We start from the raw sequence: 42,862 nt of genomic DNA, 5'->3' as shown, positions 1-42,862 counted from the left end.
TTCGGCCGCATGGTGTTCGCTCGAGGCGGGTAAACCTTCAGCCGCGTGGTGTTCGCTCGAGGCGGGCAAGCCTTCGGCCGCATGGTGTTCGCTCGAGGCGGGCGCCGCGGCAGGAGCTTCGGTGAAGGCCGGTGTGTATGGGTCGGCAGCTTCGCGTGCGGGTTCGAATCTGCGCGAATAAATGAAGGAATAGCGGCGCCACCGCGAAGGCGGTGCTGGCGCCGCATCCCGGCTCGCTGACATTCCTGGCTTCGCCGGAGGCCTCGCGTGACAACGAATGTCATCCGGAATGCGCGCATCGCCGATGCAGCGGCGCCCATGTATCCATCGGTGTTACCGGCAACGCCAGTTCGCCCGGAGCCAGCGAGTGGCATGCATGTTGCTGAATCATTTTTTTACAATGTATTCGGCAATGACGCATTCGTTGGATGACGGGAGCCGTGTCTCCCTGGACCGCCGTGTTTTCTTTCTCGGCGCGGCAAGCGCCCTCGCGCTGGGAACGACGGCCTGCGGAGGTGGGGGGGGAGGCGGTGGCGCGGGGTGGCTCGCCGGTGCTTCGGGCGCCGTGCCGCAACAGGCGGCGGCCGCTTCGGGCGATGCGGTGGTTGCCGACACCGACGCGGTCGTCCCAGGGGCGACCGACCCGGTGCCCTCGCCGCAGGCGCGCAAGTTCGTCCACCCCGGCCTGCTGCACACCGAGGCCGACTTCGAACGCATGCGCCAGAAGGTCGGGGCCCAGGCGCAACCCTGGCTCGGCGGCTGGAACGCGCTGACTTCCAACGGCCGCTCGCAGCTGGGCGCCACGCCCCGCCCGCTGGCAACGGTGATCCGCGGCGGAGACGGCCAGAACTTCGCGCAGATGTACATCGATATCGCGCGCGCCTATCAGCTGGCGCTGCGCTGGAAGGTCTCGCAGGACAAGCGCTACGCCGACCTGGCGGTGGTCTTCCTGAATGAATGGTCGTCCACGCTGACCACGCTCACCGGCAACGCCGACCGCTTCCTGGCGGCAGGCATCTACGGCTACCAGTTCGCCAACGCGGCCGAGATCATGCGCACCTACGAGGGCTGGGCCGCGAGCGACTTCGCGCGCTTCCAGAACATGATGCTCACCGTGTTCTATCCGCTCAACCACAGCTTCCTGATCAACCATAACGGCTCCGAGATCACCAACTACTGGGCCAACTGGGATCAGTGCACGCTGGCTTCGATGCTGGCCATCGGCGTGCTGTGCGACCGGCAGGACATCTACGACGAGGCCATGGGCTACTACAAGACGGGCCAGGGCAACGGTGCGGGCCTGCAGGCGGTCTACCAGGTGCATCCGGGCTACCTCGGCCAATGGCAGGAAAGCGGCCGCGACCAGGGCCATTGCACGCTGGGCATCGGCCTGGCGGGCGCGTTCCACGAAATGGCGTGGAACCAGGGCGACGACACGTACGGCTACGAGAACAACCGCTTCCTCGCGGGCGCCGAGTACGTCGCCAAGTCCAACCTGACCGACGGCGCCGGCAATTTCTACACAGTGCCTTTCCTCACCAACATCAACAAGCAGGGCACGCAGTCGGTGCTGTCGACGGCGGGCCAGGGGCACCGGCGCGGCATCTGGGAAAGCGTCTACAACCACTATGCGAACCGCCTCGGCGTCGCCGCGCCCTACACCGCGCTGCAGGCCCTGCAGATGCGGCCCGAGTCGGACGGCGGCAACGGCGACCAGCTGGGTTTCGGCACGCTGACCTTCACGCGCGATCCGCTCGCGGCGCAGGGCATGCCGAGCGGGCTCACGGCGCGGGTGCGTGCCACGCAGGTGGTGCTGTCGTGGTGGGGCTGCCCCGACGCGCAGAGCTACACCGTCAAGCGCGCGAGCACCTCGGGAGGGCCCTACACCGCCATCGCCTCGGGCATCACCGACACGCTGACTTTCACCGACAGCGGCGTCGCGGCCGGCGGTGTCTGGTACTACGTGGTCGTCGCCGTGGGCGCTTCGGGCGAGAGTGCCGCCTCCAACGAGGGAAGGGCAGCACTCGAGGCCGAACTGCTGCTGCAGCTCAAGTTCGACGAATCGACCGGCACCCAGGCCGCCGACGCCACCGGGCGGTTCGCCGCCAGCGAGCTGCAGGGCGGCGCGGCCTGGACCGCCGGACGCCGGGGCAACGCCGTCGGCCTCACGGGCACGGGCGGCCATGTCGCGCTGCCGGCGGGCGTGGCGAAGGGCCTCGCCGACTTCAGCATCAGCGCCTGGCTGTACATCGACAGCCTGGCGACCTGGTCGCGGGTCTTCGACTTCGGCTCGGGCACGCGCCGCTACATGATGCTGACGACCCGCAGCAACAGCGGCACGCCGCGTTTCGCGATCTCCACGGTCCATGGCTACAACGAGCAGGTGATCGACGGTTCGGCGGCGCTCCCCACCGGGCGGTGGGTGCACGTCGCGGTGACCGTGTCCGGCGCGCTCGGGACCCTCTACGTGGACGGCGTGGAGGCCGGCTCCAACACGCAGATGGGCTTTGCGCCCATCGACCTGGGCGCCACCACGCAGAACTGGCTGGGCCGCTCGCAATATTCCAGCGACCCGTACCTGAAGGGCCGCATCGACGACTTCCGGATCTACGGCGGCGCGCTGGGCAGCGCGGAGGTGGCGGCGCTGGCTGCCGCGTAGCGGGCTTCTTCTAGACCAGCCCCGCCAGCTGGCCCTGGCAGACGTACTTGGTGTGCATGTAGTCGTCCAGGCCATGCACCGAGCCTTCGCGGCCGTAGCCCGATTCCTTCACACCGCCGAAGGGCGCCGCTTCGGCCGCCAGCGCGCCTTCGTTGATGCCGACGATGCCCGACTCCAGCGCGTCGGCCACGCGCCAGATACGCCGCACGTCGCGCGAGTAGAAGTACGCCGCGAGCCCGAAGGGCGTGTCGTTGGCGGTGGCGATCACCTCGGCCTCGCTCTCGAAGCGCGTGACCGGCACCACGGGTCCGAAGGTTTCCTCGCAGCTGCAGGCCATCGTCGCATCGGCGTTCACCAGCACGGTAGGCGCGTAGTAGTTGGGGCCGTCGCAGCGCGCGGAGCGCAGCCGCTCGCCGCCGACCACGATGCGCGCGCCCCTGGCCACGGCGTCGCGCACGTGCCGCTCGATCTTCTCCACGGCGCGCGCGTTGATCATCGGGCCGATCTGCGAGCCGGGTTCGGTGGCGGGGCCGACCTCGAGCGCGCCGACCCGCGCAGCCAGCTTGTCGACGAACGCGTCGTGCACACGGGCCTGCACGAACACCCGGTTCGGGCTCACGCAGGTCTGGCCGCCGTTGCGGAACTTGGCGGCCATCAGGCCCTCCACGGCGGCATCGACGTCGGCGTCGTCGAACACGATGAAGGGTGCATTGCCGCCGAGCTCCAGCGACAGCTTCTTGAGCGTATCGGCCGAACGCCTTGCGAGGTGCTTGCCGACCGGCGTCGAGCCGGTGAACGTGACCTTGCGCACGCGCGCATCGTCGAGCCAGGCATCGACCACCTCGGGCGTGCGCTCGCGCGAGGCCGTCACGATGTTGAGCACGCCCGGCGGCACGCCGGCTTCTTCGGCCAGCGCCACCAGCGCGAGCGAGGTCAGCGGTGTGTCTTCCGCCGGCTTGCACACCACCGTGCAGCCCGCCGCGAGGGCCGGTGCGATCTTGCGCGCGATCATGGCCGCCGGAAAGTTCCATGGCGTGATCGCCGCGATCACGCCCACGGGTTCCTTCAGCGCGAACATGCGCCGGCCCGGCACGGGCGCCGGGATGATGTCGCCGTTGGCACGCGTGGCCTCCTCGGCGAACCATTCGATGTAGCTGGCCGCATAGGCGACTTCGCCGCGGCCCTCGGCCAGCGGCTTGCCCTGCTCGCGCGAGATGAGGTGGCCCAGGTCTTCCTGGTGCGCGATCACGAGGTCGTTCCAGCGCTTGAGGATCTGCGCGCGCTGCTTGGCCGGCACCGCGCGCCATGCGGGAAAGGCGGCGTGCGCGGCATCGACGGCGGTGCGCGCATCGGCGGCCGTGCCGTCGGGCACGCTCGCGAAGACGGCGTCGGTGGCGGGATCGCTGACGTCGAGGCGGCGCGAATCGCTCGCTTCGCGCCATTCGCCGCCGATGAGCTGGCGTCCGGGCATCAGGTTCCTGTATTCGGGTTCGAGTGTCATGGTCGGAGGGTCTTTCTCTTCATTCAGGATGCGGTTACGCGTTCGGCGATCGCGATGCCCACCTCGGTGGTGCTGGCCGAGCCGCCGAGGTCGGGCGTGCGCGGCCCCTCGCGCAGCACCGCCTCGATCGCGCCCAGGATCGCGTCGTGCGCGGCGCGGCCCGCGCCCTGGCCCTGCGTGAGGAAGTCCAGCATCAGCGCGCCGGACCAGATCATCGCGATGGGGTTGGCGATGTTCTGGCCATGGATGTCGGGCGCCGAGCCGTGCACCGGCTCGAACAGCGACGGGAACTTGCGCTCCGGGTTGAGGTTGGCCGATGGCGCGAGGCCGATGGTGCCGGTGGTCGCGGGCCCGAGGTCGGACAGGATGTCGCCGAACAGGTTGCTCGCCACCACCACGTCGAAGCGCGTGGGCTGCAGCACGAAGCGCGCCGACAGGATGTCGATGTGCTGCTTGTCGACCGTCACCTCGGGGTAGTCGAGCCCGACGGCGTCGGCGCGCCGGTCCCACCACGGCATGCTGATCGCGATGCCGTTGCTCTTTGTGGCCACCGTCAGGTGCTTGCGCTTTCGTGCCCGCGCGGTCTCGTAGGCGTAGCGCAGCACGCGGTCGGCGCCATGGCGCGAGAAGACCGACTCCTGGATCACGATCTCGCGCTCGGTGCCCTCGTACATCACGCCGCCGAGCGAGGTGTATTCGCCCTCGGTGTTCTCGCGCACCACGAGGTAGTCGATGTCGCCGGGCTTGCGGCCGGCGAGCGGGCAGGGCACGCCCTCGAACAGGCGCACCGGGCGCAGGTTGATGTACTGGTCGAACTCGCGGCGGAACTTCAGCAGCGAACCCCAGAGCGACACGTGGTCGGGCACGGTAGCGGGCCAGCCGACGGCGCCGAAGTACAGCGCGTCGACGCCCTTGAGCTGCTCCTTCCAGTCGTCCGGCATCATCTGGCCGTGCTGCGCGTAGTAGTCGCAGCTGGCCCAGTCGACGGTGCGGCAGTCGAGCTCGAAGCCGAAGCGTTCCGCGGCGGCCTGCACCACGCGCAGGCCCTCGGGCATCACTTCCTTGCCGATGCCGTCGCCGGCGATCAGCGCGATGCGGAAGGTGGGTGTCATATCGGTCTTTCTCATGAAGCGTGGACGGCCGCGCGGTCCATCTCGTCGAGCCAGCCGCGGCGCAGCTCGGGTACCGAGCGCGCCAGCAGCTCGTAGTAGGGGTGGTGCGGGCCGCGGTCATAGTCGGCGCGCGCCACCTGCGCGAGCTTGCGGCCGTGCTGCATGACAACGATCTCGTCGCACACCGCGCGCACCGTGTGCAGGTCGTGGCTGATGAAGAGATAGGACACGCCGAGTTCTCGCCGCAGCTGCGCGATCAGGTCGAGCACCGCCGCGCCGACCACGGTGTCCAGCGCCGACGTGACTTCGTCGCACAGGATCAGGTCCGGGTCGGCCGCCAGCGCGCGCGCGAGGTTCACGCGCTGCTTCTGCCCGCCCGAGAGGCCGCCCGGCAGGCGCCCGGCCACGGTCTGCGGCAGCTGCACCAGGTCGAGCAGCTCGCGGATGCGCCGCTGCAGCGGCTCGCCGCGCAGGCCCTTGTAGAACTGCAGCGGCCGCGCCAGGATGCGCTCGATGGTCTGCGACGGGTTCAGCGCCGTGTCGGCCATCTGGAACACGATCTGGATCTGGCGCAGCTCTTCCCGCTCGCGCTGTGCCAGCGTTGGCTTGAGTGCGCGGCCGTTGAACAGCACGCTGCCGTGGCACGGCTTGAGCAGGCCGGCGACGGCGCGCGCCAGCGTGGTCTTGCCCGAGCCCGACTCGCCGATCACGCCGATGGCCTGGCCCCGGTAGAGCTTGAGATCGATGTTCTCGAGGATCATCTTGGCCGGCCGTCCCTGTGCGTCGACAGGGCCATAGCCGGCGGAAAGCTCGCGCACCTCGAGCAGCAGCTCGGCGCCGCCCGGGGTCGCGCCGGATTCGCGCGGCGCCGGGCGGGCGGCGGCCAGCAGGCACTTCGTGTACTCATGGGCCGGCGTCGCGAGAATCTGCTCGGTGGCATTCACCTCCTGCATCCGGCCGTTGCGCAGCACCAGGATGTGGTCGGCCATCTGTGCCACCACCGCGAGGTCGTGGCTCACGTACACCGCGGTCGCGCGGCGCTCGCGCACCACACGGCGGAAGGCGCGCAGCACCTCGATCTGCGTCGTCACGTCGAGCGCGGTGGTCGGCTCGTCGAGGATCACGAGATCGGGGTCGGCGATCAGCGCCATGGCCGCCATCAGCCGCTGCAGCTGGCCGCCCGACACCTGGTGCGGGTAGCGCGTGCCGATGGTCTCCGGCTCGGGCAGCGCGAGCTCGCGGAACAGCTGGATCGCCTTCGCCTCGGCCTCGGCGCGCGTGCACAGGCCATGGATGCGGCACGGCTCGACCACCTGGTCCATGATCGTGCGCGAGGGATTGAAGGAGGCCGCCGCGCTCTGCGCGATGTAGGTGACCGTTCGTCCGCGCAGCGCGCGCTGCCGGGGTGCATCGAGCGCCAGCACGTCGGTGCCGCCGATGCGCACGCTGCCTGCCGAGATGCGGCAGCCTTGGCGCGTAAAGCCCATCAGCGCGAGCGCCGTGGTGGTCTTGCCGGAGCCCGATTCGCCGATCAGCGCCAGCACCTCGCCGGGCTGCACGGAGAAGCTCAGGTTGTCGACCAGCGTGCTCGCGCCGGCCGCGATGCTCAAGTCGTTGACGATCAGTGTTGCGCCCATGTCAGTGGCTCCCGTTTGCGCCGGGAACACCGCGGAACCGGCTTTGTCGGGCCGCTGGTGTTGCCCCCGGAGAGGGGGTGGGAGGCCACACGAAGTGGGCAAGCCTGGGGGTGAGCTTCATCTTGCTCCTCGTTCGCGGGCGGCGCGGCCCGGCAGGTTGTCGATGACGAGGTTGACCGAGATGGTCAGGCTCGCGATGGCCAGCGCCGGCACGATCACCGAGGCGCCGCCCATGGCAAGTGCTCCGATGTTCTCGCGCACCAGCGAGCCCCAGTCGGCCGCCGGCGGCTGGATGCCGAGGCCGAGGAAGCTCAGGCTCGCCAGCAGCAGCACGGTGTAGACGAAGCGCAGGCCGAGGTCGGCCAGCATCGGCCCGAGGATGTTGGGCAGGATCTCGCGCAGCATGATGTAGAGCGTGCCCTCGCCGCGCGTGCGCGCCACGGTCACGTAGTCGAGCGCGTTGATGTTGACGGCCAGCGAGCGTGCGATGCGATAGGCGCCCGGCACGTAGATGATGGCCGCCGTCACGACCAGCATCGGCACCGAGGAGCCGAAGCCCGCCACCATGATGAGCGCGAACATCTTGCTCGGTATCGCGGTCAGCGTGTCGAGGCAGCGGCTGAGCAGCGTGTCGGTCCAGCGTCCGCTGGCCGCGGCCAGCAGCGCCAGCGTGGTGCCGGTGCCGCTGGCCAGCAGCGTGGCGAGCAGCGCGACGCCGACCGTATAGCGTGCGCCTTCGACGATCAGCGCCAGCATGTCGCGCCCGAGGTAGTCGGTGCCCAGCCAGTGCGCCGCGCTCATGGGCGCGAAGACGCTGTTGCCGCCCATGGTGCCCGAGGAGTGCGACAGCAGCCAGGGCCCGAGCGCGGCCGCGAGCAGCCAGAACAGCAGCACCGCGAGGCCCAGCAGGCCGGAGACGCCGAAGCCGCGAAGCCAGCGCAGCGGATGCCGCCCGCGTTGCTCGCTCGGCGCTGCGACGGCGGTGGCCGTGGCCGGGGCGCCCAGGGCCGATGAGGAGGTGGAGGTTTCCATGGGGCTCGCCTCAGCGGTGGCGCAGTCGGGGGTTGGCGACGATGCCGCAGATGTCGGCTGCCGTCACGAGGATCAGGTAGCCGGCGCAGAAGATCATGGCGCAGGTCTGCACCAGCGGCATGTCGCGCTGCGAGACGCCGTCGACCATCAGCTTGGCGATGCCGGGATAGTTGAAGATCGTCTCGACGATGATCACGCCGCCCAGCAGGTACGACAGGCTCAGCGCCACCGCATTCGCGATCGGGCCGACCGCGTTGGGCAGCGCATGCGCCAGCACCATGCGCATCGGCGAGGCGCCCTTGAGCCGCACCATCTCGATGTAGGGCGCCTCGAGCTGGTCGATCACCGCGGCGCGCGTCATGCGCATCATCTGCGCGACGATCACGCAGCACAGCACCAGCACCGGCATCGCGAAGGCGCGCAGCAACTGTCCGACCGACTCGATCTCGTTGACGAAAGAGAGCGCCGGCAGCCAGCGCAGCTTGACCGCGAACACCAGCACCGCGAGCGTCGCGACCAGGAACTCCGGCACCGACACCACCGCCACCGCCGACGTGGAAGCCGCGCGGTCGAACCAGGAGCCGCGCCACACGGCCGAGGCGATGCCCAGCGCCAGCGCGATCGGAACCGAGAACAGGGCCGTCACGGCCGCGAGCAGCAGCGAGTTGGGAAGGCGGCTTGCCACCAGCTCCGACACCGGCATCTGCGTGGTGGCCGAGCGGCCGAGGTCGCCCCTGGCCATGCCGAGCAGCCATTGCGCATAGCGCTGCGGCGCCGGCACGTCCAGCCCCATCTGCGTGCGCAGCGCGGCCAGCGCCTCGGGCGTGGCTTCCTGGCCGAGCTGCTCCTGGGCTGCATCGCCCGGCAGCACGGCGGTGATCGAGAACACGATCACCGACACCGCCAAGAGCGACAGCAGCGCCAGCGCGATGCGCTGGACGAGGAGCTTGAGGATCACATGGTTCATGAAGAATGTTCCGGCGCGCGGATCAGGCTTCCAGCCACACGTTCTCGGCGAAGTTGTAGCCCATCAGCCCGCCCAGCGGAATCGGCGACAGCCCCTTGAGCTTGGAGCTGTGGCCGTCGATGCTCGCAAGGAACAGCGGGATGCCGATGCCGGCGTCCTGGTGAATCATGGTCTGCATGTCGGCGTACATCTGCTTGCGCTTGGCCAGGTCGGTCTCGGCGCGCGAGGCCAGCAGCAGCTGGTCGAACTTCTCGTTCTTCCAGCGCGACTCGTTCCAGGCCGCACCCGACTGGAAGAACTGCGTCAGCAGCACGTCGGCGCTCGGGCGCGGGTTGACGTTGCCGAAGCCCACCGGGCTGTTGAGCCAGTGGTTCGACCAGTAGCCGTCGGCCGGCATGCGCTTGATGTCGATCTCCAGGCCCGCGCGCTGCGCGGTCTGCTGCAGCATCAGCGCCATCTCCACCGAGTAGAGTGCCGCCGGCGAAGCCACCATCGGCACCTTGCCGGTGACGCCGGACTTCTGCAGATGGAACTTGGCCTTGTCGAGGTCGAACGGGCGCTGCGGCAGGCCCGCGAAGTAGAAGCGGTTGGTCGGATCGATCGGCTGGTCGTTGCCGAGCACGGCGTAGTCGAGCGCGATGGTCTTCTTCATCTGCGCACGGTCGAACATGTACTTCATCGCGAGCACGAAGTCGGGGTTGGCGCCGGGGCCCGTGTCCTTGCGCATGATGAGGTCGGAGTACTGGCCCGACTGGGTGAGGAAGATGCCGAACCCGGGCGTGCCCTTCACGCGCTCCACCGAGCGCGGATTGACCGAGCCCACGAGGTCCATGCCGCCGGACAGCAGCGCGTTGACGCGCGCGCTCTCGTCGCCGATGCCCACGAACTCGATCTCGTCGAGGTAGGGCTTGCCGGGTTTCCAGTAGGCGTCGTTGCGCACCATCAGCGAACGCACGCCGGGCTTGAATTCCTTGAGCTTGTACGGGCCGGTGCCGATGCCTGCGTTGAAGTCGGTGGTGCCCTCCTTGACGATCTGGAAGTGGAAGGTGCCCAGGATCACCGGCAGGTCGGCGTTCGGCGCGCTGAGCACCATCGTCACCTCGTTCGGGCCGCTGGCCTTGACGCTCTCGATCTGGTCGGCGAGCACCTTGGCCTTGGAGGCGGTGGCGGGGTCCTTGTGGCGCATGACCGAGAACACGACGTCGGCGGGCGCGAGCGCCTTGCCGTCGTGGAAGTTCACGCCCTTGCGCAGCGTGAACACCCAGGTCTTCGCGTCCTTGGTGGTGAACGATTCGGCCAGCGCGGGCTGCGGCGCGAGGCTGCCGTCGAGCGAGGTGAGGCCGTTGTAGACCATGTTGCAGCGCGAGTAGTCGGTCTGGTTCGACTGCTTGGCCGGATCGAGCGTGTCGGTCGCCGCGGCGGTGGCGCCGGCCACCCGGAGGCGGCCGCCCTTCCTGGGCGTCTGCGCATGGGCGGACATCGCCGCGCCCGCGATGCCGCCGGCCAGCGTGGCCTGCATGCCGCCGGCCATCAGCATCGAAAGGATGTCGCGCCGCGTGGCGCCGCGCTTGAGCGACTCCATCATGCGCAGGCTTTCGCCGGGGCCGACGAGTCTGTCGAAACTCTTGTTGCTGCTGTCGCTCATGATGAAGTGCTCCTGGGGCCGTGGGTTGGAAAAAAACGAACGCGTGTTGCGGGACTGCGGGCCCTCAGGCCAGCCTGTCCTTGAGCCGGTAATAAAAGCCCACCGCCGGCAGGAACCACGGCGGGCCGAAGTGGCCGGGAATGGCGGGCCAGTCGCGGCCCCGCCAGGGGTTGGCGGACGCGTCGCCGTTCATCACGGCGGCCATGCGTTCGCCCATGTGGACCGACATCTGCGTGCCGTGTCCGCTGTAGCCCATCGCGTAGTAGAGGCCGTTGCGCTCGCCGGCATGCGGCAGGCGGTCCTGCGTCATGTCGACCAGTCCGCCCCAGCAATAGTCGAGCCGCACCGCGCCGAGCTGCGGGAAGGTCTCGGCCAGCCCCGCGCGCAGGATGTCGCCGCTCGCGGCATCCGACTGCGGGCTGGAAATCGCGAAGCGCGCGCGCCCGCCGAACACCAGCCGGTGGTCGGCCGTGAGCCTGAAGTAGTGGTGGATGTTCGCGATGGTCGTGTAGGTGCGCCGGGCCGCGAGCAGCGCCTGCGCGCGCTCCGCGCCGAGCGGTTCGGTGACCACGATGAAGCTGCCGATCGGCACGATGCGCCGGCGCAGCCAGCCGAAGCTGCCGTAGCCGCCATGGCGCGTCGCGCCCGTGGCCAGCAGCACCTGCTGCGCAGTGACCACGCCGCGCGCGGTGTGCAGCCGGTGGGCATGGCCCTGGCCCAGGCGTTCGATGCGGCGCACTTCCGTGTCCGTGTGGATCGCGGCGCCGTTGCGCTGCGCGGCCACCGCCAGCCCGTGCGCGAAGCGGCCCATGTGCATCTGGGCGCTGCGCTTGTAGAGCAGGCCGCCGTGGAAGCGCTCGCTCTGCACCTCGGCGCGCACGCGCGGTGCGTCGAGGATCTCGACGTCGTTGTCCACGCCGTCGTCGATCAGGCGTTGCACGCTGCGTTCGAGCGCGGCCATCTGGTTGGCGCGCGTGGCGAGCTTGAGCTTGCCGTGGCGCATGAAGTCGCAGTCGATGGCCTCGTCGCGCACCAGCCGCGCCACGGTGTCGACCGCGTCGTCGTAGGCGTTGTACCAGCCGCGCGCCCGCTCGACGCCGACCTTGGCCGCCACATCGGCGTAGTCGACCGCGAGGCCGTTGTTGACATGCCCACCGTTGCGCCCCGAGGCTTCGGCCGCCACGCGCGGGCCGGCTTCCAGCACCGCGACCCGGGCGCCGCGCCTGGCCATTGCCAGTGCGGCCGAAAGGCCGGTGAAGCCGCCGCCGACGATCGCGACATCGACCTGCGCCGGCAGCTCCTGCGGCGCGGCCAGAAACGCGGGGGCCGAATCGGTCCAGTAGGAGTCGAGCTTCATGGCATCCGGCCCACGCAGGAGCGAGCCGGCATGCCGCGGCGATCGAGGGCGATTTGCCTGGGGCGGGGGCTCATGGTTTCAAGTTCCTTGGACGACAAATGCGACAAGCTCATGACGAAGTGATTGCAGCACGCAGCCGTGCCGCAGGTATTGGGAAATACGGCATCCGGCGCATGAAAGCTGCGGTTTGGAGGGGGTGCGGCGGCATGCCGTGCGGTCTGCCCCTGGCGCGTGCGGCCATGCACCTCGGTGCGTCGCGGCGAAGTCGATCGGCACGCTTTTGAAGCGCAGGCCGGCATCGGGGACGAGGCGTCCGCCGATGAACTGCCCCGGAGGCACGCGGATCTTGAGCGGGTCGACGACTTGCATGGGAAGAATGGAAGGAGGCCACGATGGCGCCGGAGAATGGACGGACGATGCTAGGCAGGTCGGCGCGGCATTTGTGTGCGTAAGCGAACCCGTGGCGGCAGCGAATTGCAAACCCCGGGCCCTTGGCAGGCGAAGCTTGCGAGTTGCGCCGGCAGGCGATTTCGGTCTGGCATCGGGCGCTGATGTCGTCCAAGATGCAAGGGACATCCCCTTCGCTACAGAGACCCTTCAATGCCCGATCAGACCCCGAATGCACCCGACGACGGCGTGGTGCTCCGACCGATGACGTCCGCCGACTTGCCCTCCACGCATGCGCTGTCGGCCCAGTTGCGCTGGCCGCACCGGCTGGCCGACTGGGCGCAGGTGTTCGCGCATGCCGAGGGCATCGTGGCCGAGCGCGACGGCGAGATCGTCGCCACCGCACAGCGCTGGCACTGGGGCGAGCGCCATGCCAGCATCGGCCTCGTGATCGTGACGCCGGCCTGCCAGGGCCGGCGCATCGGGCACAGGCTGATGAGCGCGATGCTCGAAGGCCTGGAGGAACATACGGTGCTGCTGCATGCCACCGCCGAAGGGCGCGGCCTGTACGAGCGGCTGGGCTTCGTGCGAACGGGTGAACTGAGGCAGCACCAGGGCATCGCGCAGCCGGCGCCGCTGGTTGCGCTGCAGCCGGGCTGGCGCCTGCGGCCCGCCGGCCTGAACGAGGCGGCCACCCTGCAGGCGCTCGACGCTGCGGCGCGCGGCATGCCGCGCGATGCGCTGATCGCCGACCTGCTGGCCAACGCCGATGCCTGCGTGGTGCTCGACCACGACAACGAAGCGCGCGGCTTCGCGATGCTGCGCCGCTTCGGGCGCGGGCATGTCATCGGGCCTGTGGTTGCGCCCGACCTCGACGGCGCGAAGGCGCTGATCGCCCATCTCGCCAGCGTCAACGCCGGGCACTTCACGCGCATCGACATCGACTTCGACAGCGGGCTGGCCGAGTGCCTGGAGAGCATCGGGCTGCTGCGCGTTGATGCGCCTACGACGATGGTGCGTGGTGTGCCGCTGGTTACGCCGGCTGGCGGGCCTTCGCTCTTTGCTGTTGTTACTCAGGCTGTTGGGTGAAGACTTGCTTTTCGGTGGGGCGATCACGCCGACGGGGTACCTTGCTCCGCGAATGTCCCCGGCGGCCTGTGCACGCACCCCGAATACAGCGCCCGAAAACGCACCCACAAACAAAACCCATGACCACCACCACCTTCCTCTACAAATCCGATCCCGTGCGAGGCCGCCTGTGGGCCGAAGTGTTCCGCCGCCGCGCCCCCGACATCGACTTCCGCATCTGGCCCGACATCGGCGATCCCGCGCAGGTACGCTTTCTTGCCGCCTGGGAGCCGCCGGACGATCTGGCCGAGCGCTTTCCGAATCTCGACGTGCTGTTCTCCTCGGGCGCGGGCGTCGACCAGTTCGACTTCGCCGCGCTGCCGCCCGCGCTGCCCGTGGTGCGCATGGTGGAGCCCGGCATCGTGGGCGGCATGGTCGAGTACGTGACGCATGCGGTGCTCGGCCTGCATCGCGACATGCCGCAATACAGGCGCCAGCAGCAGGAAGGGCAGTGGAAGCCGCTGCCGGTACGGCCCGCGGGTGAACGGCGCGTCGGCGTGCTCGGGCTCGGCTCGCTCGGGCAGGCCGTGCTGGCGCAACTCGTCGGCATGGGTTTTGATTGCGCGGGATGGAGCCGCTCGCGGCACACGGTCGACGGCGTGCAATGCCATGCCGGTGCCGACGAGCTGCCGGCCTTTCTTGCGCGCACCGACATCCTCGTGTGCCTGCTGCCGCTGACCGATTCGACGCGCGGCTTCCTCGACGCGCGGCTGTTCTCGATGCTGCCTGCCGGTGCCGGCCTGGTGCATGTGGGCCGTGGCCCGCAACTCGTCGACACCGACCTGCTGGCCGCGCTCGCCAGTGGCCAGGTCGGCGAAGCCGTGCTCGACGTGACCGACCCCGAACCGCTGCCGCCGGCGCATGCCTTCTGGCGCCATCCGCATGTGCAGCTCACGCCGCACATCGCGAGCATGACGCAGCCGCTCAGTGCCGCCGAAGCGGTGCTCGACAACGTGCAGCGCTTCGCCGCGGGCGAGCCCATGATCGGGCTGGTCGATCGCCAGAAGGGGTACTGAGCGCGAGTTGCCGGAGGCACGCCGCACGATCTGCTGTCGCGGCACGCACAACGGCAGCGTGCTTCGTGCAGAGGCCTCAAAGCAGCACCAAGCCGAGGGTCGCGCATCCTAAGCTGAGGGCATCGAAAGCCTCCTTCGCCACCAGCTTCCTCCGGACACAGCCCATGACGCATCCCTCCGCATTGCCTCACCAAGCCGCGCTCGACGCGATCGATCGTGCGCACCTGATCCACCCCGTCTCGCCCTGGCGCGTGCATGAGCAGCGCGGCCCCACCGTGCTGGCCTCGGGCCGCGGCGCCTGGCTGACCGACAGCAACGGCCACGAACTGCTCGACGCCTTCGCCGGCCTGTGGTGCGTGAACGTGGGCTACGGGCAGGAGAGCGTGGTGCAGGCCGCGGCCGAGCAGATGCGCCGGCTGCCCTACGCGACCGGCTACTTCCACTTCAGCAGCGAGCCGGCCATCCGCCTTGCCGAAAAGCTGGTGCAGATCACGCCGGCATCGCTGACCCGCGTGTACCTCACGCTGGGCGGTTCCGAGGCGGTCGATGCCGCCGTGCGCTTCATCGTGCAGTACTACAACGCGACCGGCCGGCCGTCGAAGAAGCACTTCATCGCGCTGGAGCGCGGCTACCACGGCTCGTCGTCCACCGGCGCGGGCCTGACCGCGCTGCCGGCCTTCCACCGCGGCTTCGACCTGCCGCTGCCCACGCAGCACTACATTCCTTCGCCGAATCCGTACCGCCAGCCGGACGGGGCCGACGCGCAGTCATTGATCGCCGCATCGGTCGCGGCCCTGCGCGCCAAGGTGGCCGAGCTGGGCGCGGACAACGTGGCCGCATTCTTCTGCGAGCCGATCCAGGGCTCGGGCGGCGTCATCGTGCCGCCCAAGGGCTGGCTCAAGGCCATGCGCGAGGCGGCGCGCGAGCTCGACATCCTCTTCGTGGTGGACGAGGTCATCACCGGCTTCGGCCGCACCGGCCCGATGTTCGCGTGCGAGGCCGAAGGCGTGGAGCCCGACCTCATGACCATGGCCAAGGGCCTGACCGCCGGCTACGTGCCGATGGGCGCCACGATGATGTCGGAGAAGGTCTATGCCGGCATCGCCGATGGCGTGCCCGAAGGCGCCCTGGTCGGGCACGGCGCGACCTATTCGGCGCACCCGGTCAGCGCCGCGGTCGCGCTCGAGGTGCTGCGGCTCTACGAAGAGGGCGGCGTGCTCGCCAACGGCCAGCGTGGTGCGGCGCACTTTGCGGCCGGGCTCGACGCGCTGCGTGCGCATCCGCTGGTGGGCGACGCCCGCCACCGCGGCCTGCTGGGCGCGCTGGAACTGGTGAGCGACAAGGCGAGCAAGCGCGGCTTCGACGCATCGCTCGGACTGCCGGAGCGCATCTTCGCCGCCGCCTACCGCAATGGCCTGGTGTTCCGCGCCTTCGGCGACCACGTCCTCGGCTTCGCGCCCGCGCTTACGTTCACCGAGGATGAGTTCGCGCAACTGTTCGCGCGGCTGAGGAAGACGCTCGACGAAGTGCTCGACGCGCCTGACGTCCGCGCCGCGCTGGCGGCCTGAACAAGCCGGTACACATAGGCCCCGCAAGACCCGGCGGCGACGCAGAATCGGACTTTCCTTCTCTCCAGGCACCGCCATGTCAGAAGCTTTCAAGATCGACCGACTCGACCTGCGCATCCTGGCCCAGCTGCAGAAGAACGGGCGCATGACCAACGTCGACCTGGCCGATGCGGTCGGGTTGTCGCCCAGTCCCTGCCTGATCCGCGTGAAGCGGCTGGAGCAGGCTGGCTACATCGCGGGCTACGGCGCGCACCTGCGGCTCGAAAAGCTCGGCGACACGCTGACCGTGTTCACCGAGGTCACGCTGTCGGACCACCACCGCGAGGACTTCGTGCGCTTCGAGGCCGCGATCCGCGAGGTCGACGAGGTGCTCGAATGTCACCTCGTCAGCGGCGGCTACGACTACCTTCTGCGCTTCCTCACGCGCGGCGTGAATCACTACCAGGAAGTGATCGAGGGGCTGCTCGAACGCAACATCGGCATCGCGAAGTACTTCAGCTACATCGTCATCAAGTCGCCGTTCATCAAGACGCACTGTCCGATCGAACGGCTTTTTCCCCACGAGCGCTGACCGGCGCTTTCATCCATCCATGCCCGAAACCCTTCTCCCCTCTGCTTTGCCCAACCGCTTCGTGCGGCTCGCGGAGACCGACCGGCCCGCGTTGACGCTGCACATCGACGGCGAGGCCCGCACCGCGCTGGCCGGCGACACCCTGCTGGTGGCGCTGCTGAGCAACGGACGGCGCGTGCGCGACAGCGAGTTCGGCGACGGACCTCGCGCCGGCTTCTGCCTGATGGGCGCCTGCCAGGATTGCTGGGTGTGGACGCCGGCGGGCGAGCGGCTGCGCGCCTGCTCGACGCCCGTCGAGGCGGGGATGTCGGTGCTCACGCGGCCGCCCGCGGCCCATTGGCCCGCCACGCCCGACCTGCAGCAGCTGCTGGCGCGCGGCGCCGCGGCGGCCGTGCGGTGAGCGCGATGCCGCCAACTTCGCCTTCGCCGCGCATCGTCGTGGTCGGCACCGGCCCTGCGGGCGTGCGCGCCGCTCAGGCGCTGGTGCGCGCCGGCGTTCGGCCCGTGGTGGTGGACGAAGGCCGGCGCGACGGCGGACAGATCTACCGCCGCCAGCCCGAAGGCTTCAAGCGGCCCTACGCCAAGCTCTACGGCACCGAAGCCGCGAAGGCACAGGCGCTGCACCACGACTTCGACGCGCTGCGCGCCCACATCGACTACCGCGGCGAGACGCTGGCCTGGAACGTGAGCGAGGGCGCGCTGCATGTCGTGCATGCCGGCGAGCCGCAGGTGCTGCCGTTCGATGCCTTGCTGGTCTGCAGCGGCGCAACCGACCGCCTGATGCCCGTGGCGGGCTGGCACCGCGCCGGGTGCTACAGCCTGGGCGCCTCGCAGATCGCGCTGAAGGCGCAGGCCTGCGCCATCGGTTCGCGCGTGGTCTTCATGGGCAGCGGCCCGCTGCTGTATCTCGTGGCGTCGCAGTACGTGCAGGCCGGCGCTCAGGTGGCGGCGGTGCTCGACACCGCGCCGGCCGCCAAGTCCTGGAGTGCCGTGCGCGGGCTGCTCGCGCGGCCGCGGCTGGCGCTGCGCGGGCTCGCGCTGATCCGCGGGCTGCGCAGCGCGGGCGTGCCGGTGCTGCAAGGCGTGGTGCCGCTCGCCATCGATGGCGACGACAGCCTCGGCGTGCAGGCCGTTGCCGTGCGCGATGCCCGGGGGCGCGAGCAGCGCTTCGCGTGCGATGCCGTCGGCCTCGGCTGGCACCTGCGCGCAGAGACGCAGCTGGCCGATCTCGCGCGCTGCGAGTTCGACTTCGAACCCGTGAGCCGGCAGTGGCTGCCGCACATCGATGCCGACGGCCGCAGCAGCACGCGCGGCGTGTACCTGGCTGGTGACGGCGTCCGCATCCTCGGTGCCGACGGCGCCGAGGCCGCCGGCCGGCTGGCCGCGCTCGCGGCGCTGGCCGACCTCGGCCACGCGCCGGGCCGCGCGCTCTACGACACGGAGTCCGCCGCGCTGCGCCGCACGCTGGCGCAGATGAACCGCTTCCGCGAAGGTCTCGCGCGCGCCTTTCCGTGGCCGCATGCGCAGGCCGCGGCACTGCCCGACGAGGCGGTCGTGTGCCGCTGCGAAGCCGTGACGGCGGGCGAACTGCGCCGCTGTGTCAACGAGATGGACAGCCACGAAGTCAATCGCGCCAAGGCCTTCAGCCGCGTCGGCATGGGGCGCTGCCAGGGCCGTTTCTGCGGCCATGCGTCGGCCGAGATCGTGGCGCAGGCCAGCGGCGTGCCGGTGCAACTGGTGGGTCGCCTTCGTTCGCAGGCGCCGGTCAAGCCATTGATGATGAATACGCGCGAGGTCAGTCCATGAGCGAAACCACGAACACCGACGTGCTGGTGCTCGGCGGTGGCCTGATGGGCACCACCGCTGCCTTCTTCCTGCGCCGCCAGCACGGCCTGTCGGTCACGCTGCTCGAGCGCGAACTGGTGGGGCGGCAGGCCAGCGGCACCAACTTCGGCAACGTGCGCCGCCAGGGCCGCGTGCTGGCGCAGATGCCGCTGGCCAACCGCGCGCGCGCCGTCTGGGGCCGCGTGAACGAACTGCTCGGCGAAGACCTGGAGTTCGTGCCCTACGGCCACCTGCGCGTTTGCTACACCGAGCAGCAGGCCGTGGTGCTCGAGCAGCACGCGAGAGACGTGAAGCCGCTGGGCCTCGACCTGGAGCTCTTCAGTGCCGCGCAGCTGCGCAAGCGCTGGGGCATCTTCGCGCCCGAGGTGGTGAGCGGTTCGCTGTCGCCGAACGACGGCCATGCCAACCCGCGCCTGGCCGGACCGGCCTTCGCGCGGGCGGCGCGGCGCGCGGGCGCGAACATCGTCGAGCATGCCGAGGTGATGAAGGTCGAGCGTGACGGCGGGGGCTTCGCGGCGCACACCGCGGACGGCCGGCGCTTTCGCGCGCCGCAGCTGCTCGTGGCCTGCGGCGCCTGGTCGAACCGCATGGCCGAGCAGTTCGGCGAGCCCGTGCCGATGGAGGCGCGCGGACCGCAGATGGGCGTGACCGAGCCGCTGCCCTATGCGGTAGGTCCGTCGATCGGCGTCTCCTCGCCGATCGAGCAGGAGGGGCTGTATTTCCGCCAGATCTCGCGCGGCAACATCGTCTTCGGCGGCGGCTTCAAGGGGCCGGCGCACGCCGACCGTATCCGCGCCTACGTCAAGCCCGACAACGTGCTGCGCCAGATGCGCGAACTGCGCCGCGTGGTGCCGGCGTTCGAACACGTGCAGCTGATCCGCGTGTGGAGCGGCATCGAGGGCTACATCGCCGACTGGCAGCCGGTGATGGGACCCAGCGCCCGCGTGCCCGGCCTGCACTACGCCTTCGGCTTCTGCGGCGAGGGCTTCGCGATCAGCCCCGGCGTGGGCGAGACCATGGCCGAGCTGATCGCCACCGGCCGCACGTCGACGCCGATCGAGAGCTTCTCCATCGGGCGCTTTGCGGCGGCTTCGCAGAAACGGGCGGCTTGAAAGAAGCGATCGCCGGCATGACCGGCGATCGCGCCAGACTCAGAGGCCGACCAGCGCCGGCAGGCCGCCGATGTCGGAGATCTCGGTCGTGCCGTAGGCTGGAACACCGGGTTCGTGCTTGCGATTGACGAAAGCCTTGTCCTTGATGCCCACGTCGCGCGCCGACATGTGGTCATAGCGCATCGACGACGACACGTGCAGGAAGTCTTCCGGCTTCGCGTTCAACGAGTCGATCATGTATTCGAAGGCGCGCAGGCGAGGCTTGTAGGCCTTGGCCTGCTGCGCCGTGTAGACCCGGTGGAAGGGCACGCCGAGCAGCTTCACGTTGTGCACGAGCTGCGCGTCCATGGCGTTCGAGATGATGACCAGAGGGATCTTGTCGGCGATCCTGGCCAGGCCCGCGGTCACGTCCGGGTGCGGGCCCCAGGTGGGCACGGCGTTGTAGATTTCCGAGACGTCGGCCTCGCGGAACGGCACGCCCCAGCGGTTGCAGGTGCGCAGGACCGAGTTGTAGACGACGTCGTAGTAGGGCTGCCAGTCGCCCAGCACCTCGTCGAGCCGGTAGGCCGCGAAGTCCTCGCAGAACCGCTCGATGTTTTCCGGACTGACGCGGTCGGCGAAGAGCCTGCGCGCCATCGGTGCCATCTGGAAGTTGGTGAGAGTGCCGTAGCAATCGAAGCTGATGTACTTGGGCCGGAAGACAGTGGTCATGGAAGCTCCTCGTGAATATTCGAATCGCGATATGGGAATGGATCGATGGCAGGCAGGGTGCCTTGGGCGGTCATCATGACGAAGGCGTTGCGATGGCGATGGCCGCCGTGCTCAGCGCCCCGCCTCGACCGCATCGGCCAGCTCGGCCAGCGTGTGGAAGTGATGGTCGGGCACGGTGTGCTTCGACTCGATGGTGCCGCCGGAGCCCTTCTGCGCATGGCGGCGCTCGATCCAGCAGGTGGCAATGCCGAGCTGTTTCGAGATGCCGATGTCGTGGTACTGGCTTTGCGCCACGTGCAGGTTGTCCGCCTGCTTGAACCCCCAAGCGCCTTCGAAGCGGCCGCGGGCGTAGGCGAAATAGCGCGCGTCGGGCTTCTCGCACAGTGCGTCGTCGCAGCTCAGCAGCATGTCGAAGGGCGAGCCCAGGGTCTTGTCGAAATGCGCCAGCGCCCAGGCCTGCGCGTTGGTCATCGTCACCAGCTTGAAGCGCTTGCCGAGCCGCTTCAGCGCTTCCACCGAATCGGGGAACGCCGGCCACCGGGCGACCGAGTCGCGCAGGCCCTTCGCAATGGCATCCGTGTCGGGCAGGCCCAGCGCGGGGGCGATGGCGTGCCAGCAGCGCTCGAGGTCGTCGGGATACCAGCCGGCGCTGCCATCAGCGCGGGCTCGCCGGTAGGCGGCGAGGAAGTCGTCATCACTCACGTCGGCATCGGGCGCCGCGCTGCGCAGGTAGGCGAGCATGCCGCCCTCGAAGTCGATCAGCGTGCCGACGACATCGAAAGTGAGGACCTTGAAATCTTGCAGTGACATGGGAAAGCTCCACGGATGAAGAAAGAGAGTTCATCGAGCATAGGAGCGCTCCCTGCTTGCGCAGGCCCGAACTGGGGCCGCGCTACGGCACAGGATGTCGTTGTCGGCGCCGGGCCGGCATCTTCTTGCGCGGGCGGTTCAGTTCCCGCCGGCGTGGCCCTTGTGTTGCGGCAGGTCGTCCGTGATCGTGAACCACGGAGCCTTCGAGCCGACGAAGATGTGCGCGCTCGGCCGGACGGTGGGCGTGTCGACCAGCGTGCCCAGCGTGACGTGCACGAACTGCCCGCCTCGCACGACCGAGCACAGCAGCGAGCCGCACTTGGCGCAGTGCAGGTCGCCCGCGTCAGGCTTGCCGTAGACCGTGATGCTGTTCTCGCCCTGCGTGATGGCGAACTTGCCGCGCTCGATGCCCGCGAAGGGCTTGAAGGCCGAGCCCGTCGCGCGTCGGCAGTCGGAGCAATGGCAGTTCAGCGCGTAGGCAAACTCATCCGCCACCGAGTAGTGGACCGCGCCGCACAGGCATCTGCCGGCGAGCATGCGCGGCCGGGAGCTCAACCCGCCAGGCCCACGAACACGTTCTGCACGTCGTCGTTCGCGTCGATGGCCGCCAGAAAGGTTTCGACTTCTTCCAGGTCTTCCGCGCTCAGGCTCGCCGGATCGACCGGGTTCTTCGGCTTGTAGCCCAGCTTGGCCGACAGCACGGTGAAGCCCTGGGCCGGCAATGCGCGGCTCACGAGGTCGAGGTCGGTGGGATCGGTCAGGAAGACCGCCGCATGGCCTTCGCCGGCCGGCTCGAAGTCTTGCGCGCCGGCTTCGATGGCGGCCACTTCGGGGTCGGCGTCGGGCCTGGCGGGTTCGGCTTCGATCATGCCGACGTGGTCGAAGTCCCACGACACCGAGCCCGAGGTGCCCAGCTGGCCCTTGCGGAACAGCACGCGCATTTCAGGCGCGGTGCGGTTCACGTTGTCGGTCAGGCACTCGACCATCACCGGCACGCGGTGCGGCGCGAAGCCTTCGTAGATCACGTGCTCGAAATGCACCGCCTCGCCCGTGAGTCCCGCGCCCTTCTTGATGGCGCGGTCGAGCGTTTCCTTGGGCATCGAGACCTTGCGGGCCTGCTCCACGACCAGCCGCAGGCGCGAGTTGGAGGCCGGGTCGGCGCCCGCGCGCGCGGCGATCATGATTTCCTTGGCGAGCTTGCCGAAGAGCCGGCCCTTGGCATTGGCCGCCAGGTCCTTGTGTTTTGCTTTCCATTGGGCGCCCATGTCTGATTCCTCGAATGTGTGTTGCGGCCTTGTCTGGCTCTTTTGCAGAAAGAAGGGCTGGACGACCGGATTGGGGCGACTACTGTAGCCTTCTTCCCATGACCTCTTCACGAGCCACACCGTACTCCACGCCGTTCGAGGCAGGCAACGGCAACCAGACCACCACCTGGGCCGAATGCGTGGCCTTCTACCAGCGGCTGGCCGACCACTTTCCCGGCGTGCTGCACTGGGGCGAGATCGGCGTGTCGGACACCGGCGTTCCCCTTCACGCCGGCGTGGTCACTGCGGACGGCGTGTTCGACCGCGAGACGCTCAAGCAGCAGGGCCGCCCGGTGTTCTTCAACAACAACGGCATCCACCCCGGCGAGCCCGAGGGCATCGACGCCTGCATGGCGCTGGTGCGCGATTTCTGCACCCGGCCCGAGCAGCTCGCGGCGCTGGGCGGCACCGTGTTCCTGTTCATCCCGGTCTACAACGTGGACGGCTGCATCAACCGCCAGGACACCTCGCGCGTGAACCAGCTCGGCCCCGAGTCGTTCGGTTTCCGCGGCAACGGCCGGCACCTCGACCTGAACCGCGACTTCATCAAGTGCGACAGCCTCGCCGCGCAGGTGTTCAACAAGTTCTTCACCGCGTGGGACCCGGACGTGATGGTCGACACCCACACCTCCAATGGCGCGGACTACAGCTACACCATGACGCTGATCCCGACCCAGCCCGACAAGCTGGGCGGCGGGCTGGGACAGTTCCTGCGCGAGAGCATGCTGCCGGCGATCTACGGCGGCATGGACCGGCGCGGCTGGCCAACCTGCCCGTACGTGAACCTGCTGGCCGAGACGCCGGACGACGGCATCGAAGATTTCCTCGACTTGCCGCGCTTTTCCACCGGCTATGCCGCGCTGCACCACACCATCGGCTTCATGCCCGAGACCCACATGCTCAAGCCCTTTGCCGACCGCGTGGCTGCCATGCGGACGCTGGTCGAGGTGGTGCTGGAGTTCACCGTGGGGCATGCGGCGCGCATTCAGGAACTGCGCCGCGAGGCCCGGGCCGCAACGGCGCAACAGGCGCGCTGGCCGCTGACATGGCGCAACGACCGCAGCCGGCCGGCGAGCCTGCGCTTCAAGGGCTATCGCGCGGTTCGCACGCCCAGCCGGCTGGGTACTTATGAGCGCCTGGCCTACGACCGCGGCCAGCCTTGGGAGAAGGACATCGTGCACTTCGACCGCTGCGTCGAAGTCGCGTCCGTCGCCGCGCCCAAGGCCTATCTCGTGCCCCGGGCCTGGCGCGAAGTGATCGAGCGGCTGGCGTGGAATGGCGTCGAGTTGCAGCGTCTCGAAGCGGACCGGCTGTTCGATGCGGCGCGCGTGTATCGCATCCGGAGCGTGGCCTCCCGCGCGAACGCCTACGAAGGGCACATGTTCCATGACGAGGTGGTGCTCGCTGCGCACACCGAGCCCTTCCAGGCGCATGCGGGCGACGTGTGGGTGCCGCTGGACCAGGCCAATGCCCGCTACGTGGTCGAGACGCTGGAGCCCGAAGCCCACGACAGCTTCTTCCGCTGGGGCTTCTTCAACAGCGTGCTGGAGAAGAAGGAGAACTTCTCGGCCTACGTCTTCGAGGACACCGCGCTTCGGATGCTGGAGGAAGAACCCGCGCTGAAGCGGCAGTTCGAGCAATGGAAGGTCGATCACCCCGACAAGCTGTCCGATCCGCAAGCGGTACTGGGTTTTCTCTTCGCCCATGGACAGCGCCATGCGGAGCCTGGGTGGCGGCGCTATCCGGTGGTGGCGCTGATGGCTTCCTGAGCGGCGCAGAGCGCGGCAGGAGCAAGTTTCTCCAAGTCCTGGATGCGGGACACCCTTACGCTGCAGTCATTCCACAACGCCCTCGGGCCCTCACACATGCATTCCGCCGAATCGTCACGGCAGCAAGCCGGCATCTTTCATCGCCTGCACGCCGGGCCCGACCCATTGGTGCTGGTGAACGCCTGGGACGCCGCCAGCGCGCGCATCGTCGAGCGCGCCGGGGCCACGGCCCTCGGCACCACCAGCGCGGGCATGGCCTGGTCGCTCGGCTACGCGGACGGCGAGCGCATGCCGGCCAGCGAGTTGCTCGCGGCCTGTGCGCGCATCTGCCGCGTGGCGAGCGTGCCGGTGAGCGTCGACATCGAAAGCGGCTTCGGCGACAGCGCGCAGGCGGTGTGCGACGTGGCGGGCGCGCTGATCGACATGGGTGCGGCCGGTATCAATATCGAGGACGGCACGCGGCCGGGCACGCGCGAGCCGGCGTCACCGGAGGTGCTGTGCGAGCGCATCGCCGCCATCCGCAAGCTGGACGCGCGCTTTTTCATCAACGCGCGCACCGACGCCTACTTCGTGCCTTGGGACGACCCGGCGGCGCGCTTCGAGGAGGCGAAGCGCCGCGCTCGGCTCTACGCGGCGGCGGGCGCCGACGGCATCTTCGTGCCCGGCATGTCCAGCCTCGAAGAAATCGCCGGCATGGCCGGTGCGGTGAGCCTGCCCGTGAACGTGTATGCGGGCTATGCCGGTGCGCCGCCGGCCGAGGGCTTTGCGCGTGCCGGCGCGCGGCGCATCAGCCTCGGCTGCGGCCCGCTGCAGTCGACGCTGGGGCTGGTCGGCCGCATCGCCAGGGAGGCCTTCCAGCATGGTCGCTTCGGCGCGATGGGCGAGGGCATGCTGTCGGTCGGTGAGATCAACGGGCTCTTCGCCGCCACGCCCTGAGCTCCGCGCCGCAAGGGTGCGTTCGGGTACAGTGGGCGCCCCTTGCCGCAGCCGACCCCGCCCGAACCCGATTCCCCGCACAGCATCCGCCTCGAAGCGGTGACGCTGGTGCGCGGCAGCCAGCATGTCTTCGAGGGGCTGACGCTCCACCTGCAGGAGGCGCGCATCGGCCTGATCGGCGACAACGGGGCGGGCAAGAGCAGCCTGTTCCGCCTGATCAGCGGGCTCGACCAGCCGCAGCAGGGCCGGGTGGTGGTGCATGGCTGCGACACGCAGGCCGACCGCAGGCAGCTGTCGAAGCACGTGGGGCTGATGTTCCAGAACCCCGACGACCAGATCATCTTTCCGACCGTGGCCGAGGAACTGGCCTTCAGCCTCACCGCGCGCGGCGAAACGCGGCAGGCGGCGCGGCAGCAGGCACGCGACTTCCTCGCTCGGCGCGGGCTCGAGGCCTGGGCCGCTCGCGCGGTGGGCGAGCTGAGCCAGGGCCAGCGCCAGCAGGTTTGCCTGCTGGCCTTGCAGATCAGCGAGCCCGCCACGCTGCTGCTCGACGAGCCCTTCGCCAGCCTCGACCTGCTGAGCCAGGCGCGGCTGGCCGCGCAGCTCGACGCCAGCGATCACCAGATCCTCGTGTCCACGCACCTGCTCGAACACGTCTACGACTTCGAGCGCGTGCTGTGGCTCGAACAGGGCAGGGTGCGCGCCGACGGGCCGGGCCGCGAGGTGTGCGAGGCCTACGCCGAGAACGTGCGCGAGCGCGCCGCATCGGAGCGGGGCCGCCGTGCGTAGCCTCTACTCGGAGCAGCCGACGTGGATGCATGCGATCGCCGCGTGGGTCAAGCTCGCGCTGCTGTCGGTGTGCGGCACGCTGCTGGTGCTGGTCGAACGGCCGGTGCACCTGGCCATCGCCTGTGCGGTGGTGCTGCTGATCTTCGCTTTGCTCGGGCCGCCCGCATGGCGCCGCGCGCGCATGCTGCTCGGCGTGGCGATCGCGGGCGGGATGATCGTCGGCTTCCACTGGGCGATGGGCACGACCCCGCTCGGCGTGGCCAGCGCGCTGCGCCTTGCCAGCGCGGCCACGCTCGCGCTGATGCTCACCCTGACCACGCGCTTCGAAGACCTGCTGGCGGTACTCGAGGCCGTGCTGCACCCGCTGCAGCGCTTCGGTGTGCCGACCGAGCGGATCGCGCTCGGGCTTGGCCTGATGCTGCGCTTCGCCGAGAATTTCTACGTGCAGTGGCAGCGCCTCGACGACGCCTACCGCGCGCGCGCAGGCCATGGCGGCGGCCTGCGGCTGCTGGCACCGCTGACCATCCGCACGCTGCAGACGGCGGAGCGCGTGGCCGATGCGCTGGCCGCGCGGCTCGGGCGCTGAACTCCAGTCCTATTCCTCGAAAGCGATCGCCATGACCACCACCACAGGCTCCCTCACTTCGTCCCGCTCGCTCTCCTACATCGCTCTGTTCGCGGCGCTGATGGCGGTGTTCGGCCTGATCCCGAAGATCGACCTGCCGTTCGGCGTGCCGATCACGCTGCAGTCGCTGGGCGTGATGCTGGCGGGCTGCCTGCTGGGGCCGCGCCGCGGCTTCCTGGCCATCGCGCTGTTCCTGCTCGCGGTGGCGCTGGGCCTGCCGTTGCTGCCCGGCGGCCGAGGCGGCCTGAGCGTGTTCGTGGGGCCGACGTCGGGCTTCCTGTTCGGCTGGATGTTCGGCGCCTTCGCCTGCGGCCTGCTGATGCGCCTGGCGGTGCGCCGCATGGCTGGCGCCACGGGCCTGCCCCTGCTGGCGGCGGCCTTCCTGTCGTCGGTGGTCGGCGGCATCTTCGTGATCTATGCCTTCGGCATCGTCGGGCTGTCGTGGGTGGCCCACATGCCGCTGCCGAAAGCGGCGCTGGCCATGCTGGTCTTCATTCCCGGCGACCTGATCAAGTGCGGCCTCTGCGCGATGCTCGTGCAGACCGTGATGCGCGGCATGCCGGGCTGGCGGCTCGACCGCGACTGACCGGTCGATCTAGCCGCTGCGCCGTGTGAAGACGGTGGCCGAGAGGTAGTCCTTGCGCGGGCCGCGCACCGCGTGGCGGATCGTGAAGGAGCCGTCCGGCAGAAAGCGGTAGCCGCTGTCGTAGGTGTCGGGCGTGCACAGGTGAGTGGCCGACCCCGCGAGCACATCGCCGTCGCGCACGATGCCGATGGCATGGAACAGGCGCGTCGGGCTCTCGGCAAAGTGCACCGCGAAGCCACCGGGAGTGCGCTCGAAGAAGTATTCGCGATGCCCGTCGAACTCCTTGCCGTCGGCCAGCCGGATCCGGCCCTCTTCGCGGTACTTCAGCATTCCAGTCTCAAGCGGCGTGAACACCGCGACGCCGCTCATGGAGGCCTGGCCCTCGATGGTCCGCTCCAGGTCCCACGCGCCTGCCAGCCCGTCGAAGACGGTGTCCGCAGTGCCCCAGGCCGACAGGGGTGGAAGAGGGGAGGCGGGCTCGCGCATGCAAAGACTCTACGGCAAGCCGCGATCTCCTCCGGAAACGGGTGATTGTTTCCAACGTGTGAACGCCGTGGTTCTGTTTGCTAAGGGTTTTTACTTAGATAACGGCGCACAATTCATCTCACAGACCGGCCCCAAGCCGATCTGGGTGAACAGGGCCCCGAGCGAGGTGGCCGCCCCCCGACGGGGCGGTGACCCACCCAAGACCGGTTCGAAATCATCCAAGTGCAAAAGAACTGAAACGAATTGAAGGACATCCAAATGACCGCCTCGAAGCTCCTCTCCGCTATCTCCATCGCCCTGCTGGCCGCTGCCGGCGCCGCCCACGCTGAATCGTACGAAGGCGTGCACCAGCTGACCTCGGCCGCCAGCCGCGCCGACGTCGCCGGCCAGGCCGTGGTTGCTGCCCACAGCGCCAACCCCTACGCCACCGGCGCCGATGCCGGCCCGGCCCGCGCGATCGTCTCGACCGTCAGCCGCGCCGCCGTTCGCGCCGATGCCGTGGCCGCTGCGCACAGCGCCGATCCGTATGCCGAAGGCGCTTCCGCCGTTGCGGCACCGGTCTTGGCCAGCACGGTGGACCGCGCCGCGGTGCGTGCCGCCGCCCGCGCTGCAGCCCGCGGCGACAGCCTGCCGCTGTAATCCGCCGCGACAGCCTCCTGCCTGGCGAAAGACAGAAACCGGGCCATGCGTTTGCATGGCCCGGTTTTTTTGGCCGGCTCAGCCCGAAGGCAGTTCCCGCAGCGCCGCCACGAGGAAGGGCGGGCCGCCGGGCAGCGCCGCGTCGTGCAGCGTGATGAACCATTGCGTCGCGCCTTCGTGCGCTGGGCCCGCGCGCAGCGTCCACGCATAGACCCGCCGGCTGCCGCGCGCATCGTCGGTGGCTTCGCAATGCGCCACCGTTTCGTCGCGGCACTCGTCGACCAGCACGGCGTGGCCGTCGGGGTCGTGGCGGATCGCGCGCTGCATCAGGCGCACGCCGATGCGCTCCGGCGCCGCGGTGCGTTCGCCGTCCCGCGCGGGCGGCACTGTCGCGCGCAGGCGCTGGTCCAGCGGCATGTCCGCGCGGAAGCCTTCGCCGCGTTCGAGCGACATGTTTTCGAGTGCCACGCGCACGCGGCGGCGCTCGCGCAGCGTGGTCACGAGGAACATTACCGTCGACACCGAGAAGATGCCGGAGAACGGCAGCCCCACCAGCAGCCAGAGCCACTGCCAGCCGCCGCGCAGCGACCACGTGATGGCCTGGAAGCCGAACGCGGCCATGAAGGCCAGCACCGCCAGCGCGACCAGCCATGCGATCCGGTCGGAGAACGGCTTCTGCATGCGCTCGGTGGCCTGCGGCGCGTCGGAGCACCATTCGGTGGGCACGTGTTCGTCGAAAGGCGGCAGCCCGGCCACGCGAGGGTGGGCGATCAGGTCGATGGAAGAATGGCGCTGCGGCATGAAGAGCCTCCGAGCATAGCCAGCCGCAGGGGGCCGCGTTGCATTGCCTTGTCCTGGCGCATCCTTCATGATGGCGCGGCGCGGAAGGGGTGGCCGCAGGGGCTCATGCTTTCGCATTACTGCGCCGTCCTGGTGCGGTGGGCGAAAATAAACCGCTCCCGCCAACAGACAAACAAGAAAGCACGATTCGTCGCCGCCGATGCGGCAACCCAACACGCATGGCCCTTACTCTCGATCCCGAAGACACACGCGGACGCATCCACGATCTTGTGTGGAGCGGCTTCCATCCCGATGCCGACGTCGAATGGATGATCACCGACGAGTACCTCGATCCGGATGAGCTCTCCGCCGAGGACCGTGCCTGGGTGAAGGCCGAGGCCGCACGCGCCTGCGCCGCCAAGCGCGCGGCTGAATCCGGGTGGCCTGCGCAGACCGAATACGACCGGCTCGAAGCGGTCTTCGCGCAGCTGCGCGGCGAGAAGATCATTGCGCTGCATCGCGCGGGCAACACGCTGGCCGACGGCCACGACGACGTGCGCGAGCAGTGGCGCGCCGCGGGGCGGCTGGCCTCGGGCGTTCGCGGCTGCTGCTTCTATCACTCGCAGGACCTCGACACCGCGGTGCGCACCGGCCGCCTGCGCCTGGCCTTCAGCGGCGGCATGATCCCCGAGATCGAACAGCGCGAAGCCAACACCGTGGTGGTGGGCCACCGCATCGTGGAGTTGCTGCGCGCGGCCGGCTTTGGCGCGCATTGGAGCGGCAACGTCGACGAGCGCATCGAAGCCGACCTCGGCCAATGGCGCAAGCGGAGCCCCGGCGCGTGAGCGTGATGACGCCATACCCAACCGAATAGCCCCTCGCGCGACGGCTTCGGCGGTTCGCGCCATGATCGCGCCATGATTCCGTTATCGATCCTCGACCTCTCCCCGATCACCGAAGGCAGCGACGCCGCGCAGTCGTTCCGCAACTCGCTCTCGCTGGCGCAGCATGGCGAGAAGCTGGGCTACGCGCGCTACTGGCTGGCCGAGCACCACGGCATGCCGGGCATCGCGAGCGCGGCCACTGCGGTGCTGCTGTCGTATGTGGGGGCGGGCACGTCGACCATCCGCATCGGCGCCGGCGGCGTGATGCTGCCGAACCATTCGCCGCTCGTGATCGCCGAGCAGTTCGGCACGCTGGAGTCGCTGTACCCGGGGCGCATCGACCTCGGCCTCGGGCGCGCACCGGGCTCCGACCAGCGCACCGCGCGGGCCTTGCGGCGCAACCTCGAATCGGACGCGGACCAGTTTCCGCAGGACGTGATCGAGCTGATGGACTTCATGTCGAAGACGCCGCAGCAGCCGGTGCGTGCCGTGCCCGGCGCGGGGCTCGAGGTGCCGGTGTGGATCCTCGGTTCGAGCACCTTCGGCGCGCAGCTCGCGGCGCACCTGGGCCTGCCCTACGCCTTTGCCTCGCACTTCGCGCCGCAGCAGATCATGCAGGCCATCCAGATCTATCGCGAAACCTTCAAGCCCTCGGCGCAGCTGCAGAAGCCGTACGTGATGCTGGGCTTCAACGTGTTCGCGGCCGACACCGATGCCGAAGCCGAGTTCCGCGCCACCTCGTGGCAGCAGGCTTTCGTGAACCTGCGCAGCGGCCGGCCGGGGCGCCTGCCGCCGCCGGTGGAAAACTACCGCCAGAAGGTCGGGCCGGCGGAGAACGCGCTGCTCGACTCGGTGCTGTCGTGCTCGGCGGTCGGCTCGGTCGAGACGGTGAAGAAGGGCGTGGAAGCTTTCGTCGCACGCACCGGCGCCGACGAACTCATGATCACCTCACAGGTGTTCGACCATGTCGCCCGGCTGCGCTCCTACGAGCTGCTGGCCGAGGCGTTCGGGCAGACGAAGCGGTAGCTGCGGTCAAGCTGCCCGCTTGCGGGCTTCCTCGTCGACGAGGTCCTTCTTCGAGAGCTTGCCCACGGGCGTCTTGGGCAGCTCGGCGCGGATCTCCAGTGCGCCGATCATTTCGTGCTTGCCGAGGCGGTTCTTCAGGAAGATCTTGAGTTCGTCGAGCGTCAGCTCGGGCGCGCCTTCCTTCAGCTTCACGAAGGCCTTGGGCGACTGGCCGCGGTACTCGTCGGGAATGCCGATCACGCAGACCTCGGCCACCGAGGGGTGCTCGTACACCGCCTCTTCCAGCACGCGCGGATAGACGTTGTAGCCGCCGCAAAGCAGCATGTCCTTGGTGCGGTCGACGATGTAGAGGTAGCCGTCGGAATCCATCTTCGCCACGTCGCCGCTGCGGAAGTAGCCGTCGGCCGTCATCGACTCGGCCGTGGCCTTGGGGTTGTTCCAGTAGCCCTTCATCACGTTCGGGCCCTTGATGCAGAGCTCGCCAGCCTCGCCGAAGGCGGTGACGTCCTTCGAGGGATCGTCCAGGCTCACGAGCTTGATGCGCACCTGCGGCAGCGGCATTCCGCACGAGCCTGCCTTGCGCAGGCCGCGTGCGGGCGTGAAGGTGCCCACGGGCGAGGTCTCGGTCATGCCCCAGCCCTCGTTGAGGTGGCAGCCGGTGAGCTCGAAGAAGCGCTGCTCCACTTCCACCGGCAGCGGCGCGCCGCCGGAGCCGCAGAACTTGAGCGAGCGCAGGTCCATCTCCTTCGCCTTGGGGTGCGAGAGGATGGCGGTGTACATCGTCGGCACGCCGGGGAACACGCTGATCCGGCTGGCGGCGAGCTCGTTCATCACCGCGTCGACGTCGAAGCGCGTGTGCAGCACCAGCGCCGCGCCCAGGCGCACGCCGAGCAGCATCGCGGCGCTGAGCGCGAAGATGTGGAAGAGCGGCAGCACCACCAGGAAGCGCTCGGTGCCCTCGGCCAGGATGGGCGGATCGCCCTTGGTCGACTCGTAGTACTGCGCCGAGGCCGACGTGAGATTGGCGTGCGTGAGCATCGCGCCCTTGGGCAGGCCGGTGGTGCCGCCGGTGTACTGGAGCACCACGATCTCTTCGGCGAGGTCGCCCAGCGGATAGGTCTTGTGGGCGCCTTCGCTCCTGAGCAGGTCGGTGAAGCGCACGTGCCGGTCGTCCACGGGCACGGGGGCGATCTGGCCGGCGCCCTGCAGCTGGGCCTGCACCTTGTCGCCCATGGCGCCGTAGTCGCCGAGGCTGCCGACCACCAGCGTCTTCAGGCGGGAGTTGTCGAGCAGGCGCGCCATCTGCGGGTAGAGGTTGACGAGGTCGAGCGTGATGAGGATGTCGGTGCGGCTGTCCTCGATCTTGTGGGCCAGCACGCGCTCGGCGTCGAGCGGCGAATAGTTCACCACCGTGCCGCCGGCTTTCAGCACGGCGAAGAAGGCGATCGGGTAGTGCGGCGTGTTCGGCAGGTAGAGGCCCACGTGCACGCCGGGTTTCACGCCCAGGTCCTGCAGGCCCTTGGCCGCGCGCTCGACGGCGGCGCCGAGTTCGCGGTAGGTGATGACCTGGCCCATGAACTCGACGGCGGAGCGCTCGGGCCAGCGCTCGACGGCCTCGTCGAGCATCTGCTGCACCGGCTTCACGGGCAGCTCGGCGTCCCAGCGCATGCCCTCGGGGTAGGCGCGTGTCCAGGGGAGGGTGTCGCCAGCATTCGCGGCGTTGGAAGGTGTGGCCATGCGTCTTGTCTCCGCTTGCGGTTGTCTCGTGAATGGCGTGGCGGGTCTTGCTGCCGCCTTCGTCCGGAATCACTTTAGCGCCGGCCCTCCCGTCGATGGCCTTCGGGCTGACAAACCGGCGACACGGGTTTTCCCGATTTCCCACACGCCGCAGGCCCCTTGCGCGGGGCTGGGACAATAGGGGGCTTATGGCAAAGCATCGGATCGTTGTAGGACTCAGCGGCGGAGTGGACTCCGCGGTGACGGCGCACCTGCTCAAGCAGCAGGGGCACGAGGTGGTCGGCATCTTCATGAAGAACTGGGAAGACGACGACGACAGCGAATACTGTTCGTCGAACATCGACTTCGTGGACGCCGCCAGCGTGGCCGACGTGCTGGGCATCGAGATCGAGCACGTCAACTTCGCGGCCGACTACAAGGACCGCGTGTTCGCCGAGTTCCTGCGCGAATACAAGGCCGGCCGCACGCCGAACCCCGACGTGCTGTGCAACGCCGAGATCAAGTTCAAGGCCTTCCTCGACCATGCCATGCGGCTCGGTGCCGAGAAGATCGCGACCGGGCACTATGCGCGCGTGCGCCTGAACGAGGGCACCGGCAGGCACGAACTGCTCAAGGGGCTCGATCCGTCGAAGGACCAGAGCTACTTCCTGCACCGCCTGAACCAGGCGCAGCTGTCGAAGACGCTGTTCCCGGTCGGCGAACTGCACAAGACCGAGGTGCGCCGCATCGCGGAAGAGATCGGCCTGCCCAACGCGAAGAAGAAGGACTCGACCGGCATCTGCTTCATCGGCGAACGGCCGTTCCGTGAGTTCCTCAACCGCTACATCTCCAAGGAGCCCGGCCCCATCAAGGACGACCGCGGCCGCAAGCTGGGCGAGCACCAGGGGCTGAGCTTCTACACGCTGGGGCAGCGGCAGGGGCTGGGCATCGGCGGCGTGAAGGAGAGGGGCGCACAGCGCGGCTCGGGCGACCATTCGCCGTGGTTCGTGGCGCGCAAGGACGTCGAGAAGAACACGCTGTGGGTGGTGCAGGGGCACGACCATCCGTGGCTGCAGTCGTCGGCGCTGAAGGCAGACGATGCGAGCTGGGTCTCCGGCGAGCCGCCGGCGCCGGGCAGCTACGGCTCGAAGGCGCGCTACCGGCAGGCCGATGCGGCCTGCGAAATGGATGCCGGGGAAGACTCCGGCGCCGCCTTCGCCTTGCGCTTCGGTGAGCCGCAATGGGCCGTCACGCCGGGGCAGTCGGCCGTGCTCTACGACGGTGAACGCTGCCTTGGCGGCGGCGTCATCGTCTGACTCAGGGCGCCGAGCGCACCGATTCGTCGACGTGGACCACGTCCAACGGGTGGCGCTTGCCCGCCAGATGGTCTTCGATGCACTGCAGCAGCAGCGGGCTGCGGTGCCGCGCCACGCTGGCGCGGATTTCATCCGCCGTCATCCAGACGGTGCGCACGATGCCTTCATCGAGCGGGCGGCCTTCTTCGAACGGGCCCAGCGTGCCCGCGAAGGCGAAGCGCATGTAGGTGGTGTCTTCGCCCCGCTCGGCCAGCGGCCGGGAGCGCGCCATGTAGACGCCGATGAGCGCCGTTGGCGTGAAATGATGGGCGGTTTCCTCGAGGGTTTCGCGCACGCAGCCCTCGGCCGGGGATTCGCCGGGGTCGAGGTGCCCCGCGGGCGTGTTGAGCCGCAGGCCATCGGCAGTCTGCTCCTCGACCAGCAGGAAGCGCCCGTCGCGCTCGATCACCGCGGCCACGGTGACGTTGGGTTTCCAGCGCGGGCCTGCTGCCATGTTTTCGGCCTTCTTATTTCAGCGCGTAGCCGCTGAAGCGCCAGACACGATCGCTGTCGAGGTGAAAGCTCACGAGTTCGCGCAAGGTGCCGTCGGGCTTGTTCGCGAAGCGGGTCTCGTATTCGACGCTGACGTACTGGCCGGCCGTATCGCCGTCGGCGTCGGCCACGATCTGGCGGTTGACCGACACCCAGATGCGCATCTGCGGTGCGCCGATCGGGGCGCGGCTCCTGGCGATCTGGGTGGTGAAATCGTTGCGCGTCACGCGCTTGCGGGCGGCGGGGGTGGCGCCGTCCCACAGTTCGCCGGCCTTGCCCTGGTCGATCATCTGGATCACCTGCATGCCGCCTCGCACCATGTCGCTGGCTTCGACCTCTTGTGCGGCGGCCGGGCCGAACCAGCTCCAGAGCAACGTGGCTGCGAGCAGCAATCGGATCATCGGGTTCATTCGTCTCAATCTTTCTGGGGGCTCACAGCCAATCCTGCAAGGCTGGGGGCGCAACGGTGGAAACCGTTCGAGACTTTAGCGTGCCGGAGATTCCCGGCTCAACGCACGCCGGTCCCCGACAGCGCATCGGCCTCGATCGTTTCCAGCCTGTACCCCAGGCCGTAGATGGCCAGCAGCAGGAAACCATTCGCGGGGCGCAGGTCGAGCTTGGTCCGCAGGCGCGAGATGTGGGTGTCGAGCGATCGCGACAGCGCCTCGACGCCAAGGCCCCAGACGGCCTCGTGCAGGTGTTCGCGCGAGAGCAGCCGCCCGAGGTTCTGGAACAGGAACAGCGCGAGTTCGTACTCCCGGTTCTTCAACTCGACCTGCACCCCGCGAACCTTCAGGAGCCGCGAGGGCGGATAGAAGTGGTAGGGGCCGAAGATCAGCTCGGCCTCGTGCTGGGCCGGGTAGGAGCGGCGCAGCAGCGCATTCACGCGAGCTTCGAGTTCACCGGCGCGGGCGGGCTTGACCATGAAGTCGTCCGCGCCCGCATTGAGGCCTTCGACCAAATCTCCCTCGTCGTGCCTGTCGGTCACGAAAAGAATGGGAAGCCGGCTATTGAGTTCGCGGCGGATGGACTTCACGACGTCGGGGCCCTTCATGTCGGGCAGATTCCAGTCGAGTATCAGCAGGTCGAAGGTCTGCCGGCGCATCGCCTGCAACAGCGCCCTTCCTTCCGTATAGGAATGGCACTCGTGCTCGAGTGCCGTCATGGTTTGGCTGATCCGCTTGGGTTGATCTACACCGTCGTCGAGTACTGCAATTCGCATTCCATCCCCTTCTTCCTCCTTCGTCAGTCTCGGTGAGCTGACGATTTGGGGTCGAAGTGTATCCATCTGCGACTAACGTAAAGTTCAAAGGCCGCAACTAATGCACGCAAATCGCGTTTTCCAGATTAATTGTTAATAAATTTGGTGACGATTGGATGCAAATGGCGGATTTGATTGTGAATCTCATTAATGACTGTTAACAATTTTTTACTGGACAAACGGCCTTAATTTTCTTGGCCAGTCGAGGATGGACGCGTGTCGCCTCCCTCGAACGCGCTATCGAATATCCGAATTCGCTATTGAATGAATAGCGGTGGCGACAACGTTCATCGGCACTTTGGGGCGAAAACCACAGAGCGTTTTTGCGACAACGAAGGCTTGTAATCTTGCTGTAAGCTCTGCCCGCGTTCCGTTTGCCCCTTGCTCTGAGGAGATCTCTATGCTGATAGGCGTGCCTGCCGAGACACTGGCTGGCGAAACCCGCGTGGCTGTTACACCCGAAACGGTGAAGAAACTGGTGGCCTCGGGGCACACCGTACGGGTGCAGTCGGGGGCTGGCGTTGCCGCCAGCGTCACCGATGCCGCCTACCAGGCCGCCGGTGCCGAGATCACCAACATGAACGCCGCATTCGCCGCCGACATGGTGCTCAAGGTGCGCACGCCCACCGATGCGGAGACCGCGCTGCTGAAGTCCGGCGCCGTCGTCATCGGCATGCTCAATCCCTTCGATGCCGCAGGCCTGCAACGCCTGGCCTCCGCCGGTGTCACCGGCTTCGCGCTCGAAGCCGCCCCGCGCACCACCCGCGCCCAAAGCATGGACGTGCTCTCGTCGCAGGCCAACATCGCCGGCTACAAGGCCGTGATGATCGCGGCCGACAAGTACCAGCGCTTCTTCCCCATGCTGATGACCGCCGCCGGCACCGTGAAGGCTGCACGCGTGGTCATCCTGGGCGTCGGCGTGGCGGGCCTGCAGGCCATTGCCACCGCCAAGCGCCTGGGTGCCGTCATCGAGGCTTCCGACGTGCGTCCCAGCGTGAAGGAGCAGATCGAATCGCTGGGCGGCAAGTTCATCGAAGTCTCCTACGACACCGATGAAGAAAAGGAAGCAGCCGTCGGCGTCGGCGGCTACGCCAAGCCGATGCCCGCGAGCTGGCTCGCGCGCCAGCAGATCGAAGTCGCCAAGCGCGTGGCGCTCGCCGATGTCGTCATCAGCACTGCACTCATCCCGGGGCGCGCCGCGCCGACGCTCATCACCGAGGACATGGTCAAGTCGATGAAGCCGGGTTCCGTCATCGTCGACATCGCAGCCGGCAAGGGGCCCGACGGCGTGGGCGGCAACTGCCCGCTGTCGGAGGCCGACAGGACCGTGATCAAGCACGGCGTGACCATCGTGGGCGAGACCAACCTCGCCGCGCTGGTCGCGGCCGACGCCTCGGCGCTCTATGCACGCAACGTGCTCGACTTCCTCAAGCTCATCGTCACCAAGGAGGGCGCGCTGAAGATCGACCTCGAGGACGACATCGTCGCCGCCTGCCGCGTCACGCAGGACGGCCAGGTCACGAAGAAGTAAGCGAACACGCGAGGAGAAGAACCCATGGATCCCGTTTCCCATACCGTCATCAACCTGATCATCTTCGTGCTGGCCATCTACGTGGGCTACCACGTGGTGTGGACCGTCACGCCCGCGCTGCACACGCCGCTGATGGCCGTGACCAACGCCATCTCGGCCATCGTGATCGTGGGCGCCATGCTGGCGGCCGCGCTCACCGAAACAGGCCTGGGCAAGACCATGGGGGTGCTCGCGGTCGCTCTCGCGGCGGTGAACATCTTCGGCGGCTTCCTCGTCACGCGGCGCATGCTCGAGATGTTCAAGAAGAAGGAAAAGAAGGCCGCACCGAAGGCTGACGCAGGAGCAGCCCAATGAGCATGAACGTCGTCACGCTGCTCTACCTGATCGCCAGCGTCTGCTTCATCCAGGCCTTGAAGGGCCTGAGCCATCCCACCACTTCGATCCGCGGCAACGTCTTCGGCATGGCCGGCATGGCCATCGCCGTGCTCACCACCGGCGCGCTGATCTACAACATCGCCGGCGGCCACCTCATGGGCCTGGCCTGGGTGCTGCTGGGGCTGGTGGCCGGCGGCGGCTACGGCGCCTGGCGCGCCAAGACGGTCGAGATGACCAAGATGCCCGAGCTGGTGGCCTTCTTCCACAGCATGATCGGCCTGGCGGCGGTGTTCATCGCGGTCGCGGCCGTGGTCGAACCCGCGGCCATGCTCGAAGGCATCGCCAAGGGCGCGCCCATCCCCACCGGCAACCGGCTCGAGCTGTTCCTGGGGGCGGCCATCGGCGCCATCACCTTCAGCGGCTCGGTCATCGCCTTCGGCAAGCTCTCGGGCACCTACAAGTTCCGCCTGTTCCAGGGCGCGCCGGTGCAGTTCGCGGGCCAGCACATGCTGAACCTCGTGCTCGGCCTGGCCATGATCGGCCTGGGTCTGGTGTTCATGTTCACCGAGAGCTGGCCGGCCTTCTTCGCGATGCTGGCGCTGGCCTTCGTGATGGGCGTGCTCATCATCATCCCGATCGGCGGGGCCGACATGCCGGTGGTGGTGTCGATGCTCAACAGCTACTCGGGCTGGGCGGCCGCGGGCATCGGCTTCAGCCTGAACAACGCGATGCTGATCGTGGCGGGCAGCCTCGTGGGCAGCTCGGGCGCGATCCTGAGCTACATCATGTGCAAGGCGATGAACCGCTCGTTCTTCAACGTGATCCTGGGCGGCTTCGGCGGCGAGGCGGTCAGCGCGGGCGGCGGTGCGAAGGAACAGCGTCCGGTCAAGAGCGGCAGCGCCGACGACGCGGCCTACATGCTGTCCAACGCCGAGACCGTGATCATCGTGCCGGGCTACGGCCTGGCGGTGGCGCGCGCGCAGCATGCGGTCAACGAGCTGGCGGAGAAGCTCACGCACAAGGGCGTGACGGTGAAGTACGCGATCCACCCGGTGGCCGGGCGCATGCCGGGCCACATGAACGTGCTGCTGGCCGAGGCCGAGGTGCCGTACGACCAGGTGTTCGAGATGGAAGACATCAACGGCGAGTTTGCGCAGGCGGACGTGGCGATCATCCTGGGGGCCAACGACGTGGTGAACCCGGCCGCGCTCACCAAGGGCACGCCGATCTACGGCATGCCGATCCTGGAGGCCTACAAGGCCAAGACCGTCATCGTGAACAAGCGCTCCATGGCCGCCGGCTATGCGGGCCTGGACAACGAGCTGTTCTACATGGACAAGACGATGATGGTCTTTGGCGACGCAAAAAAAGTAGTGGAAGATATGGGCAAGGCCATCGAATAGGCCGAAGGTCCACGCCCGCGCAGCGGGCGAGCTCTTCGCGGCGCCACCTCGTGCGCCGTTTTCGTTTTCAACAGTCCGACTCCCGGAGGAGACAAATCCAATGACCGATCGTCCCTGGCTCAGCAGCTATCCGCAGGGCGTGCCCGCCGATATCGATGCCTCGCAGTACACCTCGCTGGTCGCACTCATGGAAGAGAGCTTCGCGAAGTACGCCGACCGCACGGCCTACAGCTTCATGGGCAAGGACATCAGCTACGGCGAGACCGACAGGCAGAGCAAGGCCTTCGCAGGTTACCTGCAGAGTCTGGGCCTGGCCAAGGGTGACCGCGTGGCGGTCATGATGCCCAACTGCCCGCAGTACCCGATCGCGGTGGCGGGCACCCTGCGCGCCGGCCTGATCCTGGTCAACGTGAATCCGCTGTACACGCCCCGCGAACTCGAGCACCAGCTCAAGGATTCGGGCGCGAAGGCGATCGTCATCATGGAGAACTTCGGCACCACGCTGCAGCAATGCATCGCAGCCACGCCGATCAGGCACATCGTGCTGGCCTCCATGGGCGACCGCCTCGGCTTCCTGAAGGGTGCGCTCGTCAACTACATGGTGCGCAACGTCAAGAAGCTGGTGCCCCAGTTCAGCCTGCCGGGTGCGGTGCGTTTCAACGAAGCGCTCGACAAGGGCGCGAGTGCTTCGGTGAAGCCCGTGGCCATCGGACCCGACGACGTGGCCGTGCTGCAGTACACCGGCGGCACCACCGGCGTGTCGAAGGGCGCAGTGCTGCTGCATCGCAACGTGATCGCGAACGTGCTGCAGTCCGAGGCGTGGAACGAGCCGGTCATGAACAAGGTGCCGGCCGGCGAGCAGCCCACCAGCGTGTGCGCCCTGCCGCTGTATCACATCTTCGCGTTCACGGTCGGCATGATGCTGAACATGCGCACGGGCGGCAAGCTGATCCTGATTCCGAATCCGCGTGACATCGCGGGCGTGCTGAAGGAACTGTCGAAGCACACCATCCACAGCTTCCCGGCCGTCAACACGCTGTTCAACGGGCTGGCGAACCACCCCGACTTCAACACCGTCAACTGGAAGAACCTCAAGGTCTCGGTCGGCGGCGGCATGGCGGTGCAGGCCGCGGTCGCGAAGCTGTGGCTCGAGAAGACCGGCTGCCCGATCTGCGAAGGCTACGGCCTGTCGGAAACCTCGCCGTCGGCCACCTGCAACCCGACCAACAGCACTGCCTACACCGGCACCATCGGCCTGCCGCTGCCGAGCACCTGGCTCAAGCTGCTCGACGACGACGGCAACGAAGTACCGGCCGGCGAGCGCGGCGAAATCGCCATCAAGGGCCCGCAGGTGATGGCCGGCTACTGGCAGCGCCCCGACGAGACCGCCAAGGTCATGACGCCCGACGGCTACTTCAAGAGCGGCGACATCGGCGTGGTCGACGAGCGCGGCTACTTCAAGGTGGTCGATCGCAAGAAGGACATGATCCTGGTGTCGGGCTTCAACGTGTACCCGAACGAGGTCGAGGACGTGGTTGCACTGATTCCGGGCGTGCTCGAATGCGCCGCGGTCGGCGTGCCCGACGAGAAAACCGGCGAGGCCGTGAAGCTGGTGATCGTCAAGAAAGACCCTTCGCTCACGGAAGCGCAGGTGCGCGAATACTGCCGGGCAAACCTTACGGGTTACAAGCAGCCGCGAATCGTGGAGTTTCGTAGCGACATGCCGAAGACACCTGTCGGAAAGATCCTTCGCCGCGAGTTGCGCGACGCGAAGAAGTAAGGGTTCGGCCCGGTGAGGGCTGCGGCATCGATCTTGCATATTCGCGGTCGATGTTTCGATTCCTCCTGACCCGCGTGAGCCTGCTGGTGCCGACCTTCATCGGCATGACGCTGCTCGCTTTCTTCCTCATCCGGCTGGTGCCGGGCGACCCCATCGAGACGATGGCCGGCGAGCGCGGGATCGACCCCGTGCGCCACGCCCAGCTGCGCACCGCGTACGGCTTCGACAAGCCGGTGATCGTGCAGTACGGCATCTACATCGGGCGCGTGCTGCACGGCGACCTCGGCAAGTCGCTGATCACGCAGGACACGGTGATGAGCGAGTTCCTCGCGCTCTTTCCGGCCACGGTCGAGCTCGCGGCCTGCGCCATTCTTTTCGCGCTGCTGCTCGGGCTGCCGGCAGGCATCCTCGCGGCAGTGCGGCGCAATTCCATCTTCGACCACGGCGTGATGGCCACCTCGCTCACCGGCTACTCGATGCCGATCTTCTGGTGGGGGTTGCTGCTGATCCTGTTCTTCTCGGTGCAGCTCGGGTGGACGCCTGTGTCGGGCCGCATCGCGGTGCAGTACTACATCGAGCCCGAAACCGGCTTCCTGCTGATCGACTCCCTGCGCGCCGGTGACATCGGTGCCTTCTGGTCGGCATCGCACCACCTGATCCTGCCGGCCATCGTGCTCGGCACGGTGCCGCTCGCGGTCATTGCGCGCATGACGCGCTCGGCCATGCTCGAAGTGCTGGGCGAGGACTACATCCGCACCGCGCGCGCCAAGGGGCTGTCGCGCTTTCGCGTGGTGGGGCTGCATGCGCTGCGCAATGCGCTGATCCCGGTCGTGACCGTCATCGGGCTGCAGGTGGGCGTGCTCTTCACGGGCGCCATCCTCACCGAGACCATCTTCTCCTGGCCCGGCGTCGGCAAGTGGCTCATCGAGGCCATCGGCCGGCGCGACTATCCGGTGCTGCAGGGCGGCATGCTGCTGCTCGGAGGAATCGTGATGCTGGTCAACCTGTTGGTCGACGTGGCCTACGGCGTCATCAACCCGCGCATCAGGCACTGAAGCCATGGCGACGACACAACAAGCAGTCCCGGCCGGCACAAGAAGCGCGGCGCCCCCAGGACCCTGGCGCGAGTTCTGGACGGCCTTCTCTGCCAACCGCGGCGCGGTCATCGGGCTCGCCACCATCGTCGTGCTGCTGCTGGTCGCGCTGTTCGCGCCGTGGATCGCACCGCACGCGCCCAACGAGACCAACAGCGCCGTCTTCCTGCTGCCGCCAGCGTGGCAGCAGGGCGGTTCCGCGAGCTACCTGCTCGGCACCGACGCGATCGGGCGCGACATCCTCTCGCGCCTGATGCACGGCGCACGGCTGTCGCTGTCCATCGGCGTCGCGGTGGTGGCCATTTCGGTGGCCGTGGGCGTGGTGCTCGGGCTGATCGCGGGCTTCTTCCGCGGCGTGCTCGAGATCGCGATCATGCGGTTGATGGACATCGTGCTCACGATGCCGAGCCTGCTGATGGCGATCGTGATCGTCGCGATCCTCGGGCCGGGGCTGATCAACGCGATGATCGCCGTGGCCATCGTCGTGCTGCCGCACTATGTGCGCATCACGCGTGCGGCCGTCATCGCCGAAATCTCGCGCGACTACGTGACCGCCGCACGCGTGAGCGGTGCCGGCACGCTGCGCCTGATGTTCCGCGAGGTGCTGCCCAATTGCGCCGCACCGCTGATCGTGCAGGCCTCGCTCGGCATCTCGACCGCCATCCTCGATGCGGCCGCGCTCGGCTTCATCGGCCTGGGGGCGCAGCCGCCGTCGCCCGAATGGGGAACCATGCTGGCCGACGCGCGCGAGTTCGTGCTGCGCGCCTGGTGGGTCGTCACCTTCCCGGGCCTGGCGATCCTTGCGGCCGTGCTGGCCTTCAACCTGCTGGGCGACGGGCTGCGCGATGCGCTCGACCCCAAATTGAAACGATGAACAGTATTGACCGCCTCATTCCAGGGATACCGCGGAACCGGCTTTGCCGGGCCGCAGGTATCGCCCCCTGCAAGGGGGTCGGCGCAGCGACACGAAGTG

General features: G+C 68.3%; 41 protein-coding genes and 1 pseudogene. 24 read left to right on the top strand and 18 right to left on the bottom strand.

Features of this window, described 5'->3' with window-relative positions:
* Window positions 1–181, top strand: a pseudogene (locus tag PMI12_RS29305) (hypothetical protein); the annotation flags it as partial.
* Between the two features lie 231 nt (window positions 182–412).
* Entirely contained in the window at window positions 413–2,659 is a 2,247-nt protein-coding gene (locus PMI12_RS02005) for a LamG-like jellyroll fold domain-containing protein (protein WP_007828506.1), read from the top strand.
* Window positions 2,660–2,669: 10 nt separating this feature from the next.
* On the opposite strand, the gene PMI12_RS02000 is transcribed toward PMI12_RS02005, so the two are convergent.
* The 8 genes from PMI12_RS02000 to PMI12_RS28600 form a co-directional block, all read right to left on the bottom strand.
* Entirely contained in the window at window positions 2,670–4,160 is a 1,491-nt protein-coding gene (locus PMI12_RS02000) for an NAD-dependent succinate-semialdehyde dehydrogenase (RefSeq protein WP_007828504.1), read from the bottom strand.
* 23 nt (window positions 4,161–4,183) lie between these two features.
* Window positions 4,184–5,272 (bottom strand): tartrate dehydrogenase, encoded by a 1,089-nt coding sequence (locus PMI12_RS01995; protein ID WP_042672651.1) that lies wholly within the window; start codon window positions 5,270–5,272, stop codon window positions 4,184–4,186.
* A gap of 11 nt (window positions 5,273–5,283) precedes the next feature.
* Entirely contained in the window at window positions 5,284–6,909 is a 1,626-nt protein-coding gene (locus tag PMI12_RS01990) for an ABC transporter ATP-binding protein (RefSeq protein WP_007828500.1), read from the bottom strand.
* A 117-nt stretch (window positions 6,910–7,026) separates the two neighbouring features.
* Window positions 7,027–7,941, bottom strand: coding sequence for an ABC transporter permease (locus tag PMI12_RS01985; protein WP_007828499.1), 915 nt, complete (start codon window positions 7,939–7,941; stop codon window positions 7,027–7,029).
* A gap of 10 nt (window positions 7,942–7,951) precedes the next feature.
* On the bottom strand, window positions 7,952–8,908 hold the full coding sequence (locus PMI12_RS01980; RefSeq protein ID WP_007828497.1) for an ABC transporter permease: 957 nt from the start codon (window positions 8,906–8,908) through the stop codon (window positions 7,952–7,954).
* A gap of 22 nt (window positions 8,909–8,930) precedes the next feature.
* Window positions 8,931–10,553 (bottom strand): ABC transporter substrate-binding protein, encoded by a 1,623-nt coding sequence (locus tag PMI12_RS01975; protein ID WP_007828495.1) that lies wholly within the window; start codon window positions 10,551–10,553, stop codon window positions 8,931–8,933.
* A 64-nt stretch (window positions 10,554–10,617) separates the two neighbouring features.
* Complete coding sequence (locus PMI12_RS01970; protein ID WP_007828493.1) at window positions 10,618–11,910, bottom strand: NAD(P)/FAD-dependent oxidoreductase; 1,293 nt, start codon at window positions 11,908–11,910, stop codon at window positions 10,618–10,620.
* Window positions 11,911–11,988: 78 nt separating this feature from the next.
* Window positions 11,989–12,279 carry a hypothetical protein gene (locus tag PMI12_RS28600; protein WP_157632103.1) on the bottom strand — a complete coding sequence of 97 codons (291 nt, stop codon included), beginning with the start codon at window positions 12,277–12,279 and terminating at the stop codon, window positions 11,989–11,991.
* Between the two features lie 231 nt (window positions 12,280–12,510).
* Here PMI12_RS28600 and PMI12_RS01965 point away from each other — a divergent pair, with 231 nt between their 5' ends.
* The 7 genes from PMI12_RS01965 (at window position 12,511) to PMI12_RS01935 (ending at window position 19,537) form a co-directional block, all read left to right on the top strand.
* Window positions 12,511–13,386 carry a GNAT family N-acetyltransferase gene (locus PMI12_RS01965; protein WP_007828491.1) on the top strand — a complete coding sequence of 292 codons (876 nt, stop codon included), beginning with the start codon at window positions 12,511–12,513 and terminating at the stop codon, window positions 13,384–13,386.
* A 119-nt stretch (window positions 13,387–13,505) separates the two neighbouring features.
* Window positions 13,506–14,441: a 2-hydroxyacid dehydrogenase gene (locus PMI12_RS01960; RefSeq protein ID WP_007828489.1), complete on the top strand. Its 936-nt coding sequence runs from the start codon at window positions 13,506–13,508 to the stop codon at window positions 14,439–14,441.
* 164 nt (window positions 14,442–14,605) lie between these two features.
* Entirely contained in the window at window positions 14,606–16,009 is a 1,404-nt protein-coding gene (locus tag PMI12_RS01955) for an aspartate aminotransferase family protein (protein ID WP_007828487.1), read from the top strand.
* A 76-nt stretch (window positions 16,010–16,085) separates the two neighbouring features.
* Window positions 16,086–16,580 (top strand): Lrp/AsnC family transcriptional regulator, encoded by a 495-nt coding sequence (locus tag PMI12_RS01950; protein ID WP_007828485.1) that lies wholly within the window; start codon window positions 16,086–16,088, stop codon window positions 16,578–16,580.
* Between the two features lie 19 nt (window positions 16,581–16,599).
* On the top strand, window positions 16,600–16,980 hold the full coding sequence (locus PMI12_RS01945) for a (2Fe-2S)-binding protein (protein WP_007828483.1): 381 nt from the start codon (window positions 16,600–16,602) through the stop codon (window positions 16,978–16,980).
* A 5-nt stretch (window positions 16,981–16,985) separates the two neighbouring features.
* Window positions 16,986–18,386: an FAD/NAD(P)-dependent oxidoreductase gene (locus PMI12_RS01940; protein ID WP_007828481.1), complete on the top strand. Its 1,401-nt coding sequence runs from the start codon at window positions 16,986–16,988 to the stop codon at window positions 18,384–18,386.
* The gene (locus PMI12_RS01935) at window positions 18,383–19,537 is read left to right on the top strand and encodes an NAD(P)/FAD-dependent oxidoreductase (protein ID WP_007828479.1); all 1,155 of its coding nucleotides are present in this window, start codon (window positions 18,383–18,385) and stop codon (window positions 19,535–19,537) included. Before PMI12_RS01940 ends, PMI12_RS01935 begins: the two co-directional genes overlap by 4 nt.
* Before the next feature lie 39 nt (window positions 19,538–19,576).
* Here the strand turns inward: PMI12_RS01935 and PMI12_RS01930 are convergent, their stop codons facing one another.
* From PMI12_RS01930 to PMI12_RS01915, 4 genes are all read right to left on the bottom strand, one after another.
* Window positions 19,577–20,248, bottom strand: a complete 672-nt coding sequence (locus PMI12_RS01930) for a haloacid dehalogenase type II (protein ID WP_007828477.1) — start codon at window positions 20,246–20,248, stop codon at window positions 19,577–19,579.
* 111 nt (window positions 20,249–20,359) lie between these two features.
* Complete coding sequence (locus tag PMI12_RS01925) at window positions 20,360–21,058, bottom strand: HAD-IA family hydrolase (RefSeq protein WP_007828475.1); 699 nt, start codon at window positions 21,056–21,058, stop codon at window positions 20,360–20,362.
* A 138-nt stretch (window positions 21,059–21,196) separates the two neighbouring features.
* Complete coding sequence (locus PMI12_RS01920; protein ID WP_007828473.1) at window positions 21,197–21,595, bottom strand: GFA family protein; 399 nt, start codon at window positions 21,593–21,595, stop codon at window positions 21,197–21,199.
* Window positions 21,596–21,609: 14 nt separating this feature from the next.
* Complete coding sequence (locus tag PMI12_RS01915; RefSeq protein WP_007828471.1) at window positions 21,610–22,323, bottom strand: YebC/PmpR family DNA-binding transcriptional regulator; 714 nt, start codon at window positions 22,321–22,323, stop codon at window positions 21,610–21,612.
* Window positions 22,324–22,421: 98 nt separating this feature from the next.
* Here PMI12_RS01915 and PMI12_RS01910 point away from each other — a divergent pair, with 98 nt between their 5' ends.
* The 5 genes from PMI12_RS01910 (at window position 22,422) to PMI12_RS01890 (ending at window position 27,067) form a co-directional block, all read left to right on the top strand.
* The gene (locus tag PMI12_RS01910) at window positions 22,422–24,131 is read left to right on the top strand and encodes a M14 family zinc carboxypeptidase (protein ID WP_007828461.1); all 1,710 of its coding nucleotides are present in this window, start codon (window positions 22,422–22,424) and stop codon (window positions 24,129–24,131) included.
* A 96-nt stretch (window positions 24,132–24,227) separates the two neighbouring features.
* On the top strand, window positions 24,228–25,067 hold the full coding sequence (locus tag PMI12_RS01905; RefSeq protein ID WP_042672649.1) for an isocitrate lyase/PEP mutase family protein: 840 nt from the start codon (window positions 24,228–24,230) through the stop codon (window positions 25,065–25,067).
* Window positions 25,068–25,109: 42 nt separating this feature from the next.
* Window positions 25,110–25,856, top strand: a complete 747-nt coding sequence (locus tag PMI12_RS01900) for an energy-coupling factor ABC transporter ATP-binding protein (RefSeq protein ID WP_007828457.1) — start codon at window positions 25,110–25,112, stop codon at window positions 25,854–25,856.
* Window positions 25,849–26,442 carry an energy-coupling factor transporter transmembrane component T family protein gene (locus PMI12_RS01895; protein ID WP_007828455.1) on the top strand — a complete coding sequence of 198 codons (594 nt, stop codon included), beginning with the start codon at window positions 25,849–25,851 and terminating at the stop codon, window positions 26,440–26,442. The genes PMI12_RS01900 and PMI12_RS01895 overlap by 8 nt, the downstream gene beginning before the upstream one ends.
* Window positions 26,443–26,473: 31 nt before the next feature.
* Complete coding sequence (locus tag PMI12_RS01890) at window positions 26,474–27,067, top strand: biotin transporter BioY (RefSeq protein ID WP_042672653.1); 594 nt, start codon at window positions 26,474–26,476, stop codon at window positions 27,065–27,067.
* A 9-nt stretch (window positions 27,068–27,076) separates the two neighbouring features.
* Here the strand turns inward: PMI12_RS01890 and PMI12_RS01885 are convergent, their stop codons facing one another.
* Window positions 27,077–27,553 carry a DUF6314 family protein gene (locus tag PMI12_RS01885; protein ID WP_007828451.1) on the bottom strand — a complete coding sequence of 159 codons (477 nt, stop codon included), beginning with the start codon at window positions 27,551–27,553 and terminating at the stop codon, window positions 27,077–27,079.
* 258 nt (window positions 27,554–27,811) lie between these two features.
* Between PMI12_RS01885 and PMI12_RS01880 the strand changes: the two genes are divergently transcribed.
* A complete protein-coding gene (locus PMI12_RS01880; RefSeq protein ID WP_007828449.1) occupies window positions 27,812–28,192 on the top strand; it encodes a hypothetical protein in 381 nt (126 codons plus the stop codon).
* A gap of 78 nt (window positions 28,193–28,270) precedes the next feature.
* Here the strand turns inward: PMI12_RS01880 and PMI12_RS01875 are convergent, their stop codons facing one another.
* A complete protein-coding gene (locus PMI12_RS01875) occupies window positions 28,271–28,993 on the bottom strand; it encodes a hypothetical protein (RefSeq protein WP_007828447.1) in 723 nt (240 codons plus the stop codon).
* A 218-nt stretch (window positions 28,994–29,211) separates the two neighbouring features.
* Here PMI12_RS01875 and PMI12_RS01870 point away from each other — a divergent pair, with 218 nt between their 5' ends.
* Both PMI12_RS01870 and PMI12_RS01865 read left to right on the top strand, forming a co-directional pair.
* A complete protein-coding gene (locus PMI12_RS01870) occupies window positions 29,212–29,817 on the top strand; it encodes a DUF6891 domain-containing protein (protein ID WP_007828446.1) in 606 nt (201 codons plus the stop codon).
* A gap of 72 nt (window positions 29,818–29,889) precedes the next feature.
* A complete protein-coding gene (locus PMI12_RS01865; RefSeq protein WP_007828445.1) occupies window positions 29,890–30,882 on the top strand; it encodes an LLM class flavin-dependent oxidoreductase in 993 nt (330 codons plus the stop codon).
* A 6-nt stretch (window positions 30,883–30,888) separates the two neighbouring features.
* Here PMI12_RS01865 and PMI12_RS01860 read toward each other — a convergent pair whose 3' ends face one another.
* Window positions 30,889–32,619: a long-chain-fatty-acid--CoA ligase gene (locus tag PMI12_RS01860; protein WP_007828444.1), complete on the bottom strand. Its 1,731-nt coding sequence runs from the start codon at window positions 32,617–32,619 to the stop codon at window positions 30,889–30,891.
* A gap of 188 nt (window positions 32,620–32,807) precedes the next feature.
* Between PMI12_RS01860 and mnmA the strand changes: the two genes are divergently transcribed.
* Window positions 32,808–33,914: a tRNA 2-thiouridine(34) synthase MnmA gene (gene mnmA / locus PMI12_RS01855; protein ID WP_042672646.1), complete on the top strand. Its 1,107-nt coding sequence runs from the start codon at window positions 32,808–32,810 to the stop codon at window positions 33,912–33,914.
* A gap of 1 nt (window position 33,915) precedes the next feature.
* On the opposite strand, the gene PMI12_RS01850 is transcribed toward mnmA, so the two are convergent.
* The 3 genes from PMI12_RS01850 to PMI12_RS01840 form a co-directional block, all read right to left on the bottom strand.
* Complete coding sequence (locus PMI12_RS01850; protein WP_007828442.1) at window positions 33,916–34,407, bottom strand: NUDIX hydrolase; 492 nt, start codon at window positions 34,405–34,407, stop codon at window positions 33,916–33,918.
* 13 nt (window positions 34,408–34,420) lie between these two features.
* The gene (locus PMI12_RS01845; RefSeq protein ID WP_007828441.1) at window positions 34,421–34,855 is read right to left on the bottom strand and encodes a DUF4019 domain-containing protein; all 435 of its coding nucleotides are present in this window, start codon (window positions 34,853–34,855) and stop codon (window positions 34,421–34,423) included.
* Window positions 34,856–34,953: 98 nt separating this feature from the next.
* On the bottom strand, window positions 34,954–35,667 hold the full coding sequence (locus tag PMI12_RS01840; protein ID WP_042672645.1) for a response regulator transcription factor: 714 nt from the start codon (window positions 35,665–35,667) through the stop codon (window positions 34,954–34,956).
* 439 nt (window positions 35,668–36,106) lie between these two features.
* Between PMI12_RS01840 and PMI12_RS01835 the strand changes: the two genes are divergently transcribed.
* From PMI12_RS01835 to PMI12_RS01810, 6 genes are all read left to right on the top strand, one after another.
* Window positions 36,107–37,237 (top strand): Re/Si-specific NAD(P)(+) transhydrogenase subunit alpha, encoded by a 1,131-nt coding sequence (locus tag PMI12_RS01835; protein ID WP_007828439.1) that lies wholly within the window; start codon window positions 36,107–36,109, stop codon window positions 37,235–37,237.
* 24 nt (window positions 37,238–37,261) lie between these two features.
* The gene (locus tag PMI12_RS01830) at window positions 37,262–37,591 is read left to right on the top strand and encodes an NAD(P) transhydrogenase subunit alpha (protein ID WP_007828438.1); all 330 of its coding nucleotides are present in this window, start codon (window positions 37,262–37,264) and stop codon (window positions 37,589–37,591) included.
* Window positions 37,588–39,015, top strand: coding sequence for an NAD(P)(+) transhydrogenase (Re/Si-specific) subunit beta (locus PMI12_RS01825; RefSeq protein ID WP_007828437.1), 1,428 nt, complete (start codon window positions 37,588–37,590; stop codon window positions 39,013–39,015). Before PMI12_RS01830 ends, PMI12_RS01825 begins: the two co-directional genes overlap by 4 nt.
* Window positions 39,016–39,115: 100 nt before the next feature.
* Complete coding sequence (locus PMI12_RS01820) at window positions 39,116–40,795, top strand: long-chain-fatty-acid--CoA ligase (protein ID WP_007828436.1); 1,680 nt, start codon at window positions 39,116–39,118, stop codon at window positions 40,793–40,795.
* A 50-nt stretch (window positions 40,796–40,845) separates the two neighbouring features.
* Entirely contained in the window at window positions 40,846–41,850 is a 1,005-nt protein-coding gene (locus PMI12_RS01815) for an ABC transporter permease subunit (RefSeq protein WP_007828434.1), read from the top strand.
* 4 nt (window positions 41,851–41,854) lie between these two features.
* The gene (locus tag PMI12_RS01810) at window positions 41,855–42,763 is read left to right on the top strand and encodes an ABC transporter permease subunit (protein WP_007828433.1); all 909 of its coding nucleotides are present in this window, start codon (window positions 41,855–41,857) and stop codon (window positions 42,761–42,763) included.
* Window positions 42,764–42,862 lie beyond the last annotated feature (99 nt).

Source organism: Variovorax sp. CF313 (genome assembly GCF_000282635.1).
GTDB lineage: Bacteria > Pseudomonadota > Gammaproteobacteria > Burkholderiales > Burkholderiaceae_C > Variovorax.
The sequence above is the reverse complement of the archived record's forward strand: the minus strand, read 5'-3'. Positions and strand labels throughout refer to the sequence as shown.

Coding starts and splice junctions, on each gene's coding strand:
- PMI12_RS01920 (WP_007828473.1), bottom strand. CDS start 21,595: ATGCTCGCCGGCAGATGCCTGTGCGGCGCGGTCCACTACTCGGTGGCG.
- PMI12_RS01915 (WP_007828471.1), bottom strand. CDS start 22,323: ATGGGCGCCCAATGGAAAGCAAAACACAAGGACCTGGCGGCCAATGCC.
- PMI12_RS01905 (WP_042672649.1), top strand. CDS start 24,228: ATGCATTCCGCCGAATCGTCACGGCAGCAAGCCGGCATCTTTCATCGC.
- PMI12_RS01840 (WP_042672645.1), bottom strand. CDS start 35,667: ATGCGAATTGCAGTACTCGACGACGGTGTAGATCAACCCAAGCGGATC.
- PMI12_RS01960 (WP_007828489.1), top strand. CDS start 13,506: ATGACCACCACCACCTTCCTCTACAAATCCGATCCCGTGCGAGGCCGC.
- PMI12_RS01825 (WP_007828437.1), top strand. CDS start 37,588: ATGAGCATGAACGTCGTCACGCTGCTCTACCTGATCGCCAGCGTCTGC.
- PMI12_RS01820 (WP_007828436.1), top strand. CDS start 39,116: ATGACCGATCGTCCCTGGCTCAGCAGCTATCCGCAGGGCGTGCCCGCC.
- PMI12_RS01890 (WP_042672653.1), top strand. CDS start 26,474: ATGACCACCACCACAGGCTCCCTCACTTCGTCCCGCTCGCTCTCCTAC.
- PMI12_RS01935 (WP_007828479.1), top strand. CDS start 18,383: ATGAGCGAAACCACGAACACCGACGTGCTGGTGCTCGGCGGTGGCCTG.
- PMI12_RS01870 (WP_007828446.1), top strand. CDS start 29,212: ATGGCCCTTACTCTCGATCCCGAAGACACACGCGGACGCATCCACGAT.
- PMI12_RS28600 (WP_157632103.1), bottom strand. CDS start 12,279: ATGCAAGTCGTCGACCCGCTCAAGATCCGCGTGCCTCCGGGGCAGTTC.
- PMI12_RS01845 (WP_007828441.1), bottom strand. CDS start 34,855: ATGAACCCGATGATCCGATTGCTGCTCGCAGCCACGTTGCTCTGGAGC.
- PMI12_RS01985 (WP_007828499.1), bottom strand. CDS start 7,941: ATGGAAACCTCCACCTCCTCATCGGCCCTGGGCGCCCCGGCCACGGCC.
- PMI12_RS02000 (WP_007828504.1), bottom strand. CDS start 4,160: ATGACACTCGAACCCGAATACAGGAACCTGATGCCCGGACGCCAGCTC.
- PMI12_RS01815 (WP_007828434.1), top strand. CDS start 40,846: ATGTTTCGATTCCTCCTGACCCGCGTGAGCCTGCTGGTGCCGACCTTC.
- PMI12_RS01910 (WP_007828461.1), top strand. CDS start 22,422: ATGACCTCTTCACGAGCCACACCGTACTCCACGCCGTTCGAGGCAGGC.
- PMI12_RS01865 (WP_007828445.1), top strand. CDS start 29,890: ATGATTCCGTTATCGATCCTCGACCTCTCCCCGATCACCGAAGGCAGC.
- PMI12_RS01875 (WP_007828447.1), bottom strand. CDS start 28,993: ATGCCGCAGCGCCATTCTTCCATCGACCTGATCGCCCACCCTCGCGTG.
- PMI12_RS01925 (WP_007828475.1), bottom strand. CDS start 21,058: ATGTCACTGCAAGATTTCAAGGTCCTCACTTTCGATGTCGTCGGCACG.
- PMI12_RS01850 (WP_007828442.1), bottom strand. CDS start 34,407: ATGGCAGCAGGCCCGCGCTGGAAACCCAACGTCACCGTGGCCGCGGTG.
- PMI12_RS01835 (WP_007828439.1), top strand. CDS start 36,107: ATGCTGATAGGCGTGCCTGCCGAGACACTGGCTGGCGAAACCCGCGTG.
- PMI12_RS01810 (WP_007828433.1), top strand. CDS start 41,855: ATGGCGACGACACAACAAGCAGTCCCGGCCGGCACAAGAAGCGCGGCG.
- mnmA (WP_042672646.1), top strand. CDS start 32,808: ATGGCAAAGCATCGGATCGTTGTAGGACTCAGCGGCGGAGTGGACTCC.
- PMI12_RS01885 (WP_007828451.1), bottom strand. CDS start 27,553: ATGCGCGAGCCCGCCTCCCCTCTTCCACCCCTGTCGGCCTGGGGCACT.
- PMI12_RS01930 (WP_007828477.1), bottom strand. CDS start 20,248: ATGACCACTGTCTTCCGGCCCAAGTACATCAGCTTCGATTGCTACGGC.
- PMI12_RS01980 (WP_007828497.1), bottom strand. CDS start 8,908: ATGAACCATGTGATCCTCAAGCTCCTCGTCCAGCGCATCGCGCTGGCG.
- PMI12_RS01940 (WP_007828481.1), top strand. CDS start 16,986: ATGCCGCCAACTTCGCCTTCGCCGCGCATCGTCGTGGTCGGCACCGGC.
- PMI12_RS01975 (WP_007828495.1), bottom strand. CDS start 10,553: ATGAGCGACAGCAGCAACAAGAGTTTCGACAGACTCGTCGGCCCCGGC.
- PMI12_RS01970 (WP_007828493.1), bottom strand. CDS start 11,910: ATGAAGCTCGACTCCTACTGGACCGATTCGGCCCCCGCGTTTCTGGCC.
- PMI12_RS01955 (WP_007828487.1), top strand. CDS start 14,606: ATGACGCATCCCTCCGCATTGCCTCACCAAGCCGCGCTCGACGCGATC.
- PMI12_RS01945 (WP_007828483.1), top strand. CDS start 16,600: ATGCCCGAAACCCTTCTCCCCTCTGCTTTGCCCAACCGCTTCGTGCGG.
- PMI12_RS01965 (WP_007828491.1), top strand. CDS start 12,511: ATGCCCGATCAGACCCCGAATGCACCCGACGACGGCGTGGTGCTCCGA.
- PMI12_RS01880 (WP_007828449.1), top strand. CDS start 27,812: ATGACCGCCTCGAAGCTCCTCTCCGCTATCTCCATCGCCCTGCTGGCC.
- PMI12_RS01830 (WP_007828438.1), top strand. CDS start 37,262: ATGGATCCCGTTTCCCATACCGTCATCAACCTGATCATCTTCGTGCTG.
- PMI12_RS01860 (WP_007828444.1), bottom strand. CDS start 32,619: ATGGCCACACCTTCCAACGCCGCGAATGCTGGCGACACCCTCCCCTGG.
- PMI12_RS01995 (WP_042672651.1), bottom strand. CDS start 5,272: ATGACACCCACCTTCCGCATCGCGCTGATCGCCGGCGACGGCATCGGC.
- PMI12_RS01990 (WP_007828500.1), bottom strand. CDS start 6,909: ATGGGCGCAACACTGATCGTCAACGACTTGAGCATCGCGGCCGGCGCG.
- PMI12_RS02005 (WP_007828506.1), top strand. CDS start 413: ATGACGCATTCGTTGGATGACGGGAGCCGTGTCTCCCTGGACCGCCGT.
- PMI12_RS01950 (WP_007828485.1), top strand. CDS start 16,086: ATGTCAGAAGCTTTCAAGATCGACCGACTCGACCTGCGCATCCTGGCC.